This window comes from Micromonospora sp. DT53 (assembly GCF_049841535.1).
GTDB lineage: Bacteria > Actinomycetota > Actinomycetes > Mycobacteriales > Micromonosporaceae > Micromonospora.
This window is the reverse complement of the sequence record NZ_JBNCKM010000004.1, coordinates 74,797-132,006: the sequence shown is the minus strand read 5'-3', so window position 1 is coordinate 132,006 and position 57,210 is coordinate 74,797. Positions and strand designations below refer to the sequence as shown.

Sequence of the window (57,210 nt, the reverse complement as noted above, 5' to 3'; positions counted from 1 at the left end):
CTCGTCGACGAAGACGATCGCCGGGGCGTTCGTCTTGGCCTGCTCGAACAGGTCACGGACCCGGCTGGCGCCGACGCCGACGAACATCTCCACGAAGTCGGAGCCGGAGATGGAGTAGAAGGGCACCCCGGCCTCGCCGGCGACCGCGCGGGCCAGCAGCGTCTTGCCGGTGCCGGGCGGGCCGAACAGCAGCACGCCCTTCGGGATCTTGGCGCCCAGGGCCTGGTACTTGGCCGGGTTCTGCAGGAAGTCCTTGATCTCGTACAGCTCTTCGACGGCCTCCTCGGCACCCGCGACGTCCGCGAAGGTCGTCTTCGGAGTGTCCTTGGTGATCATCTTGGCCTTGGACTTGCCGAAGTTGAGCACCCGGGAGCCGCCGCCCTGCATCTGCGACATGAAGAACAGCAGCAGGAGCACGAGCAGCGCGATCGGCAGCAGGTTGACCAGCAGGCTCACCCAGATGCTGTCCGAGGAGACCTTGGCGTCGGCCGGGCCGGTGACCCGGTTGTTCGCCTTGGCGTCCAGCACCTCGTTCCAGATCTGGTCGCCAGCCTGGTACGGGAACTGGGCCTCGATCTTGTTGGTCTCGGTCTTACCGAACTTGGTCTTCTGGGCCAGGTCCAGTTGGAGCGTCTGCTCCTTGTCCTGGAAGACCACCTTGTTGATCTTGGCGGTGTGCAGCTGATCGAGCGCAACGGAAGTGTCCACGCGGTGGTAGCTGGGACCAGCGGTGAACAGCTGACTGAGCACAACGGCGCCGAGGATGACCAGGATGATCCAGACCACCGGTCGGCGGAAGAAACGCGTACGTTCCATACTGTTGTCGAGCGCGGAGCGCCCGCATCCTCCTGATCGACGTCCTGACCGTCTGATGGTGTCGCCGCGCTGAGCGGCGGCCGGAGCCGCCGTGCGGGCCGGCCTCGACCCCGAGGCGCGAAAACTGCCGCGCCGCGGTCATTCGACGGTACACCGTGTACGCGAGGAGTGAGCTTGCGAGCCCCGCAGTCGTGCACCATCAAAAGACCGCGTACGCCAGAAGCGAGCCTGCGAGCCCTCGCACTCGGCGCGCCTTCGAGATCGACGACACGCACCGTGGGCAGGCCCACCAGCCCCGCAGCCAACGTACGGCGAGTCCGGGTGGAAGCCGGCGTGGCGGGGAGTCCGGCTCTGCCACCCGAGCGCCCGGTCACGCGATCGAGGGGGTCGAGCGCGGAGTAACCTCCGGGCCACCGTGGTACACGGTAACCGCATCAGCTGAGAGCGCGCTGAACGTCGGCTTGATGGGTGCCGATGCGAGTCGGACTCATGTCGGCCGGCGGGCCGCCCCGACGGGTCGGGCCCGTCGTCAGGAGCGGGCGTAGACCTCGGGCTTGAGCACCCCGACGTAGGGCAGCTCCCGATAGCGCTCAGCGAAGTCGAGGCCGTACCCGACCACGAACTCGGTCGGGATGTCGAAGCCGACGTACTTCACCGGGACCGGCACCTTCACGGCGTCCGGCTTGCGGAACAGGGCGACCACCTCGACGCTCGCCGCCGAGCGCGACTCGAGGTAGCGCAGCAGCCAGGAGAGCGTGAGCCCGGAGTCGACGATGTCCTCGACGACGATCACGTGCCGACCGGCGATGTCCCGGTCCAGGTCCTTGAGGATGCGGACGACCCCGGAGGAGGTGGTGCCCTGGCCGTAGGACGAGATGGCCATGAAGTCGAGCTCCGCCGGCGGGCCGTTACGGCCCAGCGCCCGGGCGAAGTCCGCCATGAACATCACCGCGCCCTTGAGCACGCACACCAGCAGCAGCCCGTCGCCCACGTGGGCGTAGTCGGCGGAGACCTGCTTGGCCAACTCCGCCGTCTTCTCGCGGATCTGCGCCTCAGAAATGATCACGTGGTCGATGTCGGCGTCGTACCAGGAGCCGTCAGCCATGACTCCTAGCCTGCCGTACGTCGGATGGCCTCCGTCGGCGGGGCCGCACCTTTTGGCGCGATCAAGCCGAGGATTTTCCGCGCAAACATGGCTAATCACATCAGTTGGTGCGTGACCGCCAGCGGCGGCCGTCGTCGGTGGGCTTCCAGTCGGCCGAATCGTGGCTGTCGACGGTGAGCCCGGCCGCCGAGGCGGCGACGAGCAGGACGAGGAACAGGAGGAAGACGAGGAACTCCATGGCGGCGCTCACTTTCGCATGATTGCTGTCGGTTTCGCCGCCGGTGCGCACCGGACTGAGACCAGTCTGCGGCCTGCCGCAGCGACCGGACAGTGGCAGGAATGCCATTGATCATCGATTTACTGCCACCTGTCGGGTTACCCTCGTCACATGCTGCGGTCAGTTGCCGTCCTCGCCCTCGACCAGGTCGCTCCCTTCGAGCTGGGCGTCCTCGCCGAGGTGTTCGGCACCGACCGGACCGCCGACGGTTTTCCCGCCTACCGCTTCCAGGTGTGCAGCCCGGACGGCGCTCCGGTGCGTACCTCCTCCGGCTTCCACCTCACCCCACACGCGGACCTCGGCCCGCTCGACGAGGCCGACCTGGTGGCCATCCCCGCGCACCGCCAGGGCACCACCGTCCCCGGCCCGGTGCTCGACGCGCTACGTCGGGCCGACGCCCGCGGAGCCCACCTGTTCAGCGTCTGCTCCGGCGCCTTCCTGCTCGGCGAGGCCGGGCTGCTGGACGACCGCGAGTGCACGACCCACTGGCGGTACGTGGACGAACTACAACATCGGCACCCGCGCGCCCGGGTGCGTTGCAACTCGCTATACGTCCAGGACGGGCGGTTGCTCACCAGCGCCGGCACGGCGGCCGGCATCGACGCGTGCCTGCACCTGATCCGCCAGGAGCACGGCTCGGCCACCGCGACCCGGCTGGCCCGGCGGATGGTGGTCCCGCCGCACCGCGACGGCGGTCAGTCCCAGTACGTCGAGGCGCCCATCCCGAAGGCGCCCGAGGCACCCACCCTCGAACCGGTGCTGGAATGGCTGATGGGTCACCTGGACCGGACGATCACCGTGGAGGAGTTGGCCGTCCGCGCCGGCATGGCGCCCCGCACGTTCGCCCGCCGGTTCCGCGCCGAGACCGGCACCACACCGCACGACTGGCTCACCAACCAGCGGGTGCTGCTCGCCCGGCGGCTGCTGGAGGAAACCCCGTTGAGCGTGGAGGCGGTCGCCGACCAGTCCGGCTTCGGCGACGCGGCCGCGCTGCGCCACCACTTCAGCCGCCGGGTGGGCGCCACCCCCCACAGCTACCGGACCACCTTCCGCGACCGGGCGCACACCACCTGAACCGGGACCTTTGCTCTGCTTCACTCCGCGCACCAATCAGTCAACCGATCTGTTGCGCCGGTTGAAGCAGAGCAAAGGAGCTCAATCAGTCAGGCGGGTCCACCGGTGTCAGCCGGTCGGCGCGGCGGAACACCCGACGTCCACCCGGCAGGTCGGTCGGACCCTGGCCGTGCCAGCCCGTGACCAACGCGTCCAAGGCGGCGACGTGCCGGTGGGACAGCGCACCCGGCAGGGCGCCCAGCTCGCGGGCCCAGGAGTGCAGCACCCGGCTGCGGACCGCCGGGAGAAGGCCGAGCAGCAGCGGCACGGAGAGCCCCCCGTCGGGACACCGGGCCGCCGCCAGCGCCGTCCCGGCCAACTCGTCGAGCGCGGCGTTGTCGGCGGCCACCAGCCGCGCGGTCCGCGCGAGGTTGTCGACCACGCCGGATCCGAGTGCCCGCACCAGCGCCGGCAACAGGTCGGCCCGCACCCTCGACCGGGCGTACGACGGGTCGGTGTTGTGCGGGTCCTGCCACGGGCTCAGTCCGAGCACCGCGCAGGCGGCACGCGTCTGCTCCCGGCCGACCTCCAGCAGCGGGCGCAGCAGCGGCACCCCGCCCAGATCGCGCCGGGCGGGCATCCCGGCCAGCCCTCGTGGGCCGGCGCCCCGGGCGAGCGCGAGCAGCACCGTCTCCGCCTGGTCGTCACGGGTGTGCCCGGTGAGCACCGCGACCGCGTCCTGCTGCCGGGCCACCTCGACCAACGCCTGGTAACGGGCCTCGCGGGCGGCTGCCTCCGGCCCGCCGGGACGCCCAGCCACCTCCACCCGGACCACCGTCGCCGAGGCGAACCCGACCCCCCGACCCCAGCTGGCCACCGCCTCCGCGCGCTCCGCGGAGCCGTCCTGCAAGCCGTGGTCGACGCTGACGAGCACCGTGGTGCGGCCCAGCCGGGGCGCCACGAACACGGTGGCCGCCGCGAGCGCGAGCGAGTCGGCACCACCGGAGCAGGCCACCAGCACCGGACCGCCGGACGGCAGACCGGTCAGGGCGCGGCGTACCGCCACCCGGATCGCGGCCACCGGTGGAGCGAGCGCGGCCACCGGCCGGTGATCAGCCAGCGGCCGGGATGGTGCCGGCCGGGCCGTGCACCCGGGCGACCCAGGCGTCCGGGTCGCCCAACTCGGACAGTCGAGGCAGGGTCAGCGGCGAGTTGAAGATCGAGTTGAAACCGTCCATGCCGACGCGTTCCACCACGCCGTGCACGAACTTGCGCCCCTCGGCGTACTGACGCATCTTGACGTCCACCCCGAGCAGCCGGCGGATCGCCTTCTCCAGCGGGTTGCCCGTCTCCCGGCGTCGGTTGAACGACGCCCGGATCCGCTCCACGCTCGGGATCACCTGCGGGCCGACGCCGTCCATCACGAACTCGGCGTGCCCCTCCAACAGGGTCATCAACGCGGTGAGCCGGTCCAGTACGGCCCGCTGTGCCGGGGTCTGCACGATGTCCAGCACGCTGGTGCGGCTGTCCGGGTCACGGACCGCCTCGGACAACGTGGCCACCCCGCGCCGCAACCGCTCGACCAGGTGCTCGCTCCCGCTGGACGAGGCGTCCACGAACGCCTGCACCTCGCTGAGGAAGTAGGCCCGCATCCACGGCACGGCCGTGAACTGGGTGCGGTGGGTGACCTCGTGCAGACACACCCAGAGCCGGAAATCCCGAGGGTCCGCGCCGAGCTTGCGCTCCACCTCGACGATGTTCGGTGCGACGAGCAGCAGCTGGCCCGGCTCGGCCGAGAAGACCTCGTACTGGCCGAGCACCCGGCCGGAGAGGTAGGCCAGCACCGTGCCGGCCTGCACCCCGGTCAGCCGGGACCCGATCGCCTCGGTCAACGCGCCCGGTTGCTTGTCGCCGGAGAGCCGACTCACCAGCGGAGTGATCACCTCGCGGAGCCCGGCGATGTTTGTCGCGGCCCAGTCGCGGCGATCGACAACCCGGACCGGCGGATGCGACACCTGCGCCCGCAACCCCGTGTAGTCGGCCACGTGCCCGGCCGCCTCGTCGGTCAGCCGGCGCAGGTCGCCGACGACGTCGGTGGCTTCGGCGTACGACACGCGGGGGCCAGACTTGCTCAACGCCCCCGCCGTGGCGGCGGCCAGATCCCAGTCCACGAACTGCGCCATGGACCCACCGTACCCGCGTCGCGACACCCCGGCCCGGGCTCGCGCCCTCGATCGACACCGATGGCGACTGCGGTGCCCCGGACCGGCGACGGTCAGCCGCAGCCGCAGCCGGCCAGCGCGGCGGCGATCCGGTCCAGCGCCGGTTGGGCGGTATCCCGGTCACCCGGCACCTTGTCGGTGAGCACCGCGAAGGTCAACAGCCGGCCGTCGGCGGTGGTGACCAGGCCCGCGATGGAGTGCACCTGGGTCAGGGTGCCGGTCTTGGCCCGGACGGTGCCCGCCCCCGCGGCGGTGCCTGCGGTGTTGCGGTAGCGCTCGTTCAGCGTCCCGGACCAACCGCCGACCGGCAGACCACCGAAGACGCCGGCCAACTCCGGGTGGTCCGGACTGGCCGCCAACCGGATCAGATCGGTCAGCAGCGACGGGCTGATCCGGTTACGACGGGACAGGCCGCTGCCGTCGGAGACGCTGATCTCGTCGGCGGGCAGGCCCAGCTCCGCCACTTCGGCGTCCATGGCGGTGGCGCCCCCGTCGAACGAGGCGGGCTGGTTGCGGGCCAACGCCACCTGCCGGGCGAGCGCCTCGGCCACCAGGTTGTCGCTCTCGCTGATCATGACGTCGACGAGCCGGATCAGCGGCGGGGACTGCACCACGCCCAGTTCGGTGCCAGGTGCCGGGTCGGCACCGACCGCCGCCGGCGCCGGGGCGGTGCCACGCTTCACGGCGTCGGTCGGCACACCCAGCAACCGGGCGAACGCCTTTCCGGCGGCCAGGTCCGGCTCGGCGAACCGCGGGGCGGACCCGTGTTCGACGCCCGGGTCCGTACGCGCGCCGTCGGTCATCAACGCGGTCACCGCGCCGCCCGACCCGCCGGTGGGGATGTCGTCGTCCCAGCCGGGGCCGTAGACCGGGCCGGAGTAGAGCGAGCCGTCGACCGTGACGCTGGTCGGGGATGTACCGCCGAGCGCGGTACGCACCTGGGCGGCCAGATCGTCCAGGCGCGCCGCACCCGGGTAGTAGCCCTTCTTGTCGATCGCGAGGGTCGGGTCACCGCCACCGATGATCACTACCTCGCCGGCCTTCGCGCCGGCCACCGCACGAGTCGGAATCCGGTAGCCGGGCCCCCGGGCCGCCAGCACGGTCACGGCGGTCGCCAGCTTGGTCACCGAGGCGGGGACGGTGCCGTCGTCGGCCCCCTTGGCGAACAGCGTCTGGCCGGTGATCACGTCGGCGACCGAGACGTTCACCCGGTCGCCCAGGGCGGCGACGCCGACCAGTGGATCGAGCACGGCACGAACCCCGTCCGGGCTGGGCACCGGGGCGTTCGAATCCGGGCCGGCCAGCACGTCCGACGGGGCGGGATCTTGGGTCACGCCGGCCGCATTCGGCCCGGACCCGGCGTCGTCGCCCAGCCACCCGGCGACCGGGCCGGGACGGGTGATCACGACTCCGACGCTGGCGAGCACCAGCAGGAGCACGGCGGCCAGCACCACCGGCAGCCGCCTCCGGCGGCGCGGCGCGGCGGCGGGAACGGGCGCGGGTGCGGCGGCGGGTGCCGGCAACGCGGAGATCGGCGGGCCCAACGGGGGGACCCCGCCGGGGCCGGGGGCGACCGGCCCGGGATCGGACGACGGGCTGACCGGCGCAGGGCTGACCGGGACCGTGGCACTGCCGCGCGGCGGACCGCTCACCTGTCGCTCGCCGTCGACCACCGGGAAGTGGCCGGTGTTCGGAGTGGGCGACGCCGAACCGGCCGGCGGGCGCCAGGGCAGCGGCGGGGGTCGCTCGGGCGTCGTCTCCGGGGTCGGGGTCTGGGTCTGGGGTTCGGGAGCCCGTGGGAGGTGCGCCTCCGGCACCGGGACCCGCCCCTTGGCACTGCCGGAGCCGGATCGTCCGGTACCGTGCGCGGAGCCCCCGTCCGGGCGGTAGTGTGAATCTTCCCTCCCCACGACCCCCTCCTCCCCCAGCGAAAATCGGCTTGGGTGACACTACTTCGGTCCGAAGACTATGCGGCGGCCGGAGTCGGCGGGTGGGCATTCACCTGTCCGGAGGGCCGCCAGTGGTTCCGTTAGCCAGCGTGGGCAGACGAGGGAGCGTGCAGATGGATTTCGACGTGACGGTTGAGATCCCCAAGGGTCACCGGAACAAGTACGAGGTGGACCACAAGACCGGCCGGATCCGGTTGGACCGCACCCTCTTCACCTCTACCCAGTACCCGGCCGACTACGGGTTCATCGAGGGCACGCTGGGCGAGGACGGCGACCCGCTGGACGCCCTCGTGCTGGTCCCCGAGCCGACCTTCCCGGGTTGCCTGATCCGCTGCCGCACCATCGGCATGTTCCGGATGACGGACGAGAAGGGCGGGGACGACAAGGTCCTCTGCGTACCCTACGAGGACCCCCGCCAGGAGCACCTGCGCGACATCCACCACCTGGGCGAGTTCGACCGCCTGGAGATCCAGCACTTCTTCGAGGTGTACAAGGACCTGGAGCCCGGCAAGTCGGTGGAGGGCGCGACCTGGGTCGGCCGCACCGAGGCCGAGGCCGAGATCCACGCCTCCTACCAGCGGGCCCGTGACGCCGAGGCGCGCGGCGAATCCATGCACTGACGACCACTGACGCACCGGGCCCGAGGGTCGCTCAACCGAGCAGCCCTCGGGCCCGGTCGTACAGGTCGAGCACCGCGCAGGCGACCGGCACCACGGCGACCACCAGGGCCGTGTCGGTGAGGTCCGCGATCCTGCCGAGGTACGGCGAGACCGGCCGGCGGGCGTACCCGGTGCCGCTGGCGACCGCCACCAGGGCCACCGCCGCCCCGCCGAGGACCAGCACCAACCGCCCGGTCTCGTCGGCCCGACCGACAAGCACCGCGCCCAGCACCGCGAAGCCGGCCAGCCCGGCGAGCACCGTCGGCACCCGGTGTCGCAGCGCCACGAACAGCCGCGACCGCAGCAGCAGCACGGCCGACGTGATCGCCACCAGCACCCGGCCGGCCGTGCCACCGGCAACCACGAGTACGACAGCGGTGGCCACCGCCAGCAGGGCGTGGCCGATCAGCATCCCGGTGAGCATCTCCTCGGTGCGGATCACCGCGGCGTGCACCCGGCCCCGGTCCGGCAGATCCCGGACCCGCTCCGGCTCCTCCGCGGGGGTCGAGGCCGGCAGGTTGATCGGCGGCAGGGGCAGCTTGCCCAGCCGGATGGCCAGCAGGGGGATCACGCCGACGGCGAAGATCAGTGCGCTGAGCAGCACCGCTGCCGTACCCGCCGTGGTCATCAGCAGCCCACCGAGCGCGGCCGCCGCGCCGACCAGGCCGACCGTGACACCGGCCACGAAGACCCGCAGCCGGCTGGCCACCCCGAGCAGACCGATCAAGGCCACCAGCAGCAGCGCGACCGAGCCGGCCAGCAGTTCGGGAGCGCCCACCCAGCGGACCGGCCCGAACGGCCCGACCGGGTCGCCGGAGCCGACCGCCAGGGCGCCGGCCGTGAACGCGTAGGGCAGCGCGTAGCCGCCGAGCGTCGCCCCGGCGGCGCCGTCGCCGTTGGCGCGGGAGGCCACCGTGCCGGCCACGGTGAGCACCAGCGCCACCGCGACGGCCGCCAGCCAACCGGCCCGGTGCGTCGGACCACCGGCGAGCAGCGCGAGTAGTCCGACCGCGAGCGGTACGGCGGCGCCGGCCAGACCGGCTGCCCGGGTGGCGGTGGGCGACCAGGCGCCGCCGCGACGGCGAGCACCGTCGGCGATCGCCTCGATGACGTCGTCGTACTCCAACTCGGGCCAGTGGGCGCGGGCCGGCACGAGGTGCAGCACCTCACCGTCACGGACCCCCTGCGGCAGCAGCGCCTGTGCCGTCACCAGCAACGCCCCGTCGGTGCGGCGGAGCACCCAACCGCCGTGCTGCTCGCCGTCGTCGGCCAGCCCGACGCCGGCGTGCCGGAGCACGTCGGGCAGCAGCTCGGCAAGGGGCACCTGCTCCGGCAGGGCGACGTCCACCCGTCGTTGCGGCGCGCTGATGGTGACGCGTGCCAGCCCGGTAGTCATCGACTGGTCTCCATATCGAGGGGGATCGGAGGCTGCGCGGACGACAGGACTTTACCTACCATGAGCCAGGCTCGGGTTACCCAGCGCTGTCAGGAGGCCGAGTGTCCACTGTCGTCATCAAGCGTCCGCCGCGCCGAGCAGCACCGGAGATCCCCGCCGGTGAGCTGCCGGTCGAGGCACCGCCGGAGATTCCCGTCGTGACCGGCGGACGGTGGCAGCAGATGCTCATGCTGCTGCCCATGCTCGGCGGCACGGTGGCGATGGCGATGATGTTCGGTCGGGGCGGCGGGGCCTACTCGTACGTGGTGGGCGGGATGTTCGGGCTCTCCTCGTTGGCGATGCTCGTGACGTCCTGGGGCAGCGCCTCCGGCACCCCGAAAAAGTCCGAGATGATGGCCGCCCGCAGGGAGTACCTGCGGCACCTGGCCACGCTGCGGCGGCGGGTCCGGCGGACGGCCGGCCAGCAACGGGCCGGGCTCTTCTACCGGCACCCGGATCCGGGTCGGCTCTGGTCGACGGTGGACAGCCACCGGGTCTGGGAACGGCGGCCCGCCGACCCGGATTTCGCTGTGGTGCGGGTCGCCGTCGGGCCGCAGACCCTGGCCACCCCACTCGTTGCACCTGTCACCCGGCCGCTGGAGGAGCTTGAGCCAATGACCGCCGGCGCGCTACGCCGCTTCCTGGACGCGTACTCCGTGGTGCCGGACCTGCCGGTGGCGCTGTCGCTGCGCAGCTTCGCCCGGGTGCATGTCCGGCCCGCCGGCCGCAGCCGGGCAACCACCCCGACCACCGGCGGACCACCCACCGGCGACCCGGCGGCGCAGGCGCTGGTCCGGGCCGTGCTGACCCAGCTGGCGGTCTTCCACGCCCCCGACGAGCTGCTCGTCGCGGTCTGCGCCGGGCCGGAGCGTCGCGCCTGCTGGGAGTGGGTGAAATGGCTCCCGCACGCGCACCATCCCGGTCGGACCGACGCGCTCGGCCCGGTACGGCTGGTCACCAGCTCCGCCGCCGAGTTGGAGTCGCTGCTGGCCGACGTGCTCGCCACCCGGTCCCGGTTCAGCCCGGCCGGCCCGGCCACCGACGGCCCACACGTGGTGGTGGTCCTCGACGGCGGTGACCTCACCGGGGCCAGTGACCTGACCGGCGACGGCGGCATCGACGCGGTCACCGTGCTGGACCTGGACACCCCGCCGCCCCGACTGCTGGACCGGTACGCGCTGCTGTTGGAGTTGCACGGCCGACGGCTGCACTCGTGGTCGTCCGACGGGCACGCCGAGGTGGGCACCGCCGACCAGTTGGACCTGGCCGACGCCGAGGCGGTCGCCCGCCGGTTGGCGCCGCTGCGGCTCGCCGGCGCGGCCCGGGGGCCGGATGCCCCGCTCCAGGCCGACCTGGGCCTTCCCGAGCTGCTCGGTCTCGGTGACCCGGAGAGCTTCACTGTGGAACAGGGCTGGCTGCCGCGCTCGGCACGGGACCGGTTGCGGGTGCCGATCGGGGTCGGCGCGGACGGCGGCGCCATCGAGTTGGACCTCAAGGAGTCCGCCCAGGACGGCATGGGCCCACACGGCCTGCTCATCGGGGCGACCGGCTCCGGCAAGTCCGAGCTGCTCCGCACGCTGGTGCTGGGGCTCGCCGCCACGCACAGCTCCGAGCAGCTCAACTTCGTGCTCGTCGACTTCAAGGGTGGCGCCACCTTCACCTCGTTCGACCGGCTGCCGCACACCGCGGCCGTGATCACCAACCTGGCCGACGCGTTGCCCCTGGTGGATCGCATGGTGGACGCGATCAACGGGGAGCTGGTCCGCCGCCAGGAGTTGCTGCGACGGGCCGGCAACTTCGCAAGCGTGCGCGACTACGAGCGGGCTCGGGCGGCCGGCAGCCCGCTGGCCCCGCTGCCGTCGTTACTGCTGATCTGCGACGAGTTCTCGGAACTGCTCTCCGCCAAGCCCGACTTCATCGACCTGTTCGTGCAGATCGGTCGGCTGGGCCGGTCGCTCGGCGTGCACCTGCTGCTCGCCAGTCAGCGGCTGGAGGAGGGCCGGCTGCGCGGGTTGGACACCCACCTCTCGTACCGGATCGGGTTGCGCACCTTCTCGGCGCTGGAGTCCCGGACGGTGCTCGGCGTGGCGGACGCGCACGAGCTGCCCCGCTCGCCGGGTCACGGCTACCTGCGCGCCGGCACCGACCCGCTGGCCCGTTTCAAGGCCGCGTACGTCTCCGGCGCCGTCCGCCGCCGGGCCGCGCCGGGCGGCGTCGCCGCCGAGGGTGGCGGGCGGTTGCTCACCTTCACCACCCACGTCGTACCGGTGCCCGAGCCGGCAACCCCGGTCGTGCCCGTCGTGACGGAGGAGCAGGGCAGTGGGACGCTGCTCGACCTGCTGGTGGACCGGCTCGTCGGGCAGGGCCCGCCGGCGCACCAGGTCTGGCTTCCGCCGCTCGGCCAGCCGCCGGCACTGGACGAGTTGCTCGGCCCGGTCGAGGTGCACCCGAGGCGCGGGCTCACCGTGGGCAACCCGGAGCTGCACGGCGCGCTCGGAGTGCCGATGGCGGTCGTGGACAAACCGTTGGAGCAGCGCCGGGACCTGCTCTGGCTGGCGCTGGACGGCGCTGCCGGGCACGTCGCGGTGGTCGGTGCGCCGCAGAGCGGCAAGTCCACCGCCCTGCGCACGCTGGTCTGCGCGCTGGCGCTCACCCACACCCCGGCCGAGGTGCAGGTCTACTGCCTCGACTTCGGTGGCGGCGGGCTGGCCGCGCTGCGTGACCTTCCGCACGTGGGCGGGGTGACCGGCCGCGCCGACCCGACCGCCGTCCGACGCACCGTGGGCGAGATGACCACCCTGCTGGTCGACCGGGAACGCCGCTTCGCCGAGTTGGGCGTGGAGTCGATGGCCGCGTACCGGCAGCGTCGAGCGGCAGCGGGGACGGCGGGTCAGCCGGGCGCCGACCCGTACGGCGACGTGTTCCTGGTGATCGACGGGTGGAGCACCATCCGGGGCGAGTACGACGACCTGGAGCCGCTCGTCACCGACCTGGCCACCCGGGGTCTGTCGTACGGGTTGCACGTGGTCGCCACCGCGCTGCGCTGGCTGGATTTCCGCCCGGCGATCCGGGACCTGTTCGGTTCCCGGCTGGAGCTGCGCCTCGGTGACCCGGCCGACTCGTTGGTGGCCCGACGCGCGGCCGCGAACGTGCCGGAGCGTTCCGGCCGCGGGGTGACCGCGGAGGGCCTGCACTTCCTCACCGCGTTGCCTCAGCTCGGTGCCGCCAGCGGGGACACCGCCGATCTGGTCAAGAGGGCCGCCGACGGGTGGGCGGGTCCTCCGGCCCCCCGGGTGCGGCTGCTCCCGCCGGTGCTGCCGTACGCCGATCTGGACCTCGCCTCGACGACCGGGCTGCGGCTGCCGATCGGGATCGCGGAGGCGGACCTGCGCCCGGTGCTGCTCGACTTCGCCAGCGAGCCGCATTTCGTGGTCTTCGGGGACTCGGAGTGCGGCAAGTCGTCCTTCCTGCGCGCGCTGGCCACGTCGATCATCACCCGGTTCACTCCCGAGCAGGCCCGGGTGATCCTCGTCGACTATCGGCGCAGCCTCCTCGGCGCCATCGAGACGCCACACCTGATCGGGTACGGCACCGCCGCTGCGCACACCGCCGACCTGGTCGAGTCGGCCGCCGGCTACCTGGAGCGACGGGCCCCCGGGCCGGAGGTCACCCCGCAACAGTTGCGCGACCGGTCCTGGTGGTCCGGGCCGGAGCTGTTCGTGTTGGTGGACGACTACGACCTGGTGGCGGCGGGGCCGGCGAACCCGTTGCGCGCGCTGGAGGAGCATCTGCCGCACGCCCGGGACATCGGGCTGCACCTGGTGCTGGCCCGCCGGTCCGGTGGTGCGGGCCGCGCGCAGTACGAGCCGATCGTGCAGCGCCTACGGGAGCTGTCCACCTCCGGCCTGGTGATGGCGGGCAGCCCCGAGGAGGGCGCACTCGTCGGGCCGGTGCGACCCGGACCGCTGCCGCCGGGGCGTGGTCGGCTGGTCACCCGGCGGGAGGGCGTACGCCTGGTCCAGCTGGCGCAACTGCCGCCACAATGACCTGACTCGCCGGTTCTTCCCGTGACGGGTGGGGAAACCGGTAATCTCCGATCGTCATGGTTCCGTCGGGATGAATGGCTGGGGATGTGACTGGGGTGCGGTACAGCGGTCCGTCAGCGGCCCGACGAGCGACCGGCCGGGCGCTGCTCGGCGTGGCCGCGGCGCTCGCCGTCGTGGCCCCGACCGCGGCGGGTCTGCCCGTCGCCACGCCCACGAACGGCGGACAGCTCGCCGGCGCGCCGATGGCGGCGTTCGCTCCCGGTGACACCGTCGCCCGCACCGACCAGGTCCGCGACGAGCAGTGGCAGCTCGACGAGTTGCAGGCCGAGACGGCGTGGCGCAGCTCGACCGGCCGGGGCGTGACCGTGGCGGTGGTCGACTCCGGGGTGGACGGCACCCACCCGGACCTGGTCGGCCAGGTGCTGCCCGGCAAGGACCTGGTCGGTCCCGGTGGCGCTCCCGGTCCGGATCCGGTGGGCCACGGCACCACTGTCGCCGGCCTGATCGCCGGGCGCAGCGACGACAAGCGGGGTGTGGTCGGCCTGGCACCGGACGCCCGGATCCTGCCGGTCCGCGTGCTGGACGAGGAGAACCGTTACGACGACGCGCTGATCGTCGCCCAGGGGGTCCGCTGGGCCGTCGACAACGGCGCCCGCGTGATCAACCTGTCGCTGGGCGGCAGCGGCGACAGCCCGGCCCTGGCCGCCGCCCTGGACTACGCGTTCGTCCGGGACGTCGTCGTGGTCGCCTGCACCGGCAACCTGGCCACCTCCACCAGCACCAAGGTCTGGTACCCGGCTCGGGAGCCGGGCGTGATCGCGGTCGCCGGCCTCGAACGCAGCAGCGACAACCTGTGGTCCGGCTCGATCACCGGTCGGGCGACGGTGCTCACCGCTCCCGCCAGCGGGCTGGTCGGCGCCAAGCCCCCCAGCGGGTACTGGCGGGTGCAGGGCACCAGCTTCGCCGCGCCTCTGGTGGCGGCGACCGCGGCGCTGGTCCGGTCCCGCTATCCGCAGATGCCCGCCGGTGAGGTGGTCAACAGGTTGCTGGCCACCGCCCGGGACGTGGGCCCGACCGGGCGGGACGACCGCTTCGGGTACGGGGTGGTCGACCCGGTGGCCGCGTTGACCGCTCAGGTGCCGCCGGTGACCGTCAACCCGCTGGACGACCAGACGTCGCCGGGCGTGACCGGTTTCGGTCCGGCGCCCGGCTCGGTCGACGAAGCTCCGGTGGCCGGTGCCGGCGCCGACCCACTCGGTCTCGCCGCATCCGGTCAGCAGAGCCGGTGGACGGCTCGGGCGGCGGGCGGTCAGGACACGTCCGCGCCGGAGCAACTGTGGACCACTGTCGTGCTGCTCGTCGCTCTGGTCGGCGGTGCGGCGCTGGTGGTCCGTCGGCTCCGGCAGCGGCCCCGTTGATCGCGCCCGCCCGGCAGGCCTGAGCGGTCGCCGGGCCGGGTAGAACGGACCCATGAGTACGCACCGGCCGCCCGTCCTCGCCCGCACCGACCAGCCATCCTGGCGGCACCGCCGATTCGACAGGGACCACGCGCTGGGGCTGCGGCTCACGCTGGCCGCGACGGCGGCGTTCCTGGTGCTGGTGCCTTTCGCGCTGCTCACACTGCTGGTGCTCGGCGCCTGGGCGCCGCTGCACCGGCTGGACACGTCGGTCACCGACGCGCTGCACGGCTACGCGCAGGATCACCCGGGCTGGGCCGTGCTGATGCGGGTCTGGACCGAGGTGTTCGCGCCGATGCCGCTGCGCGCCGTCGTACTGCTTCTGGTGGTCTGGTTGCTGCGTCGGGGCGCCCGCCGTCTGGCCCTCTGGGCGGCCACCACCATGGTCGTCGGCGGGTTGATCGGTCCGCTGCTCAAGCTGCTGGTCGGCCGGGACCGGCCGGAGTTGCTGGACCCGGTGGCCCGGGCCGCCGGCTACTCGTTCCCCTCCGGGCACGCGCTGAACGCCACCCTGGCCGCCGGGGTGCTGCTGCTGGCACTCGTTCCGTACGCCGGACGGGGGGCTGCGCGGGCCGCGCTCTGGGTCGCGGCGGTACTGCTCACCGTCGTGACCGGGCTGAGCAGGGTGACCCTCGGCGTGCACTTCACAAGTGACGTGGTGGGCGGATGGCTGCTCGGTGTGGCGGTGGTCGCGGCCACCACCGCCGCGTTCACCAGTTGGCGGGCACACGCCGGTCTCCGGCCGGTCCGGCCGACCCGCGACGGCGTCGCTCCCGAGGTCGAGCGGCGCCCCGGAGCGGCCTGAGGAGTGACGACGAGGTCGGCCGGGTACTGGGCGACCCATGTCCGAGACCGTGGTTCAGATCGTCCGGCGGGTCCTGCTGCCGGTGTCCCTCCTGCTCGGGCTCATGGTGCTGATCGGGGTGCTGGTCACCCGGGTGTTCGCCCGGACCTGGCCGTTCACCGTGGAGGACACGGTGAACCGGGAGCTGGCCGCCGACCGCACCGGCGACTGGAACAACGTCTCGCTGGTGTTCAGCACGCTGGCCAGCACTCAGATGATCGTCGTGGTCACCGTGCTTGTGGCGTTGGCGCTCCGGCTGTGGCTGAAGCGCTGGCGCGAGCCGCTGTTCCTGTGCGCGGCGGTGACCGCCCAGGCACTTGTGTTTCTGCTGACCACGCTGGCGATCGACCGACAGCGGCCGGCGGTGGAGCACATGGACGTCTCGCCACCCACGTCGAGCTTTCCGTCCGGGCACACGTCGGCGGCGGTGGCGCTCTACGTCGGCATCGCCGTGCTGCTGGCGCTGCGGGCACGGAGCACCGGCGCGAAGGTCGCCTGGTGGACGCTGCTGCTGATGGTGCCGCTGGGCGTGGCGCTGACCCGGATGTACCGGGGTATGCACCACCCGAGCGACGTGGTGGCGTCCTTCCTCAACGGCGGCACGTGCGTCGCGATCATGGCCCGTGCGGTGCTCGACCGGGGGCTGCGGTGGGGACGGGCGAAACTACCGACCGTCGGCCGTCGCGCCCTGCCAGCTCAGGGCTGAGCCGGCCCGGCGGCGACGCTCAGGTGCACTCGCCGGTGGCGACCTGCCGGTTGCGTTCGGCACCGGCCAACGCCACCGGGCGAGCCTCGGCCGCCGTCACCGCGAAGCCGGTGTTCGGGTCGTCCGATGCCGCCGCGAAGATCACGCCGAGCACCAGGCCGTTGGCGGACAGCAGCGGACCGCCCGAGTTGCCGCTGCGGACCAGCGCCCGAATCGTGTAGATCTCCCGGGTCACGTCGCTGGAGGAGTAGATGTCCGGGCCCTTGATCCGGTCGACGTCCCGGACCCGCGCCGACTGCGCGTTGTAGGGGCCGTCGAGGGGGAAGCCGAGCACGATGGCGTCGGAACCGCTGCCCGCGTTGCCGGCGGCGAACCGCAGGGACGGCCCGGGCAGCCCGGGCACGAGCAGCACCGCCAGGTCCCGGTTGGGGTCGTAGACCACCACCTTGCCGTCGTACCGCTCGCCGCCCAACTCCACGGCGACCGAGCGGGTGCCGGCCACGACGTGCGCGTTGGTCATCACCCGGTCGTCCGCGTACACGAAACCGGAACCCTCGATCCGGCGTGAACAGCTGGGCGCGGAGCCGAGCACCTTGACGACCGACTGCCGACCGCTGACCACCACCTGCGAGCCGGCCAGTGCCGGGTCCGGCGGGTCGACCTGCCGGGCCCGGGTGGGCGCGAGGTCACCGAAGACGTCCGGGAACCCGTCGGTGTCGACGGTGTCCTCCAACGCCGTGGACAACCGGTTGGCCTGCTCCGGGAGGACCCGGTTGACCACCGTGATCAACGCGCTGTTGCGGACCGAGGCGGCGAGCCAGGGCACGGAGGACGAGCCGAGCGGCACGGCGACCAGCCAGGCGAGCAGGAGCACCGCGAACAGCGAGACGAACGCCCCACCGACGTCGTCGATCCGTTTACCCACGTCGCTGGTGATCGTCTTGCGCAGGTGCGAGCCGAGCCAACCGGCGAGTGCCTGCCCGACCACCGCCAACCCGAAGATGGCCACGAGCGAGATCAGCACGCGCGTGCCGGCGTCCACGAACTGTCGGGCGAACAGCGGCCCGAGCTGGAGACCCAGCAGCAGGCCCAGGAAGAAGCCGGACAACGACGTGACGCCGATGACGAAACCCTGGCGGTATCCGCTGATCGCGAACACGAGCATGAGCAGCAGCAGGACGAGATCCACGACGGACACGGGTCAAGCGTACGGGCAGTGTGCCCGCCGGATGACCACCGCTTGCGGATGGTGACCGCGCGGTCAGCGTAGGGCGTTCTCGTCGGCGTCGTCGGTGCCTGCGGACGGGGCCGGTGTCGCCCCGGTCGGTGGAAGCTCCACCACCCGGCCGCGCGACCACGGACGGGCCCAGCCGCCCATCTCGAGCAGGGCGGCGAGCACCCCGGCGGTGAACCCCCAGACGAGCATCCCGCGCGCCGAGAACGCCGGACCGATCCAGCCGCTCGGGTGGCGGACCCGCAGTCGGTTGGCCGGATCGACCAGCTCACTGATCGGCAGGCGGGCGACGTGTGCCACCTCGGCCGGCTCCCGTGGGTGCACCGGGTGCGGGTCGTGCCACCAGGCCAGCACCGGCGTGACCACGAAGTCGCTGACCGGGATCCACAGTTTCGGCAGCTCGGCCAGCACTGTCACACTGGCCGAGTCGAGGCCCACCTCCTCGTTCGCCTCGCGCAGGGCGGTGGCGCGGACGTCGGCGTCCTCCGGGTCCGCCGCACCTCCGGGGAAGGCCGGTTGGCCGGCGTGGTTGCGCAGGGTGGCGGCGCGTTGCAGGACCAGCACGTCGGGACCCGCGCCGGGCTGCTCGCCGAGCAGCACCAGCACCGCGCTTTCCCGGCCGCCCTCGGCCGGGGTGGTCAGCCGGGTGAAGTCCTCGGCGCGGGCGGTGCCGAGCCGGGTCAGCAACGGCTCGATCCACTCGGGTGGCCGGCGGGTCACGCCGGCACCACCAGGCCGAGGTGCTGGCGGACCAGCTTGGCGAGCTGGGCGTCGTCGAGAGCCCCGGTGGCGTCGATGTGCTGGACCTGACCGTCGGCGTCGACGAAGAGGGTCAGCGGAATGGCGTTGCGCTTCAGCTCGCGCTGTAGCGCCTCGCCCTGGTCCACCAGGATCGGGAACCGGACGCCGAAGTCCTCACCGATGGACTGGGCACCGCCCCGGCTGTCCCGACTGTTGACCCCGACCACCTGGAGCTGACCGGCGGCCCGCTCGCTGAGGCGTTGGAAGGCGGGCAGCTCCTTGCGGCACGGCGGGCACCAGGAAGCCCACACGTTGATCACCGCCGGCCCGGCCACCTCCCGCAGCACGACGGGGGCGCCGCCGGTGAAGCAGGAGAGCGTCAGCTCCGGCAACGCCGACCCGCCAGCAGGGGGCGTCGGGCCGGACGTGCCGGTGGACGCAGGGGTCGCCGTGCCGGAGCCGGGCGACGCGGGAGTCGCCGATCCCGGCGATGCGGAGGTCGTCGTGCCGGTGCCGGGGGACGCGGCCGTGGGTGCCGTGCTCAGCGTGGCGCAGTCCCGGAACGGGGATGGTCGTTCGGCGGCGGCCGGGCGGGGGGCCGGCTCGTCGTCCGCGGCGCCGCTGGTGCAACCGGTCACCGCCAGCAGCAGCGGCAGGACGGCGAGGGCGAGTCGGCGGTTCACGGCACCTCCGCCGCGATCGCCTGCGCCGGCACCAACTCCGGGTCGACCCCGGCGGCAACCGCGAGGTCGCGCGCCCGAGGGCCCTTGAGCAGCTTGGCGGCGGCCGCCGGCTCGGTCGGGCCGGTGCCGTACGAAGGGCAGAGCTTCGCGAGGGTGCACGCGCCACAGGCCGGCTTGCGGGCGTGGCAGACCCGTCGACCGTGGAAGATGATCCGGTGCGAGAGCATGGTCCAGTCGCGCTTGTCGTACAGCGCGCCGATCGCGTGCTCGATCTTGACCGGGTCGGTCTCGGTGGTCAGCCGCCACCTGTGGACCAGCCGCTGGAAGTGCGTGTCGACGGTGATGCCCGGGACGTCGAAGGCGTTGCCGAGGATCACGTTGGCGGTCTTGCGGCCGATGCCGGGGAGCGTCACCAGGTCGACGAGCCGGCCCGGGACCTGGCCGTCGTACCGGTCGAGGAGGGCCTGACCGAGCTTGAGCAGCGAGTCGGTCTTGTTGCGGTAGAAGCCAGTGGGCCGGATCAGCTCCTCCATCTCGCCCCGGTCGGCGCCGGCGTACGCGGCAGCGCTCGGGTAGCGGGCGAAGAGCTTCGGGGTGACCTCGTTGACCTTCTTGTCCGTGCACTGCGCGGACAGGATGGTGGCGACGGCCAGCTCCAGAGCGTTGGAGTGGTCCAGTTCACAATGCGCGTCGGGGTGCGTCTCGGTCAGCACCCGGCCGATCTTGCGGGCACGGCGTTTGCGCCCGAGATCGGTCTCGCTGACACCGGCAGGGCTACTGGTCACGACGGTCAGCCTACGTCGCACCCCAGACGGTCCTCCTCGGGTCAGCCGGCGGTCGGCGGGGAGATCTTCCCCTGCCCGTCGAGGCGAGCGCCGCCCTTCGGGAAGTCGGCGCGGCTCATCTCGGTGACCAGACCCAGACCCCGGTCGTCCGGGTCCATCGTCGGCTTGCCGGCGGAGTTCATGTACGTCGAGGTGAACGAGCCGCCGGCCCAGCTGCCGTCCGGCTTGAGCGACACCTTCAGCACCCCGCCCCAGCCGAGGCGGCCGTCGTTGCTCAGCGAGTTGCCGCCGCCGGCGAAGTTGCCCAGGCTGTACGCGATCAGGCGCCCCTGGTAGAACTCCATCCCGCGCAGCACGTGCGGGCCGTGCCCGACGATCAGGTCGGCGCCAGCGTCGATCATGGCGTGCGAGAACTTCACCGGGTCGCCCCGGTTCTCGCCCAGGAACATCTCGGTGCCCGGCTTCACCCGGGTCTTGTCGGCTCCCTCGCCGCCCATGTGCACCTGCACCACGACCAGGTCGGCCATGGTGGCGGCCTTGGCGACCACATCCTTCGCCTTGGCGATGTCGACGAGGCTGTTGGACCAGACGTACGACGAGAAGCCGGCGACGGCGACCTTGACGCCCTTGACGTCGACCACGGTGATCTCGTTCGGTGCGCCGGTGTGCTCCAGGTCGTACTTCTGCAGTGCCTTCTGGGTGTTCTCGTAGCCCTTGGGCCCGTAGTCGTAGCCGTGGTTGTTGGCCTGGTTGAGCACGTCGAAACCGGCGTCGCGCAGGTGGGCGGCGTACTCCGGCGGGGCCCGGAACTGGAAGCAGCGGGTGGAGTTGGCCCCACACTTGCCGGTGCCGGTGTCGACAGTCAGCGGCTCCTCCAGGTTGCCCATCACCAGGTCGGCCTTGAGCGCAGCGGTGACCGAGCTGAAGAAGCCCTTACCGCCGGCGGCGGGCAGCCGACTGGGCGCGTTGCCCATGATGATGTCGCCGGTGGCGGAGAGCGAGATCGCGCCACCCGCACCGGAGGATGCGGGCCCGGTGGCCTTCGGGCCGGCCGTGGAGACCGGCGCGCCGGTGCCACCACCTCCCGCGCCGGGCTGCCAGACGGGTGCCTCTCCGCCGGAGTCGGCGCAGCCGGCCACGAGGAGGGCGGCCAGCAGCGCGGCGAGGCCAAGGGCGACGCGGCGACGCGGGCGGGACGCGAGGGGGGCGGGAGCGTACATCGCCAGCGACCCTACCGGTCGTTAAACGCGCCGACGACAGCCGATCGGGTGGACTTCGCGCCCCTGAGCTGGTCGGACCACGGCACGACCGGCCGAGCGCCACCGGCGAGCACCGCCGCGTGCACGGCTCGGGCGAGCGGGGCGCCCCAGGTGGAGCGCGGGCCGCCGTACGCCGCCTCCGGCCCGGTCACGGGGCAGAGCACGGTGACCGCGTCGGTGGGCGTGCCGGTTCCCGGCATCCCCAGCTCGGTGATCGCCTGGGTCTTCGCCTCGGTCGCGGTCGCCACCGCGTTGACAAGTGCCGAGTCGGCGAGCTGGGCCGGCACGTACACCACGATGTTGACCGTGCCGACGCGTTGGGCGAGCGCGGCCGGCGTCGGCGCGGCCGCGGGCACCGGCGTGCCGAGCCCGACGGTCACCCAGGCCCGCACCCCGGTGTCGGTCCGCGCCACCACCTCGGTCACGTCGACGCCGGTCAGCAGACCAACCCCGGGCCCGTCGAGGGCCAGCTCAGCGGCGAGCGAGGCCAGGTGCGCCGCCGGGTCCTCCCGGTCGTACGACATCGGTACCGTCGCGTTCAGCACCCACCGCCGGAGCCCGATGCCACCGCCCAGCGGGCCGCTGCTGACCGCCCGCAGGGGCGCGCCCGTGCGCCAGACGAGCAGCGGAACGTGCCGCCCGTCTTCGGCGCGGCTGGTCAGAATCGGCTCGCTCAGCACGTCGGGCAGGTTACGCCCACCGATCAAGATTCCAGGGGCGACCTCTGATTCATGCTCACGTGCGCCTAGACTTGGCGGCGCGCGAGGGGATCAGCGGACGGCGGCCCCGGCCGACGGACGGCACGCGCAACCGGAGGTGCGCAATGGACGAGGTACTGGCCCGCAGCGGGATCTTCCAGGGTGTTGACCCGGAAGCTGCCGAGGCGCTTGCCAAGGAGATGGAGACGATCGAAGTCCGCAAGGGCGAGATCGTCTTCAATGAGGGCGAGCCCGGTGACAGCCTCTACATCCTGCTGTCCGGGAAGATCAAGGTTGGTCGCCGCGCAGCGGACGGCCGGCAGAACCTGATCGCGGTGATGGGGCCGTCGGACATGGTCGGTGAGCTGTCGCTCTTCGACCCGGGTCCGCGTACGGCGACCGCCACCGCGGTGACCGACACCCGGCTGGTGCGGCTGCGCAAGCAGGCGCTGCGGCCGTGGCTCAACAACCGCCCGGAGATCGCCGAGCAGTTGCTGCGGGTGCTCGCCCGGCGGCTGCGCCGGACCAACGACTCGCTCGCCGACCTGATCTTCACGGACGTGCCGGGCCGGGTCGCAAAGAACCTGCTCCAGATGGCGGGCCGCTTCGGCACCCGCGACGGCGGCGTTCTGCGGGTGACCCACGACCTCACCCAGGAGGAGATCGCCCAGCTCGTCGGCGCCTCCCGGGAGACCGTCAACAAGGCGCTTGCCGACTTCGCCTCGCGCGGTTGGCTGCGTCTGGACGGCAAGAGCATCATCATCCTGGACCCGGAGCGCCTCGCCCGTCGCGCCCGCGTCTGAGCGGTACGTCGCGTCCCCGCCTCCCGTCACCGACGGGTCGCGGGGACGTTTCGTATGCCGGGCGCAGAATCGCTGGCTCTCTCGGGCGTGACCGTCGAGGGTGGGGCCATGCTGAACCGCGTTGCCGTGCTCTCCGACATCCACGGCGTGCTGCCCGCGCTGGAGGCCGTCCTGGCCGAGCCGGACGTCGCCACCGCCGACCTGATCGTGCTCACCGGAGACATCGCGGCGGGCCCGCAGCCGGTCGAGGTGCTGGACGTCCTCGCCGGCCTCGGTGACCGGGTCTGCTGGGTGGGCGGCAACGCCGACCGCGAGCTGGTCGAGGCCCGCGCCGGCCGTCCCGCGTCGATCGAGGTGTCCAACTGGGCCGCCGGGCAGCTCCGCGACGATCAGGTGGCCCGTCTGGCCGCGCTGCCGGCGACGGTGACGCTTGAGCTCGACGGCCTCGGCCCGACGCTGTTCTGCCACGCGACGCCCCGCGACGACGAGGAGGTGGTGCTCGTCGACTCCCGGATGGCACGCTGGGCGGAGGTGTTCGCCGGCCTGCCGGCCGAGGTCTCCACGGTCGTCTGCGGTCACACCCACATGCCCTTCACCCGGCTGGTCGACCGACGGCTGGTCGTCAACCCGGGCAGCGTCGGCATGCCGTACGGGGGCGCGGGCGCGTGGTGGGCGCTGCTCGGGCCGGGCGTCCAGCTGCGCCGCACCGCCTTCGACGTGGACGCGGCCTGCGCCCGGGTGGCGGCGGAGTCGACCTTCCCCGACGCCGCCGCCTGGGCCGACGAGTACCTGCGCTCCCAGCACAGCGACGCCGACGCGCTGGCCGTCTTCGGCCCCCGCGACGGCCGCTGAGCAAGGGCAGCGGCCCGAGCCCGGAACGCGCGCATCGGGTCGGCGTGCGCGGCTCGGGCAGGGGCAGGCCCCTTACTCGTTACCTGTAGAGCTGCCCCAGATGTGGGGCAATCCTGGTCGGGACCTGGGAAACGGTTCTGGTGAAGACCTGAGGCGATCCTGGTCGGACCAACCTCGGTGCTGCATGTGCGCATGCCTGCGGCCGGCCCATTTATGGGGCAGCTCTACAGGGACAGCCCAGACACCCGTTGGTGGGCAGCCCAACCCAGCCCAGGCTCAGGCCAAGAAAAAGTCAGTCTTGACTGTTTGTTTCGTAGGCCCCAGGCTGTCCCCGTGCCCACCGCATCGACGCGTGTCCCGCAGCAGGAACGCAGCCGCGCCACCCAGGCCCGGCTGCTGGAGGCGACAGTCGACTGCCTGATCGAGCACGGCTGGTCCGGCACCACGACCACAGTCGTCGCGGCGCGGGCCGGTGTTTCTCGTGGGGCGCAACTGCACCACTACCCGACGAAGGCAGCGCTGGTGACGGCCGCCGTGGCCCATCTGGCCGAGCGGCGGGCCGACGAGTTGCGCACCGAGGCCGAGGCGCTGCCGGCTGACCCACGACGGTTGGACCGGGTCGTCGACCTGCTCGCCGTGGCGTTCACCGGGCCGCTGTTCGTGGCCGCGCTGGAGCTCTGGGTCGCCGCCCGCACCGATCGGGAGCTCCGGGACGCCCTGGTGCCGCTGGAGGCGACGGTCGGGCGCGAGATGCACCGACTCACCGTCGCCCTGCTCGGTGTCGACGAGCGTCGACCCGGCGTCCGCGAAGCGGTGCAGGCCACGCTCGACCTGCTCCGCGGGCTCGGGGTGGCCAACCTGCTCAGCGACGACTCCGCCCGCCGGACCGCCCTGTTGACCACCTGGAAGCGCCAGCTCGCCACCCTGCTCACGCCCTGACCGCCGGCCGCACCGGCCACCACCGACCGGAGGCACCATGGTCGACCTCAGCGACCTGCTCACGGACCTGGCCGACGAGTCCGCCCAGTTGGACGCCCTGGTGGCGCCGCTGTCCGAGGCCGACTGGGCGACGCCGACCCCCGCGCCGGGCTGGAGCATCGGGCATCAGGTCGCCCACCTCGCCTGGACCGACCACGTCGCGCTGTTGGCCGCCACCGATCCCGAGGCGTTCTACGCGACGGTGACCGCCGCACCGGACGTGACCCGACTCGTCGACGTCGGCGCCGAGGAATTCCTCGCCCCGCCGGCCGAGCTTCTCGCCCGCTGGCGGGCCGGGCGAACGGCGCTCGTCGACGCACTTGCCGCCGTCCCGGCCGGCGACAAGCTGCCCTGGTACGGCACCCGGATGTCGGCCGCCTCGATGGCCACCGCCCGCATCATGGAGACCTGGGCGCACGGCGCGGACGTGGCCGACGCCCTCGACGTGGTCCGCCCCGACAGCGACCGACTTCGGCACGTGGCGCACCTGGGCGTGCGTACCCTCGGGCACGGCTTCGCCGCGCACGGCCGGGAGGCCCCGACGGCACCGGTCCGGGTGGAGCTGGTCGGGCCCGGCGGCGACACGTGGAGCTGGGGTCCGGCGGACGCCGGCGACCGGGTCACCGGCCCGGCTCGGGACTTCTGCCAGCTGGTCACCCAGCGCCGACACCGCGCGGACCTCGCGCTTGTCGCCACCGGGCCGATCGCCGACGAGTGGCTCGACGTGGCCCAGGCCTTCGCCGGGCCGCCGGGTGACGGCCGGCAGCCGGCCGGCGAAAACGGGGTACGGGCATGATCCGCATCGGCAACGCCTCCGGCTTCTACGGCGACCGGTTCACCGCCTGGCGGGAGATGCTCGACGGCGGTGAGCTGGACGTGCTGACCGGCGACTATCTGGCCGAGTTGACCATGCTGATCCTCGCCCGCGACCGCATGCGCGACCCCGACCTGGGCTACGCGAAGACGTTCCTGCGACAGCTGGAGACCTGCCTCGGCACCGCCCTCGACCGAGGGGTGCGGATCGTCACCAACGCCGGCGGGTTGAACCCGGCCGGCCTAGCCACCGCCATCGACAAGCTCGCCGGGCGGCTCGGGCTGCCGACCAAGGTCGGGTACGTCGAGGGCGACACGATCCAGCAGCCGGACGCGTTGAGCGCGAACGCCTACCTCGGCGCGTTCGGGATCGCCGCCTGCCTCGACGCCGGCGCGGACGTGGTGGTCACCGGTCGGGTCACCGACGCGTCGCTCGTGGTCGGCCCGGCCATCGCCCGGTACGGGTGGGGCCGCGACGACCTCGACGAGCTGGCCGGGGCCACCGTCGCGGGGCACCTCGTCGAGTGCGGCGCACAGGTCACCGGCGGCAACTTCAGCTTCTTCACCGAGCTGCCCGACGGCGGTCACCGGCCCGGATTCCCGATCGTCGAGGTCCGCTCCGACGGCTCGTCCGTGGTCACCAAGCACCCGGGCACCGGTGGCGCGGTCACCGTCGAGACGGTCACCGCGCAACTGCTCTACGAGATCGGCGGGCCGTCGTACCTCGGGCCGGACGTGGTCACCCGACTGGACACGGTGACGCTGCACCCCGACGGGCCGGACCGGGTCCGGGTCGCAGGCGTTCGGGGCACACCGCCACCGCCCACCCTCAAGGTGGGCGTCAACAACCTCGGCGGCTTCCGCAACTCGATGACCTTCGTCCTCTGCGGGCTGAACGTCGAGGCGAAGGCTGCCCTGGTCCGGGGGCAGGTCGAGGACGCGGTCGGTAAGGACGGGCTGGAGTTCACACTGGCCCGGACCGACCATCCGGACGCCGCCGACACCGAGGCGGCCAGCGCCCTGCTGCACGTACACCTGCGCGACGGCGACAAGGCGCGGGCCGGGCGGGCGTTCTCGGCCGCCGCGGTGGAGCTGGCCCTGGCCTCGTACCCGGGCTGCACGCTGACCACGCTGCCCGGCGACGCGACACCCTACGGCGTCTTCACCGCCGAGACGGTGGCACAGGGCGCGGTGGCGCACGTCGCGGTGCTGCCGGGCGGCGAGCGGGTGCCGATCGCCCCGCCGATCCGCACCGCCCCCGCCGCCCAGGACGAGTCCGCCCCGGGCGGCGACGCGGCGGTCGACGGCCCGACCCGGCGCGGGGCGCTCGGCGAGGTGGTCGGCGCGCGCTCCGGGGACAAGGGCGGGGACGCCAACCTCGGTGTCTGGGCGCGGACCGACGCCGGTTACGCGTGGCTGCGGACCTGGTTGACAGTCGACCGGCTGGCCGAGCTGCTGCCGGAGACCACGCCGCTGACGGTGCGGCGCTACGAGTTGCCGAACCTGCGCGCGGTCAACTTCGTGATCGAGGGCCTGCTCGGCGCGGGGGTGGCCGCCTCCACCCGGTTCGACCCGCAGGCCAAGGCGCTCGGCGAACTGCTGCGCGCCCGCATCGTCGACCTCCCGGCCAGGGAATTGCCATGAGCCTCGTGGACACGCCCGAGCGGCGGCAACTGCGCGAGCTGACTCGGGCGTTCGTGACCCGGGAGGTGCTGCCGCACCTGGACGACTGGGAGCGGGCCGGCGAGGTGCCCCGGGCGCTGCACGCGAGCGCCGCGAAGCTCGGCCTGCTCGGCATCGGCTTCCCGGAATCGGTAGGTGGCAGCGGCGGTGACCTGCTCGACTCGATCATCGTGACCGAGGAGCTGATCCGCTCCGGCGGCTCGTCCGGGCTGGTGGCGGCCCTGTTCACGCACGGAATCGCGTTGCCGCACATGGTCGCGGCGGCGAGTGCCCGCACCGGTGGCTCGCTGGGTGGTCGGCTCGGCGGCACCGCGTCCCCGGCCGACGACAGCCTGATCGAGCGGTACGTCCGGCCCACCCTGTCCGGCACGATGATCGGCGCGCTGGCCATCACCGAGCCGGACGGCGGTTCGGACGTGGCCGGCATCCGCACGACCGCCCGCCGCGACGGCGACCACTACGTGGTGAACGGGTCCAAGGCGTACATCACCAGCGGGCACCGGGCCGACTTCGTGACCACGGCGGTCTGCACCGACTTCCCGGGCAGCGGCGAACTCACCCTGCTGGCCATCGACAAGGGCAGCCCGGGGTTCACGGTGGGACGCCGGTTGGAGAAGCTGGGCTGGCACTGCTCGGACACCGCCGAGCTGTCGTTCGTGGACGTGCGGGTGCCGGTCACCAACCGGATCGGCGCGGAGAACACCGGCTTTCTGACGATCATGCAGCACTTCGCGGCGGAACGGCTGTCACTGGCGACCCAGGCGTACGCGACCGCGCAGCGCTGTGTCGAGCTGGCGGTGCGCTGGTGCCGGGACCGGGAGACCTTCGGGCGTCCGCTGGCCAGCCGGCAGCTGATCCGACACCGGTTGGCCGAGATGCACACGCGGGCCGAGGTGGCCCGGTCGTACGTGCACGAGGTCGCGGGCCGGGTCGCTCGACCACTCCAGCTCGGCGCGTCTGACGCCGCGCGGCGACCTGGAGCAATCTCCGGCGAGCCGGTGGTGACCGAGGTGGCGATGGCGAAGAACGTGGCGGTGGCCGCCTGCGACTACGTCGTCGACCAGGCGTTGCAACTGCACGGCGGCTTCGGCTACCTACGCGACGCCGAGGTGGAGCGGCACTACCGCGACGCGCGGATCCTCGGCATCGGCGGCGGCACCACCGAGATCATGAACGAGATCATCGCGAAAGGCATGGGCTTGTGAGCGCGAGGAGTGAGCCGGGTCTGCGAGCCCCGCAGTCGCGAACGGAGGAGGCACGGTGAGCGCGAGGAGTGAGCCGGGTCTGCGAGCCCCGCAGTCGCGAACGGAGGAGGCCCGATGACGATCCTGGACAGTTCTGTCGATCCGTCCGCGCCCTCGTACGTGGCGAACCGGGCGGCGTTGCTGGAGCGGTTGGCCGAGTTGGACGCCGCGCTGGACGAGGCGCGGGCGGGTGGCGGCGAGAAGTACGTGACCCGGCATCACGCACGCGGCAAGCTGCTCCCCCGGGAGCGGATCGAGCTGCTGGTGGACGCCGACAGCCCCTTCCTGGAGTTGTCACCCGTCGCCGCGTACGGCTCGGACTTCCCGGTCGGGGCCAGCGTGGTCACCGGTATCGGGGTGGTCGAGGGTGTGGAGTGCCTGATCGTCGCCAACGACCCGACGGTACGCGGGGGCGCGGTCAACCCGTGGTCGCTCGCGAAGACCCGGCGGGCGGGCGAGATCGCCCTGGCCAACCGGCTGCCGATGGTCAACCTGGTGGAGTCGGCCGGGGCGGACCTGCCCACCCAGGCGGAGATCTTCATCCCTGGTGGTCGGGTGTTCCGTGACCTCACCCGGCTCTCGGCGGCCGGCATCCCCACGGTCAGCGTGGTCTTCGGCAACGCCACGGCCGGTGGCGCGTACGTGCCGGGGATGTCCGATCACGTGATCATGATTCGGGACCGGTCGCAGGTCTACCTGGCCGGTCCGCCGCTGGTGAAGATGGCGACAGGTGAGGTCACCGACGACGAGTCGCTGGGTGGCGCGGCGATGCACGCCGGCACGTCCGGGCTCGCCGACTATCTGGCCGCGGACGAGCGGGACGGCATCCGGCTGGCCCGGCAGTGCGTTCGTCGGCTGAACTGGCGCAAGCGGGGCCCGTCGCCGCGTACGGCGGTGCCGCAGCCGCCGAAGTACGACCCGGAGGAGTTGCTCGGCATCACAAGTGCCGACCTGAAGGTGCCGTTCGACCCCCGGGAGGTGCTGGCCCGGGTCCTCGACGGCAGCGAGTTCGACGAGTTCAAGCCGGCGTACGGGGATGCGCTGGTCACGGGTTGGGGTGAGCTGCACGGGTACCCGGTGGGGGTGTTGGCCAACGCCCGAGGGGTGTTGTTCAGCGCGGAGGCGCAGAAGGCGGCCCAGTTCATCCAGCTCGCGAACGCCTCGGACACCCCGTTGGTCTTCTTGCAGAACACCACCGGCTACATGGTCGGCACCGAGTACGAGCGGCGCGGCATCATCAAGCACGGCGCCCTGATGATCAACGCGGTGTCGAATTCGACGGTTCCGCACCTGACGGTGAACCTGGGCGCCTCGTACGGGGCCGGCAACTATGGCATGTGCGGCCGGGCGTACGAGCCGAGGTTCCTGTTCACCTGGCCGAACGCGAAGTCGGCGGTGATGGGCCCGGCGCAGCTCGCGGGGGTGTTGTCGATCGTGGCCCGGCAGGCGGCTGCCGCGCGGGGGCGCGACTACGACGAGGAGTCCGACGCGGCGATGCGGATGATGGTCGAGCAGCAGATCGAGTCGCAGTCCGGCGCGCTCTTCCTCTCCGGCCGGCTCTACGACGACGGGGTGATCGACCCCCGGGACACCCGGACCGTCCTCGGGCTGTGCCTCTCGGCGATCCACAACGGACCGGTGAAGGGCGCCGACGGCTTCGGCGTCTTTCGGATGTAGACCGTGAGCGCGAGGAACGCAGCGAAGCGGAGTCCCGCAGTCGCGAACAAAAGGCAGGCACCGTGAGCGCGAGGAACGCAGCGAAGCGGAGTCCCGCAGTCGCGAACGAGAGGCAGGCTCAGAGGGTCATGATCAATCGACTACTCGTGGCGAACCGGGGTGAGATCGCCCGCCGGGTCTTCGCCACCTGTCGGGCGATGGGCGTGCAGACCGTCGCCGTGTATTCCGACGCGGACGCCGACGCGCCCTTCGTGACCGAGGCCGACCTGGGCGTACGCCTGCCGGGGAGTTCGCCGGCCGAGACGTACCTGCGGGCGGATCTGATCCTGGACGCGACCCGCAAGGCCGGCGCGGACGCGGTCCACCCGGGTTACGGGTTCCTCGCCGAGAACGCGGAGTTCGCGGCGGCGGTGACCGACGCCGGCCTGACCTGGGTCGGACCGCCGGCCAAGGTGATTGCCGCGATGGGCGACAAGCTCGCGGCGAAGGCGCTGCTCGCCGAGGCGGGCGTGCCGATGCTGCCGAGCTGGACCGACGCCGACGAGGTCACTGACTTCCCGGTGCTGGTCAAGGCGTCCGCGGGTGGCGGCGGGCGCGGGATGCGGATCGTGCGGGACGCCGACGAACTGGCCGAGGCCGCCGCCAGCGCCAGCCGGGAGGCGGCTGCCGCGTTCGGCGACGGCACGGTCTTCGTCGAGCGGTACGTCGAGCGTGGCCGGCACGTCGAGGTGCAGATCCTCGGCGACTCGCACGGGATGGTCGCCGCCCTCGGGGTGCGCGAATGCTCGATCCAGCGCCGACACCAGAAGATCATCGAGGAGGCCCCCGGGGTGCTTCCGGGGGAGCTGCGCGCGGCGCTGCACGAGGCGGCGGTGTCCGCCGGACGTGCCGTCGATTACGTCGGTGCCGGCACTGTGGAGTTCCTGCTGGCCCCGACCGGTGAGTTCTTCTTCCTCGAGATGAACACCCGGTTGCAGGTGGAGCACCCGGTCACCGAGCTGACCGTCCCCGTCGGGCTCGACCTGGTCCGGTGGCAGCTGTTGGTCGCCGAGGGCGTGCCACTGCCGGAGCACCTGCACGATCCGGGCGTACGCGGCTGCGCGATCGAGGTGCGCTTGTGCGCCGAGGACCCGGCGCAGGGCTGGCGACCCGCGACAGGCATGTTGCGCCGGTTCGCGATCCCGGGGGTGGACCGGGAGTTCGGTGGCCTGCCGGGCGCCGGCCTGCGGCTGGACTCCGGCGTCAGGACGGGCTCCGAGGTGAGCGTGCACTACGACTCGATGCTCGCCAAGCTGATCGCCTGGGCGCCGACCCGGGCCGAGGCGGCCCGGGCACTGGCGGGCGCGCTGAGCCGGGCCGAGCTGCACGGGGTGGCCACCAACCGCGATCTTCTGGTCCGCGTCCTGCGCAGCCGGGAGTTCGCGGCTGCGGAGATCGACACGGGTTTCCTGGAACGGCACCCGGAGGTCTTCGCCCCACTCCTCCCCGCCGACCAGGTCCCACTCACCGCCCTCGCCGCCGCGCTGGCGGGTGCGGCCCAGCGCCGAGCGACCGCGCCGGTGCTGGGCGGGCTCCCCTCCGGCTGGCGCAACGTGCCTGCCGTACCGCAGGTCAGCCGCTTCACCGGGCCGGACGGCGACGAGATCGAGACCCGTTACCGCCTGGACCGGACCGGCCGGCTCGCCGACTGGTCCGCCTCGCCGCCCGGCGACGCAGCGGCACCCGGCGACGCACCGGCGCCCGGCGACGCACCGGCGCCCGGCGACGCACCGGCGCCCGGCGACGCACCGGCGGCGGAGGCGAAGCCGCCGGCAGTGGCGCTGGTGGAGGCCACCCCGGATCGGGTGGTGCTCGACGTCGACGGGGTTCGGCGCGCGTACCGCGTACACCGGGCGGGATCGGCTGTCTTCGTGGACGGTCCGGACGGGGCGGCGAGCCTGGCCGAGCTGCCGCGTCTCCCGCTGCCCACCACGGCGGTGGCGGCCGGGTCGCTGCTCGCGCCGCTGCCCGGCGTGGTGACCCGGGTGCACGTCGAGGTGGGCCAGCGGGTCACGGCCGGCGAGCCGCTGCTCACGCTGGAAGCGATGAAGCTGGAACATCCCGTGCTCGCCCCGATCGACGGCGTGGTCGCCGAGCTGCCGGTGCCGACCGGCGGTCAGGTGCAGACGGGCGCCGTGTTGGCCGTTGTCGACGAAAAGGACAGCCGATGACCTTCGACCTCACTCCCGAACAGGACCAACTGCGCGACGCCGTGCGGGCGCTCGGCCGCCGCTACGGCCACTCCTACTTCGTCGAGAAGGCGAAGGCCGGTGAACACACCACCGAACTCTGGGCGGAGGCCGGGCGGCTCGGCTACCTGGGCGTCAACATCCCCACCGAGTACGGCGGCGGGGGCGGCGGCATCACCGAGCTGGCCATCGTCTGCGAGGAGTTGGCGGCGGCGGGTTGCCCGCTGCTGCTGCTCGTGGTCTCCCCCGCCATCGCGGCGACAGTCCTCAGCCGACACGGCACCGAGGAGCAGCGCAAGCGGCACCTGCCGGGCCTCGCCGACGGCTCGCAGAAGATCGTCTTCGCGATCACCGAGCCGGAGGCCGGTTCCAACTTCCACCGGCTCGGCACTGTGGCTCGCCGCGACGGCGACGGCTGGCTGCTCAACGGCCGCAAGTGCTACATCTCCGGGGTCGACGAGGCCGGTCACGTGCTGGTGGTGGCGCGCGTCGCCGTCGATGACGGCCCAGCCGGTTCAGCGGATGCGTCTCCGCAGAAGCTGAAGCCGGCGCTGTTCCTGGTGCCGACCGACGCGGCCGGGTTGACCCGGTCCAAGCTGGACATCGAGATCGTGTCCCCGGAGAACCAGTTCCTGCTCTACCTGGACGACGTGCGGGTGCCCGCCGACGCGCTGCTCGGCGAGTCGCTGGACGCCGGGCTGCCGGCGCTCTTCGCCGGGCTCAACCCGGAGCGGATCACGGTGGCCGCGATGGGCGCCGGCACCGGCCGGTACGCCATCGAGCGGGCCAGTGCGTACACCGTCACCCGCAAGGTCTGGGGTGGTCGGAGCATCGGCTCCCACCAGGGGGTGTCACATCCGCTGGCACACGCGGCGGTGCAGGTGGAGCTGGCCCGCCTCATGATCCAGAAGGCGGCCACCCTGTACGACGCCGGTCGCGACCTGGAGGCCGGGGTGGCCGGCAACATGGCCAAGTACGCGTCCGGGGAGGCCGCCGCGCTCGCCGTGGACACCGCAGTCCAGGTGCTCGGCGGGGCCGGCATGACCACCGAGTACGGGGTGGCGACCCTGCTCGGCGCGGTCCGGGCCGGCCGGATCGCCCCGGTCAGCCGCGAGATGATCCTCAACTTCGTGGCCCAACACGTCCTGGGCCAGGACAAGTCGTACTGACGCCCCCCGCAGGCGGACCGGTCGACCGGTCCGCCTGCCGTAGGCGGCGTGGTGCGACCTCCTCACGCTCCTCGGCGGCCCGGCCGTTCCCGGTGGTGCAGGATCGCCACGGCCACCGCGAAGAACAGCGTGGGCGTCAGCACCAACACCAGCCACTGCGCCGGGGTGAGCGCAGCGAGCACACCGTCGTGGGTGGGACGCTTCAGGATCGTCCCCGTGCTGCTGAACCCCACCCGGGTGAGCAGCAGCGTGACGCCCACCGGCACCACCAGCGCGAGCAGGCGCCGCCGTAACACCGCCGGCGTCGACAGGATGACAAGGGCGAAGAGCAGGTATCCCGCAGTCAGCAGGATCGCCTCGATCCGGCCGACGCCGACGGTGAAGATCCACGTGCCGTAAACGGGAGTCGTCGAGTCATCAGCACCAGTCACCTGGGCGATGCTCGGAGCACCGACGCTGACCAGCGTCGCCGCCGCCAGCGTGCCGAGCCGCCAGCGCGCGAGGAAAGCCGTCGCGGAACGGGGAGCACGGACGGCGAGCACCAGCGGAACCATCGCGGCGAGCACGGCGGGCCAGAGATTGCGCACCGTGGAATATTGCCCGTAATCCTCGGCGACCCGCACCACCTCGAACGCCGCGCAACAGACGGCGATCGCGGCTGCTGCCCGGCCCCACCCGAACACGGCCGACACCGCCACGGTGAGCCACAGCAGCGCCACGAAACCGACCGGCCAGAGGACGAACGGTTCTCCTAACCCCTCGGGATAGCTGTCCGCGAACATGGCGAGGTGCAGCACCGGAACGCGCGCATCCCGCACGAACAACATCAACGCGGCTATCAGGCCGAGTGCCTGTGCCGCCTCCCGCCACGCATCGCCCGAGAATCGCGCACCAGCCTGGCGGACATGCGCCCGGAGCGCCCCGCCGAGCAGGGCGAGCACGTCTCGCGCCGCCGGCCTGCGCTGACCTGGGGCCGCGTCGTCCAGCAGGACGCCGATCATCTCGTCCTCGTACTGCCGGCGGTAGGCGCGGGGATAACAGGCCATCAGCCGTCGGTAGATGTGGTCCAACGTCACGCCACACCGCCGTCGAAGATGAGACCGGCACGGCGCAGTCGCACGCTCGCCGCGTCGGCGTTGCTGCGCAGACGCGCCGACTCCTCGGCCAGGCGACGCGCCCCCGGCGCGGTGAGTCGGTAGTACCGGCGCAACCTGGACTGCACCTGCTCCTCGCGCTCGATGTCGACGAGACCATCGGTCCGCAGCCGGTCGAGGGCTGCGTAGAGGGTGCCGGCGCGCAGGTCGACGCGCCCGTCCGAGATTCGGCGGACCTCGTCGAGGAGCGCGTACCCGTGTCGTGGGGCCTCGACGAGCGCGGTGAGGATCAGATAGGTGGACTCATGCATGGAAGCCTTCGCCATGACCCGCAGCATATACCGTCCAACTGTATATACGGCGAGGCTCCTATCGTGAATTCTGCTTGCGGAGATCAGGCCGGGGTACGGCAGGCGGCGTCGATGCGGTGCACCGGGCGGACCCGACGACCCATGCCCTCCAGCAGCGAATCCTCGACGTGGAAGTCGTGAATGCGCAGTTGGTGGCGGGGCAGCTCCTCCTCGGTCGGGCAGAGCACCTGGGCGCGGACCAGGCCGACCGGGACGTACCGGACGCCGCCCTTCTCCTGAAGGATCACCATGTTGACGTCGTCGGTGGTGACCACGTGGCCGCGTACGTCCTCGGTGGGCCCGCTCTCCGGGCCGACAGTGGTGACGGTCAGCGGCAACACCGGCGTGCTGATCACCGGCACCGCGGCCCAGACCAGGGTGGCCAGCACCGCCACCTCGGTCACCGACGCGAGCGGCCGGATCACCATGCCCGGCAACGGCCCCGCGACGAACAGGGCCAGCAGCGGAGGCACCACGATGAGCACCAGCACCAGCGACTCATCGCCCTGCTGCACCGCCGCCCGCAGGGTGGGCAGCATCAACCAGCCGTACCCGGCGAGCAACGCGACGATCAGCAGCAGCCGGGGCACGACCCGCTCGTGCAGCCGCCCGGGACGCAGCTGGAACGCCGCCACGAACGCCGGCACCAGCAGCGGAAGGTAGAGCAACGGCCAGGTGATCAGGGCGAGCAGGAAGCTGGCCAGCACCACCCAGGCCGGGGTGATGTCGGCCCAGCGGGCGAAGAGCGGACGACGACGGGTGCCCGGCGGCAGTCGATCCGCGCTGACGGCCAGCACCGCGCCGAGCGCGAAGACGGCGACCAGGCCGGTGGAGAGCAGTCGGGCCGCGGTGGTCAGGAAACCGGCGAGCAGGTTGACCGGCCCGACGTTGGCCACCAGCAGCAGCGTGGTCTGGAGTTCGCCGCCGGCCTCCACACCGAGGCGGAGCACCGAGAAGATCGCCGGTACGCCCACCACGGCCGTCCAGAACGACTGGCTGGCCCGTGCACGTCGCTCGGCCGGATCCCAGCGGACCCGCCCGGGCTCGACGTCGGCGACGACCGGCTCAGCCGGTTCGGCGACCGGCACGCCGGCCGGCCAGGCGACGTCACCGGCCGCCGTGCGGTCGACGACCGGCGACGCCGCGGCCGTACCGTCGATCGTCGAAGAGTCGGCGACGGCGCCGGGCTCGGACGTGCGGGGCGGCGGGACCGGCCCGTCGCCGCCGGTGGCGGTCGACGCCGTGCTCACTTCGCCGGCGCCTTGTCGTCGAAGTCGACAAGCTTCGGCACGTGCAGCGGCTGCGGCTGGCGCTTCTCGGCCTTCAGCCACGGGCCCAGGGTCCGGTTGTACGCGGTCTGCCAAGGGCTGGCATCTCCGTCACGGCCCTGCTTGTAGCTCTTCTCCAGGATGAACGCGACCAGGTCGCGCAGCGCGGGATCACCGATCGGCACGCCGATGCCCAGCAACTCGCTGGTGCCGAACGGCATGTCGACGATCTCGAACTCCTTGGGGAAGGTGGCCAGGAAACCGGCGAGGATCGACTCGTCGGAGCTGACCGCGTCGTACCGGCCCTTCCGGATGCCCTCGACGCAGTCGCCGACGTCCTTGACCACGAACGTCCTGACCTGGTGCTTCTCCAACTCGGCCTCGGTGGTGGAGCCGCCGCTGGTGCAGACCTTGTAGGTCGGGTCACGCAGATCCTCGATGGTGCGGACCTTGTCCTTGAGTCGGACCGGCACCATCACCTCCTGGGTGGTGACGAAGTACGGCCCGGCGAAGCTGACCAACTGCTCACGGTCCTCCGTCATGGAGAAGCTGGACACCACGAGGTCGACGGTGCCTCCCTGGAGTGACGGGATGCGGTCCTCGGTGGCGACCGACACGAACTCCAGTCGCTGGTCCCCCTCGTAGCCGAGGGAGGCCGCGACGTACCTGGCGATCTCGACGTCGAACCCGACGTGCTGGCCGTTTCGCAGCTCGCCCATGAGCGGCTCGTTGGTGGCGACACCGATTCGGAGCTTCGACTGACCGTAGATGTGCGTCTCGCGCATCTTCTCCTGCACGGAGGGCAGTTCGGGTTCCTTCCGGCTGTCGCAACCGGCGGCGGCGGCGAGCACGAGGGTGAGGGCGACCGCCAACGTCGACGCGATCGAGCGGAGTCGGGGTTGCGAACTGCCTGAGTTCATGGGCGACCTCGCTGCCGAAAGAGCCTGCGGGACACCGAGAGTAGCCGTTGTTGTCGAATCCGTGTGGATGCCGTGGGCCAGGTCGGGCGGGTCGTTCGGATCGACGCCGATCGGCGCGGCGGTCGGCTCTGCGGTTGACAGCCGGCCTCGTCACGACATGCTGGACGGGTGAGCCGACTGTCCAGACCCGATGCGCGCACGGTGGCTGTGCTCGCGGCGCTGGGAGCCCTAGCGCCGCTGGTCATGCTGGTCGTGTGGCGCCGACAGGATCTCCTCGGCGTGATCCTCGCGCTGCTGTGCGTGCTGATGACCATGGTTGCCGGGGTCGCGGTGTCCGCCGCTCGTCAGGTCGACGATCCGGAGCCGGCGGACCGGTCGGCAGCCGTCGTGCCGCCCGAGCTGATGCCGTACGGGATCGACGCGGACACCCTCGACGCCCTGGACAGCCGGGACGCGTTGCGTGCGGTGCGTGACCGCCGACGCGGGTCGAACGGGCTCAGCGGCCGGTGAGCGTGGGCGCGGTGAGCGCGTCCACGCCGCGCCCCGCCAGACACCTGTAGGTCCGGTCGATGCTGCCGTCGACCGGCGGTAGCACTTCCAGGTGCCAACCGGTCGCCTCGGCGATCCCGGTGGTCAAGCGGAACGTCGTGGCGCTGCACACCTGTCGCACCGGCTCAGCGGCGGCCACCTCTTCGTAGTCGGCGCCGACCAGCGACACCGGCAGGATGCCCTCGGCGTACGTCTCCCAGGTGTGTCGGCCGGCGCAGGACAGCCGAGCCGCCTCGGCGCGGCTGCCGCGAATCCGCACCGGGCCGAAGCACTCCAGCTCGGGCAGGCAGCGGGCGCCCTCGGGCAGGGCGGTGGGCGCACCGGTGCCGGTCGCGCAGCCGGGCAGCGGCCCGGTCGCCGGCGCGGCGAGCTGCGTCGTCGACGGGTACGGGGCGGGCGGTGGCGCCCGGTCGGCGACCCAGGCCCCGGCGGTCGCGGAGGCGGCCAGCGCGAGCACCCCGGCGCCGCCGAGGAGCCAGCGCCGCCAACGCCGGCCGGCGGGCAGGGTGCGCTGAGTGTCCTCGATGGGCGGGCGGGGCACCGGCTGACTGGCCGTGTAGGGGCCGGAGAGCGTCGCGCCACCGCTGACCGGAGCGCCGCTGACGGGTGCCGCCGTCGAGCCGAGTGGCAGGTTGGTAAGCAGGTCGTGCAGCTCCAGGGCGGTGGGACGCTCGGCCGGGTCGTTGGCCATGCCGACGCGCAACACGTCGATCAGCTCGTCCGGCACCCCGGGTAGGGCGGGGAGCGGCTGGTTGAACATTTCCAGCACGGTGACCAGGCTCGGATTGCGCTCGGACTGCCAGCGCGGCGGTCGGCCGTGCATCACGGCGTAGAGGGTGGCGCAGAGCGCGTACACGTCGACGGCCGGCGACGGCGGGCTGTGGCTGAACATCTCCGGCGGCGCGTACGCCGGGGTGAGCACCTCCAGGGTGACCGAGGCGTCCCGGTGCTCGGCGAGGACGGCGAGCCCGAAGTCGGCGAGCACCGCCGAGTTGAAGGGCGAGTGGAGGATGTTCGCGGGTTTCACGTCCCGGTGCAGCACCCCGGCGGCGTGCGAGTGGGCCAGCGCGTCGGCGATCTTGATGCCGAGGTCGCGAGCCTCCACCGGGCCCAGCGGTGAGGTGCGCATCCGTTCGGCGTACGAGCCGTCGCAGAGCTCCATGATCAGGTAGGGGTGCTGGTCGATGGTGACCCCCACGTCGAAGAGGTCCACCACGTGCGGGTGTGACGACATCCGGCCGGCCGCCCGCGCCTCGCGCAGGAAGCGGGCCTGGTCCCGCTCGCTGTCCAGTGTCCGGTTCTCCACCTTGACGGCGACCTCGCGGCCCACGGAGATCTGGGTGGCCTGGTAGACGGTCGCGTACCCGCCCCGGGCAAAAACCCGCAAATCAGTCAGGCCGGGCACGATCGGCACTGGCAGGCCGCCGGTCGGGGTGTCGGTCACCGCTCGAAAATACCCAACCCGACCGATGGCTCAGCGCACCGCGTCCGCCGGAGCGGCACCGGCGGGACCGGTACCCTCCTCGGCGACCGCAGTCGTCCCAGCACCCTCGGACGATCCGACCCCGACGGCCGGGATGCCCCGGCGGGCATCCAGACGCAGACCGATGGCGGTGGCCACCGCCCCCAGCCCCTCCCACGCCGCCACGCCGAAGAACCGGTCGGGAGCGATGTCGGCCAGCACCGCGATGGTGAACACGGTGAACGTGACAAGTCGAAAGACCACGGTGAACCGGTAGAACACCCGCCACTCGGTCACCGTGGCGAGCAGGTAGTAGACGCCCATGTTGAAGGCCGCCATCGAGGACGCCAACAGGAACGTCCCGGTGTGATCACCGACGGCCCGCGTCTCCGGCACCTCGAGCCCGAGCATGCGCAGCTGCGCCTCCGGCCAGAGCAGCCCGACCGCGCCCATCACCAGCGCCAACACGCCGAAGACCGCGATGGTCCAGCCCGCGATGGATCGCGGCAGCTTCATGAAGGGCCTCCCAGGCACGGCGACGGTCACCACTGTGGACCCGTACGCGGTGGTGACACGCTAGCCGCTCCCCCCGACCACCACATCCCCAGAACCGGCAAAACCCTCCACCCCACCCCCGGAGGTCGCGTTGATCATGAAGTTATTGCCCTGCGCGTCGGCGTGTCGGGGCAATAACTTCATGATCAACGGTGGGGGGTGAGGGGGTGGGGGTGGGTCAGGCTTGGGTGGTTGTTAGGCGGGTGTGGAGGGCGTCGGCTGCGGCACGTTCGCTGCGCTGCTCGGTGGCGTACGCCAGGCGGACCGCCTCCTGCGCACACGACAGAGCCTCCGCCGGCTGTCCGCAGGCGGCCAACGCCTCGGCCAGCACACTCGCCGCGATCACCTGGCTGCGCACGTCCTCCGCCGGTGCGGTGACCGCTCGGCGGGCCCAGTCCAACGCCTGCTCCCGCTGACCGTGAGCGAGCAGCGCCGCAGCGTACTGGGCCATCGTCTGGCGGCGGGAGAAGAGCAGCGAGGGTGCGTTCGCGGCGGCCGTGGCCACCGGGGCGAGCAGCCCGACCGCGGTCGCCGAGTCGCCGGCGGCGAGCCGGGCCGTCGCCAGCAACACCCGGGGCGCCACCTGCGCCGGAGCCTGCGGGTTGTGCGGCTCCACGGCCGTCAGCACCGAGCGGGCCACCCGCTCGGCCGTCTCGCAGTCGCCCATGTCCAACGCGACGAAGCCGCGCAGCGTCCCGGCCATCCCGGTGAGCAGCGGATGCGAGGTGCGCTCCGCGTACGCCAAGGCGTCGGTGAGCAGGTCCGCCGCGTGCTCCGGCTCGCCCAACCCGCGCGCCACGACCGCCCGGACCACCAGGGCGAACCCGCGCCCCCAGTCGTCGGAGACGGCAGCGAACTCCCGGTACGCCCGCCGGGCCTCCCGGTCCGCCTCGGCCAGATCACCCAGCTCGGCCGTGGCGAACGCCGCCACCGCGCGCAACGTTCCCACCGCCCACGCCTCACCGACCCGCTCACCGAACGGCAGGAACACCTGCGCCATCCGACACGCCTCACGCAGTCGGCCGGCGAGCAGCCGGGCGAACGCCGTGGTGCCGCGCAGCCACGCCCGCCCGTACGGGTCCTTCAGCTCGGCGAAGAGCCGGGCGGCCCGCCCGAGCACCGCGTCGGTGCCGGCGAAGTCACCCCGGGTGGTGGTCACCCAGGCCAGGTTCTGCAGGGACCACGCCTGCCCACGTCGGTCCTGCGCACCGAGGCTGACCTGGTACGCGGCCGCCAACCGGCTGCTCGCCTGACTCAACCGCCCGGCCACGAAGTCGGCCATGCCGAGCCGGCGCATCGCCGTGGCGCGCTGCGTGGGCAGCCGACCCTCGGTGGCCACCTGCAACGCCTCCTGCCAGGCGGTCACCGCCCGGCCCTGATCGCCGAGGGTCTCCTGAGCCTGCCCCGCCAACAACAGGGCACCGACCCGGGTGGCCTCGTCCCCCGCGTTCGCGGCGATCTTCTCGGCGTACGCCAACGCGTCGGCGACGCGGCCGACCTGGAGCAACGCACGTGCGTGCACCACCCGATCGGCTGCCGGCACCCCGTCACGCGCCAGTTCGGTGGCGCGCTCGGCGTACTCGACGGCCATGGCCGGCTCACCGGCGGACAGCGACCGGCGGGCGGCCCGGCCGAGCGCGGCGACGCCGAGCGGGACCACCGCCCGGGCCGGCGCGTCCGGACGCAGCTTCACCGCGTCGGCGAGCCTGGCGGCCCGCTCGACGTGCGTCGCCACGAAGTCGTCCCGGGCCTCGTCGGTGAACCCGCCCACCGTGCTGGCGGTGGCCTCGTCCGCCGGCGCCGCCCAGCGGGCCAGCGCGGCGTGCCGCTCGGCCAACTCGGCCTTGCTCACCCCGGCGTACGCGGCCTCCCGCATCAGCGGTGTCGCGAACGCGTAGCCGGCCCGCGAGCGGTGCAGCATGCGTCGTTGCAGCAACTCCTCGACCGCCCGGTCGAGTTCCACGGCGACCACGGCCGACGGTCGGCCGTCGCGGCCGCCGTGCTGCTCCCGCATCGCCTCCAACGCGCCGGTCGGCACCGTGTCACCGGTGACCGCCGCGTCCCGCAGGACTGATCGGGCGTCCGGCGGCAGCGCGTCGATCCGGGCCGCCAGCACGGCGGCGAGGTCCCGGGAGAGCAGCCGGCTGCCCAGCGAACCCGGCACCAACCGCCACCCGGCCGACCCGCTCTGCTCCCGCTCGCCGGAGCCGGAACGCTCCACACCGACACCGCGCGCTGACGCGGCACCGACACCGCGCACCGACTCGGTGGTGAGCGCCCCCCGCTCGATCAGCAGGGTGACCAGCTCAGCCAGGTAGAACGGATTGCCCTGCGCGGTGGCGAGCAACCGGTCGGCGTCGGCCTGCGGCAGCTTGCCGCCGCCGAGGTAACTCGTCAGCAGCCGGGCCGCGTCGGCACCGCGCAGCGGCGGCAGCGAGTGCACCTCGGCGTCCGCGACCCGGGTCAGCGCCCCGGCGGTACGCACCAACTCGGGACGGCCGAGCAGCAGCACCAACACCGGGCCGGTGAGCTTGGACAGGGTCAACCCGAGGGCACCGATCGTCTCGGCGGTGGCATCGTGCAGGTCGTCCACCACGATCACCAGCGGCGCCTCCGAGGCGAGCCCGCTGAGCAGGTCGGCGACCGCGTTCGGCACCACCTCGGCATCCGCGGCCGGAACGCCCGACCCGCCCCACTCGCCGCTGTCGGTGCCACCGTGCGCCGGTAGTTCGGCATAGCCGAGCAGGGCGAGCAGCTGCTCGGTGGCGATCGGCGCGGTTTCCGCACCGGAGCGGGCGAGCCGCTGCCCGAGCCGGCGCAGCCGCTCCTCGACCGCCGGGCGGGTCAGCGCGGTGGACGCGTCGCTGGGCAGACCGACGGCGGCCCGCACCAGGTCGGCCAGGGGCGCGAGCCGTCGCCGCTCACCGAACGCGGCACAGCGCACCGAGAGCACCCGGGCACCTGTGTGCGCCGCGTACCGGCCGGCACCGACGTCGTACCCGGCGGCGAGGCGCTCCACCTCCGCGGCGAACCGGGACTTGCCGATACCCGCCTCGGCGGTCATCAGCAGCACCCGTGGGTCGCCCTGGTCGATCACCTCGGCGAGCCGACCGGCGACCCGACCGATCTCCGTCTCCCGGCCGACGTACGGCGCCTCGTCGCCGAGCCCCGAGCGGGTGCCCGGTGCGTCCAGCAGACCCAACAGCTCGTACGCCTCGACCGGCTCACGCTTTCCCTTGAGCCGCAGCGGGCGCAGCGCCCGCCAGGAGGAGACGTGCCTGGTGGCCGCGGCGGTGCGTCCACCGGCGTAGACGGCCCCGACCGCGGCGGCGTCGGCCAGCCGGGCCGCGGTGTTCACCGTGTCGCCGATGACCGTGTATTCGATCGCGGCCTGGATGCCCGCGATGACGTCGCCGGTGTTCAGCCCGACCCGCAACCCGAGCGGTGCGCCACCGCCCCGCTCGTCGTCGAGCACCCGGCGGACGGCCCGTTGCATGGACAGGGCGGCCCGGACGGCGCGTTCGGCGTCGTCTTCGTGCGCCACCGGGGCGCCGAAGACCGCCATGATGCCGTCACCTGTCAGCTTGTCGACGTGCCCGCCGAATGTCTTCACCGCACCGGCGAGGGCGGCGAGCACCCGGTCGGTGACCGCGCCTACGCGTTCCGGGTCGAGATCCTCCGACCAGGAGGTGAACTCGGAGAGGTCGCCGAAGAGCACGGTGACCACCCGACGCTCGGCCGCCGGCAACGTGGCGGCGGCCGGCAGCGCGGCACCGCAGTTGTGGCAGAACCGCGCGCCGGGAACGGCAACGGTTCCACACACGGGGCAGGTCACATGTGCTCCAACCCACTGACCCCAGGCGCGGATTCCCCGGTGTCGACGCCCAGATACTCCAGTTGGGCACGGACCGACCATTCGGCTGCCCACCAGAGTGAGCGGTCCACGTCCGCGTAGACCGTCGCCACCACGTCGGCGGGGGTGTGGGCACCGGCGGCCACCGCCGCCCGGACCTGGTCGAGCCGGGCCCGGCGGTGGGCGAGGTAGAAGTCGGCGGCGGCGGCGCAGTCGGCCAGCGCCGGGCCGTGTCCGGGCAACGCCGGGATCCCCCGGTACGCGGACAGCAGCTCCAGGCTGGTCAGGTAGTCACCCAGGTGCCCGTCGGGGTGGGCGACCACGGTGGTGCCCCGGCCGAGGATGGTGTCGCCGGTGAGCACCACCCGCTCGTCGTGGTGCCCGACCAGGAAGCAGACCGAGTCGGCGGTGTGCCCTGGGGTCGGCAACAGACGGATGCGCAGACCGACGTCACCGAAACGCTCGCCCGGCCCGGTCAGCGGCTCGGCGCCGATGGTGTGCGCCGGGTCGACGGCGAGGACAGGCACCCCGCCGAGCAGTTCGCTCAGGCGGGCGGCGCCCTCGGTGTGGTCGGCGTGGCCGTGGGTGATCAGGATCAGCCCGATCGGGCCGTGCTCGGCGATCCGGGTCAGGTGCCCCTCGTGTGCCGGCCCCGGGTCGACCACGATGGCGTGCTCGGCTGCCGGAGCGCGCAGCACCCAGGTGTTGGTGCCGTCGAGGGTCATCGGCCCCGGATTCGGCGCACGCAGCAGTGAAACCCAGCGGGGCAGTTCGTCGGCAAGCGCCGCCACCGCCCCCGTCACGTGCCCGCTCATGGCTGCGATCGTACGACCCCGCCCGCCACACCCCACGATCTTGCACTTGCGGCCCCTGATTCATCCCCGTTCAGGGCTTTCGTCCGGGCAGAAAGTGCAAGATCGCGGGGCGATGGGGACGCGTCAGGCGACCTCGACGATCAGTTCGATCTCCACCGGGGCGTCCAGCGGCAACTCGGCCACGCCTACCGCGCTACGCGCGTGGCGACCGGCCTCCCCGAAGACGGTGCCGAAGAGGTCGGAGGCACCGTTGATCACGGCGGGCTGGCCGGTGAAGCCGGGCGCGGAGGCCACGAACCCGGTCACCTTGACCACCTTGACCACGTTCTCCAGGCCGACCAGCGAGTCGACCGCGGCCAACGCGTTGAGCGCGCACCGCTGGGCCAGATCCTTCGCCTGGTCGGCGGAGATCCCGGCGCCGACCTTGCCGGTCGCGAGCAGCTTGCCCTCGGCGATCGGCAACTGGCCGGAAACGTACACGTGCTGCCCGGACTGCACGGCCGGGACGTAGCTGGCCACCGGCGGCACGACCTCGGGAAGTTCGAGACCGAGCTCGGCGAGCTTCGCGTGCGGACCGTTGCTCACCGCGTCACCTTCTTGTTCGCGACTGCGGGGCTCCGCTCCGCTGCACTCCTCGCGCTCACCGCGTCACCTTCTTGTTCGCGACTGCGGGGCTCCGCTCCGCTGCACTCCTCGCGCTCACGCCTTGGGCCGCTTCAGGTAGGCGACCAGCTGGTCCGGATTCGGGCCGGGGACCACGGCGACGAGCTCCCACCCGTCCTCGCCCCAGTTGTCGAGGATCTGCTTGGTCGCGTGGACCAGCAGCGGGACCGTGGAGTATTCCCACTTCTGCATCGCTGAAGGGCTCCCTCTTGGTGCGGAATTGTTCGTGGGACAGCCTACGGTCCGCTGGCCGGACGAGGTACGGGACGCTGCTCCGACGCGGCCGGCAGCTCCCCGCAGCGCCCCTCGTGCTCGTACCCCTGGGGGCAGCGGGACCGGTCGGGCAGCAGCAGGTCACAGAACACCCGGTGCCGGTTGTTCTGATCGTCGGCGTTCGACACGGTGGTCTCGCCGGCGTCCAGCTCGGGCAGGAATCCCAGGGACACCGCGACCCGGCCGGCCAGCACGGTCGCCGCCGCCAGGTTCGGCACCCGGATCGGCAGGTGGATGACGAAGCCCGGCTCGTCGTCGTCGCGGGTCCGCTCGGCGGGCTGGCTCGGCACCCGGGCCGTCTCCACCTGCTCCGGCATCCGGCGGTACGACCGTTCGTTGATCGGCTGGTTGGTGACCTGCCCGCCGGCCTCGACCAGGGACCCGGGCCGGCGGGGCCGGTCGTTCGTCGGGAACTGGGTGCGAGGGATGTTGTCCACGTCGCGCATGTACTGCCTCCGGTCGTACCTCTCGGATCATGCTTCCGGCCCGGACCCATTCGTCCGTTCCGGCCCCCGCACCGGGACGAAGGTAGGTCTGTGGCCGCAGTCCCGCCAACAGGACGCGCACGAGGCATCACCAACAGTCACATATGCGACACACCGCAGGTCGGGGGCCCGACACCAAATCGGAGCCGGATACTGCCGGCCGGACCGACGGCCCGTACGGCCCGGCCGCGGAGACACCGATCCGGTCATCGACCGCTACCCTTCCGGTCGGACGGTCGCGCAGCGCCCGGCCGCCCGCTCGATCACGCTCGGCGCCAGGGGTGGCGGCGGGCGCCGCACCCCTGGGGGAAAGACATGACCCACCCGCCCAGCGGCGACCAGGCCGGCACACCCGCCCACCCGCCGGCCCACCCGGATCCCTCCGGTCAGCCCGGCGCGCCGGCCATCCCCAGCCAGCCAACCCCCGCCCCGCCGCCCGGGCAGCTCGCCCTCCCCGCATCCCCCGCCCCGCCGGCGCTCCCCGCCGCCCCCACCTCGCCGGCCTTCCCGGGGCAGGCCAGCGGCGCCGGGCAGCCGGAAGGGCTCGGCGGCGCCACCTCGGCGGCCGCCTCGACGCAGCCGGGCGCCCCGAACCCCTCGTCGATCCCCCCGCCCCCGCCGGCATACCCGCCCTACCAGGGCAGTGCCGAGCCGAAGAAGAAGCGCGGTCTGCTGATCGCGGCGATCGCGCTGGTCGTGATCATGGTGCTCTGCGTGGGCGGCGGTGTGGTGGCCTTCCTGACCCTGCGCGATGCCGAGACCGGCGAGGGCGCCAAGGAGCCGACGGTCGCCGTCGACGAGTTCCTCACCGCGGTCTACAAGGATCGCGACGCGACCAAGGCGGCCAGTCGCGTCTGCGCCGCCTCCCGCGACGACGACAAGATCGCCGCGAAGGTGGCCGAGGTGGAGAAGTACGCCTCCACCTACCAGAGCCCGCGCTTCCGGTGGACCACCCCGAAGGTGGACAACCAGACCGGGGAACGGGCCACCGTCTCCACCCGGCTCACCATGACCACCGCCGACGAGAAGGTGGCCGACCAGGAGTTGCGCTTCACGGTGGTGCAGAAGACGGGTTGGTGGGTCTGCGAGGTCGCGTGACCGCGACGCCTGGATAGGCTCGACGGGTGTGTGCAGCTGAGCGCCCGATCGACCCGGCCGGTACCGGCTGGCCCGCCCGCCTCCACGTGGTGACCGGCAAGGGCGGCACCGGTAAGACGAGCGTGGCGGCGGCGCTGGCCCTCGCGCTCGCTGCCGGCGGCCGACGCACCCTGCTGGTCGAGGTCGAGGGGCGGCAGGGCATCGCCCAGTTGTTCGGCATCGACCCGCTGCCCTACGAGGAGCGGCACCTGGCCGACGCACCGGACGGCGGTGAGGTGCGCGCGCTCGCGGTGGACGCCGAGGAGGCGTTGCTCGAGTACCTGGACATGTTCTACAAACTGGGCGCGGCGGGCCGGGCGCTCCGCAAGCTCGGCGCCATCGACTTCGCCACCACCATCGCGCCCGGCCTGCGGGACGTCCTCCTCACCGGCAAGGTGAAGGAGGCCACCACCCGCACCACCGGGCAGCGGCGCGCGTACGACGCGGTGGTGCTGGACGCCCCGCCGACCGGGCGGATCGGCCGATTCCTCAACGTGACGGCGGAGACCGCCCGGCTGGCCAAGGTGGGCCCGATCAAGACCCAGAGCGAGGGTGTCGCCGCGTTGCTGCGGTCCCCGATAACCGCGGTGCACGTGGTCACGCTGCTGGAGGAGATGCCGATCCAGGAGACCGTCGACGCGATCGCCGACCTGACCGCCCTCGGCTTCGGCGTCGGGAAGGTGCTCGTCAACGGTGTCCGACCCCCGCTGCCCGCCGGGCCGGCGGTCACCGCCGCGGAGTTGAGGCGCGGGCTGGTCGCCGCTGGGCTGCCGGCCGATCGGGACATCGTGGCCGGGCTGCACGACGAGGCACGTGACCAGCTCATCCGGCGCGAACTGGAGGATTCGCTCCGCGCCGACCTGGTGGAGTTGGGGCTGCCGATGATCGAGCTGCCGTTGCTGCCCGACGGGGTGGACCGGGCGGGGCTCGCGACGCTGGCCCAGGCCCTCGTCCGCGCCGAATGACTCACACCTGAGCGCAGCACGGGCGCGCGGACCCACCGGCCCGATACGCTCGATTGGTGCCTTCCGAAGACGCGGCGCCGCAGCTGGACGTCGACCAGATCCTCGCCGACCCGGGCGTGCGGATCGTCGTGTGCTGCGGTGCCGGCGGAGTGGGAAAGACGACCACGGCCGCGGCGCTGGCGCTGCGGGCCGCCGAGCACCACGGTCGCCGCACGGTGGTGCTCACCATCGACCCGGCCCGCCGGCTGGCCCAGTCGCTGGGCCTGACCGAGCTGGACAACACCCCTCGCCAGGTCAAGGGCATCGACGTCGAGAGCAGCGGCGGCGAGTTGCACGCCATGATGCTGGACATGAAGCGCACCTTCGACGACGTCGTGTTGCAGCACACCGACCCGACGAAGGCCGCGGAGATCTTCGCGAACCCGTTCTACCAGGCGATGAGCTCGACCTTCGCCGGCACGCAGGAATACATGGCGATGGAGAAGCTGGGCCAGCTGCACGCCCGGGGCGAATGGGACCTGATCGTGGTGGACACGCCACCGTCCCGCTCGGCACTTGACTTCCTGGACGCGCCGGCTCGCCTCTCCCGCTTCCTCGACGGCCGGATGCTGCGATTGCTGCTGGCCCCGGCGCGCAGCGGCGGCCGGAGCATGTTCAGCCTGGTCACGGCCTCGTTCGGGATGTTCTCGAAGGTGGTGCAGAAGGTGCTCGGCGCGCAGCTGCTGACCGACCTGTCCGGCTTCGTGGCGGCACTGGATTCGATGTTCGGTGGTTTCCGGCAGCGCGCCGAGCAGACGTACCGCATCCTGCAGGCGCGGGAGACGGCCTTCCTGCTGGTCGCGACACCGGAGCCGGACGCGGTCCGGGAGGCCGCCTACTTCGCGGGCCGCCTGCGGGACGAGCGGATGCCGCTGGCCGGGCTGGTGCTCAACCGGGTGCACCGCCCGGCGGTTCCGAAGCTGGACGCCGAGCAGAGCCGGGTCGCCGCCGAGCGGCTGACCGAGCTGGGTGGGCACGAGGCCACCGCCGACGTGCTGCGGGCACACGCGACGCTGGCTCGCCAGGCGGTACGCGAGCAGCAGGTCGCCGGGCGCTTCACCGAGGCGTTCCCGGCCGTGCCGGCGGTGTCGGTCACGGCGCAGCCCGCCGACGTGCACGACGTCGACGGGCTACGGACGATCGGCGCGGCGATCAGCCGGCCGTGACCGGCGTCAGTTGGCCGCGCTGACGAGAATCTTGTCCTTGCCGGCCTTGTCCTTGCTGTTCTTCTTCATCGCGGCCTCGAACATCTTGCGCCAGCTCGTCACCTGCGGGTGACGACGCAGTAGCGCCCGCCGTTCGCGTTCGGTCATGCCGCCCCACACACCGAACTCGATCCGGTTGTCCAGCGCGTCGGCCAGGCACTCGTACCGAACTGGGCAGCTCCGGCAGATCCGCTTCGCCACGTTCTGTTCGGCGCCCTGTACGAACAACGCGTCCGGGTCCCCGTTCTGACACGCCGCCAGCGACGGCCAGTCAGTGATCATGCCCATGTGTACACGTCCCCCCTTGCAGTACCTACCGACCTCGTCGATGCACGTCAGCCGGCAATTCCCCCCGATCGCCCGGCTCGCCTTCCCCAAGGCGGCGCGGACGACATGTGGCGCTGTCGCCGCCCCCATCATGCTCTGTAGTCGACTGATTACGCAACGTTGTCGACGAAATCCATCATTCCGGACACTCCCGGCTTCCCGGGCCTTCGACCGCCGGTTACCCCGCCGAGGTCAGCGATAACGCTGCGCCGCCTCACTGAATCGGAGGAGACTCACGCCAGGTCACACGCAACCAAGTACCGGGGGTCGTGCGTTTAGCACAACGAGGGCAGCGCGCGCAGGAAATGGGGAAAGAACGCCCATGCGCCCCTCGTTCCCTACTCGCGTACCATGCCGAGGTGACCTGGATGCGGAAACGTGACCACAATGTGCTGACCAACGCCGCATCGCTAGCCGTGTGTGGCCTGCTGGCTGGCGTGGTGGTCGCTGCGGCGGCCTTCCCCGCGGTAGCGATGTCCGGCTTGGCCGCGAAGGCCGGCGCCGAGACATTCGGCGCCCTGCCCACGGAGCTGACGGTGGCCCGCGCGCCACAGATCAGCTACCTGCTGGCATCGGACGGCAAGACCCCGCTCGCGACGATGTACGACGAGAACCGACGCGACGTGAAGCTCGCCGACATCTCGCTGCCCATGCAGAAGGCCATCATCGCGGCCGAGGACCACGACTTCTACAAGCACAACGGCGTCGACATCAACGGTGTCGCCCGCGCGTTCGTCAACAACCAGAGCGAAGGCTCCGGCCGGCAGGGCGCGTCGACGCTGACCATGCAGTACGTCCGGCTGGCCATCGCCTACTCGGCCACCCACCCGGCGGACGTCGTCGCGGCGACCGAGGACACCAGCGCCCGCAAGCTGCGCGAGATGCGGCTGGCCCTCCAGGTCGACAAGGAATTCTCCAAGGACGAGATCCTCACCCGCTACCTCAACCTGGCCTCGTTCGGCAACGGCGCGTACGGCATCTTCGCCGCCAGCCAGGTCTACTTCGGTAAGCCGCCGAGCAAGCTGAAGATCGAGGAAGCGGCGTTGCTGGCCGGCATGGTCAAGGCGCCGACGACCAACGACCCGACCACCGAGGCTGGTTACCCGCTCGCGCTGGATCGGCGCAACTACGTCATCGACAACATGGTCGACATCAAGGCCATCACCCAGCAGGAGGCGGACGCCGCCAAGGCGGTGCCGCTGAAGCCCAAGGACAAGCGAACCCCCAACGGCTGCGTCGCGGCCAACGTCAACGAGTGGGGCTTCTTCTGCGACTACTTCTACCGCTGGTGGATGGATCAGGAGACGTTCGGCTCGACCCGGTACGACCGGGAGCGCCGGCTGAAGAGCGGCGGCTACAACGTCGTGACCACGATCGACATCCAGGCGCAGCGCGCAGCGGACAAGGCGGTCCGTAAGGCCAAGAGCGTGAACAGCAAGGAAGCGGCAATGGTCGCGGTGGTCGAGCCGGGCACCGGCCGGGTACGTGCGCTCGCGGTCAACAGGCAGTTCAAGCTCGACGACCCGAAGAACCCGAAGAACAAGATCTCCAGCGATCCCGCGAAGAGCAAGAAGAAGATCCGGGGCAACTACCCGGCGACGGTCAACCCGCTGCTCACCGGTGGTGACGGCATCACCGGCTACCAGGCCGGGTCGACGTTCAAGATGTTCACAATCGTCGCGGCGCTGGAGAAGGGCATCCCGCTCAGCCACACGATCAACGCGCCGAAGCAGTTCAAGTCGGAATACATCATCCAACCCGGTCCGGCAGCCTGCCCGGGGACCAATTTCTACTGCCCCACCAACTCGACCGAGAGCATGGCCGGCGTCCACAACATGTGGAGCGCGTTCGGCCGCTCGGTGAACACCTACTTCGTGCCGCTGGAACAGCAGGTCGGCGCCGAGAACGTGGTCAAGGCCGCCAAGCGGCTGGGCATCAACTTCCGGTCCCAGGAAGATCTGGACCTGGAGAAGGGGGCGCACCAGTGGGGCGCCTTCACCCTGGGCGTCTCGCAGACCACCCCACTGGACCTGGCCAACGCCTACGCCACCCTGGCCGCGGACGGCAAGTACTGCGAACCGATCCCAGTGCAGGAGATCCGCGACCCCGAGGGCAACAAGCTGGACATCGCCAACCCGCGCTGCGAGAAGCGGTTCAGCACCGAGGTGGCCCGCGCCGCGGTGGACGCGGCCCGCTGCCCGGTCGGTGACAAGTCGTCGTCCTCCCGGTGCGCGGGGGCGACCGCCCAAAACGTCCGCGGCGACGTCGGTTACCCGGTGGCCGGCAAGTCCGGCACCACCGACTCGGAGAAGACCGCCGCGCTTGTCGCGATGACCAAGCAGTACGCGGTCGCCGGCATCATGGCCGACCCGGACTGGCCGCAGACCAACGTGAAGATGAAGCACGGGGAGAGGGACGGCATCAACCCACCGGTGTGGGAGACGCTGCGGGACGCGATGAAGGGCAAGCCGAAGGTCGACTTCGCGGCACCCGGCGAGAAGATCTCGGTGGGTGACCAGCGCAGCATCCCCGACGTGAAGTGCGTTTCGGTGGAAACCGCGAAGGCTCGGCTCAAGGGCGCCGGCTTCGAGCCGGTCGTCTCCAGCTCGAAGGTGCCGTCCTCCTGCAAGCAGGGCGAAGCGGCCGGCACCAGCCCGGACGGACGCACGATCAAGAATGGTGTGGTCAGCATCGAGGTCAGCAGCGGCGGCGGCACGCCGGGCAACACCGACGGCAACACGGGCGGCCAGCCCGGGGGCCGACCCGGTGGTCGCCCCGGTGGTCGCCCCGGCGGCTGAGCAACCCAGTAGGACACGACGGGCGGGTACCCTCCTCGGGTGCCCGCCCGTTTCGTCCGTCCGGATCGGCGAGCGGCTGCGACACCAGTCGTGCCGCGCCACTGACCCTGCCGGGTCAGAGACCGAGCTGTCGGCGTACCTCGGCGGCCACCCGGCCACCCTCGGCCTGGCCCGCCACCGCGGCCTGGGCCGCCTTCATCGCCGGGCCCATCTGGGCCTTGCCGGTGAAGCCGCCCGCGGCTAGCGCCCCCGACACCAACTCGGTCAGCTCGGCATCCGAGAGCTGCTTGGGCAGGTAGCGGTCCAACACCTCACCCTCGGCGCTCTCCTTCGCGGCCTGCTCGGCGCGGCCGGCGTCGGCGAAGGCGGTGGACGCCTCCCGACGCTTCTTGGCTTCCTTGGTCAGCACCGCGAGCACCTCGTCATCGGTGAGCTCGCGCTTGGCCTTGCCGGCGACCTCGGCGGTGCCCACGGCGGCCAGGGCCATCCGCAGCGTGGAGGTGGTCAGCTCGTCGCGCGCCTTGAGCGCGGAACGCATGTCGGCAGTGAGGCGGTCCTTCAGCGTGCTCATGGACGGTCAAACTACCCTGAACGCCATGCGAAAGCGCACACTATTCCGGCTCGCCGCCGGAACCGCCACGATCGGCGCGGCCACCCTCGCGTACGCGTCGCTCATCGAGCGCAACATGTTCACCCTCCGGCGGTACGACGTGCCGGTGCTCCCGGCCGACGCGGAGCCGCTGCGCGTGCTGCACCTGTCGGACCTGCACATGATGCCCGACCAGGCGCGCAAGCAGCGCTGGGTGGCGTCACTGGCCGCCCTCGACCCCGACCTGGTGGTGGTGACCGGCGACAACATGGCGCACCCGGGCGCGGTGCCCGGGGTGCTGCGGGCCCTGCAACCGCTGCTCGACTACCCGGGCGCGTTCGTGTTCGGCTCCAACGACTACACCGGGCCGGTGCTGAAGAACCCGTTCACCTACTTCCTGCCCGACCGGGAGTACACCGAGGGGGTCGAGCTGCCCTACGAGGAGCTGCGTCAGGTGTTCACCGGCGCCGGCTGGGCGGACCTCAACAACGCCCGGACCACGCTGAAGGCCGGTGGCCGACAGCTCGACCTGGTCGGCGTCGACGACCCGCACATCGACCGGGACGACTACCCGGCCGTGGCCGGCACGGTGTCGTCCTCGGCGGACCTCTCCATCGCGCTGACGCACTCACCCGAGCCACGGGTGCTCGACCAGATGGCGGCGGACGGCTTCGGGCTGATGCTGGCCGGGCACACCCACGGTGGTCAGGTCTGCGTACCGGGCTTCGGGGCGCTGGTGACCAACTGCGGCCTGCCCCGCTCGATGGCGCGCGGTCTGCACAGGTGGCCGGGCTCGGACTCCTGGCTGCACGTCTCCGCCGGCCTCGGCACCCACCCGACCGCCCCGATCCGCTTCGCCTGCCCCCCGGAGGCCAGCATCCTCACCCTCATCCCCCGCTGACCGTCCCGGCAGGGATACCGAGTTTGACCATCGGGGCGGGTGGGCTACTATTTGTCGGCACGCCTCGGGGTGTGGCGCAGCTTGGTAGCGCGCTTCGTTCGGGACGAAGAGGTCGTCGGTTCGAATCCGGCCACCCCGACCAGAGGTAAGAGGGCACATCCGATCCATGGATGTGCCCTCCGGCATATCTACGGTCCGCCCGCCGCGGCTCCAGACCCCCACCGGCGACCGCATCACGTCGGGCTACCCGGCAGAGCCTCGACGCCCTCGGCCAGTCTCACCATCTGCTGCCGGCCTTCAACCTTTCGACCCTCGACGGAGTCGTGAGAGGTAACCAATCGAGGCGGGGGCTCATGGCAGTTGACGACGAGCATTTTCGAGAGTTCGTCGAGACGCGCTACGCGGATCTCCTGCGCGTGGCGTACCACCTCACCGGCTCGACCCAGGATGCCGAGGACCTGGTGCAGGCCGCGCTGGTGAAGGTGATGCGTCGGTGGCGGCGGGTCGACGACCCGATGGCCTACCTGCGGCGGGTCATGATCAACCAGCACATCAGCCTCTGGCGCCGGCACCGGATGCACGAGGTGGTGACGGCGTTCTTCCCCGAGCGGCCCACCCGGGACATGACCGAGACGGTCACCGAACGGCGTGCTCTCTACGACGCCATGCGGGCGCTGACACCTCGTACCCGTGCCGTGATCGTGCTTCGGTACGTCGTCGATCTGCCGGAGGCGGAGGTCGCGGCCACTCTCGGCTGCTCCGTCGGGTCGGTCAAGAGTCGTGCGTCACGCGGATTGGCCCGCCTGCGCCTGGCGCTGGCACCGGACGCGCCCCCGTCGGCCCCGTTCCCGACCTCGACTCCGACACCAGCGTCAGCTGATCCAGCACCGACCGGGACGACGAAGATGACGGGGGTAACGCCATGACGGTCGACGACGAACTGAGCCAGGCCCTGGCCGAGTTGAGCAGGACGCTGACCCCGCAGCCAGACCCGTACGGCCGAGCGAGGGCGCGATACCGACGGAGCCGGCAGCGACGCCTCGGTGGGCTGGTTCTGGCCCTCGTGGTCTCGGTGGGAAGCACCGCCTTCGCCATCGCCAGCCCGGGCCGGACCACGCAGCCGCTACCTGCCGACCCGACCGAGACCCTCGCACCCGTGCTGGCGTGGTCGGACCGACTCCTCCAGTCGCCGCCGCGAGGTGCCGTCGCCGGGGACAGCAGCTACGTGCGTCAGCTCTCCGAACAGTTGTTGGCCGCCCAACAGCGGGGAAAATTCTCCCGCCTGACAGCGCCGGTTCGCGGCGTCAAGGTCCTCTTCGCCGACGACGTGGACGGCCACCGGGTCGCGCTCGCCGCCTTCGTCCGTAACCAGCCCGATCCGGCCACCGGCTGGCCGAGCGCCGCGGTGTGGATGGTCGCCGACGAAGGTGCCAGCGCCCAGGAGCTGGCCAGCGCCGCCTCCGTCCGGACGGTCAGCGACGCTCTGGAACCCTACGAGAGCCTGGCCGTGGATGACGCGGAGGCGGCATACGTGGCGATCGCCCCGGCCGGCTGCGTCTTCCTCAGCTCACCGCTGCCCGACGGCGACACCTTCCGATGGGCACCGGAGCCGACCGGGTCCTACCTGATCCGTACGGCGCGGACCCAGCGACCCGAGTGGTGGCGGGTCGACTGCGGTGCCGTGACCCGTCAGATAACGCCCGGGCCGGGTTCGCTGGCGCCCAAGCCGCTCACCGACGCTCAACTCGCGACGGCGATGTCCCGGGTACGCGGCAGCGTCGAGCAGCAACGTGCCCGCGAGCTGGTCTACCAGTGGGCCCAGTCGGGGGGGTACCGCCTGACCGCCCTTCCGAGCGTGGTGTGGGGCGGGCGCGTCGCTGGCCTCCCTACCGGCCCGGCCGACGGGTCGCCCGACGCCGGAGCGCCGTCCGTGCGGGACGCCCAGGTGACGGTCGTGGCTGCACCCAGAGTGGGCGGCGGCTGGATCGGCGAGGTGTCGGTCGCCGCCGATCAGCCACGGTCCGACGGCCTGCTCAGCACCGGCACCTCCTTCACCGCGACGGCCGACCCGACCGATCCCGCCGGCGTGCTGGCCGTGCCCATCGGCGATGACCCCGGCGGTAGCGAGGGTCAGCAACCCCTGCTCGTGGTGACGCCGGCAGCCGCCACCACGGTGCGCGTCCTGCGCGATGGGCGGGAGGTGGCGAGGAGCGCCGTCAACGGCTCCGGGACGGCCATGCAGGTGCCGCGCCCCACCGCGGGCCTGGTCGTGGAGGCGCTCGACGCGTCCGGCGCGACGACTGCCAGCGGTCGGGTGGCCAAGCGGGATGACCAGGGGACGACCGAGACCTACACCTGGAACCAGGAGTGATCGCGTCCGAGTTGGGCCGGGTCTGCCGGCCTTCAGCTGCGAATATAGGTGTTTCTACCGATCCCCGGAAGGGCTGCCGCCCCTAACGTCAGCGGCACACCACACAGTCCGAGGGGGACCACCGATGACCATCGCACCCGATCTCATCGCCGTGAAGGCACGCCAGCAGGTGACGTGGGCCAGCGGTGACTACGGCGCGGTCGCCGCGCTCATCCACCCGATCTCCGAACTCCTGGTGACCGCCGCCGACCTGTCGGCCGGCGCCCGCGTCCTCGACGTGGCGACCGGGTCCGGCAACGCCGCCATCGCCGCCGCCCGCTGCGGCTGCGTCGTGACCGGCGTCGACTACGTACCCGAACTGCTGGAACGCGGCAAGGCCCGGGCCGCCGCGGAACGACTCCCGGTCACGTTCGTGACCGGCGACGCGGAGCGCCTGGCGTACGCCGACGGGTCCTTCGACGCGGTCCTCTCCGTCGTCGGCGTGATGTTCGCGCCCGACCAGGAGCGGGCGGCGGCCGAGCTGGTCCGGGTCTGCCGGCCCGGCGGCACGGTGGCGCTGGCGGCGTGGACGCCGCAGGGCTTCATCGGCGACCTGTTCCGCACGGTGGGGCGGCATGTGCCGCCACCGGTGGGGCTGCGCCCGCCGGCCGAGTGGGGCGACGAGGGCCGGGTCCGCGAGCTGCTCGGCGCGACCGTGGGTGAACTGCGGGCGGTACGACGGGAGTTCGTCTTCCGCTTCGGCACACCCGAGGAGTTCGCCGACTTCTTCCGGGTCAACTACGGGCCGACGTTGAAGGCGTTCGAGGCACTGCCCGAGGAGCGACGCCCCGCCCTGCACGCCGATCTGGTGGAGCTGGCCCGCACCCACAACCGTGCCACCGACGCCACGGTCCGCATCTCGGCGGAATACCTGGAGGTCGTGGCACACCGGGCCCCAGACCCGGCCTGACGCACGTCCGCGTCACGCCGTTCGACGTGGCGCGCCCGGACTATCCTGCCGTTCGGTGCGCGCCCGTCTTAGTCCTGCCGCTCGGCGTGCGCCGATCTCAGTCCTACCGCTCCGCGCGGGATCTCAGCCCTACCGCTCCGCGCGCGACCTCAGCCCTACCGCTCCGCGCGCGACCTCAGCCCTACCGCTCCGCGCGCGACCTCAGCCCTACCGCTCCGCGCGCGAC

General features: G+C 72.2%; 50 protein-coding genes and 1 tRNA gene (1 of these 51 only partly in view). 25 read left to right on the top strand and 26 right to left on the bottom strand.

The genetic code is table 11. The annotated features are described in order from the left end of the window. From ftsH to ACLQ3B_RS14775, 3 genes are all read right to left on the bottom strand, one after another. A protein-coding gene (ftsH, locus tag ACLQ3B_RS14785) for an ATP-dependent zinc metalloprotease FtsH (protein ID WP_124820165.1) crosses the window boundary here: on the bottom strand, positions 1-816 show its start. Its footprint begins 1,203 nt before the window's first position; 816 of the gene's 2,019 nt are visible here — the first part of the coding sequence; it begins with the start codon at positions 814-816; the stop codon falls past the left edge of the window. A 529-nt stretch (positions 817-1,345) separates the two neighbouring features. Next, positions 1,346-1,921 carry a hypoxanthine phosphoribosyltransferase gene (hpt, locus tag ACLQ3B_RS14780; RefSeq protein WP_210817758.1) on the bottom strand — a complete coding sequence of 192 codons (576 nt, stop codon included), beginning with the start codon at positions 1,919-1,921 and terminating at the stop codon, positions 1,346-1,348. Positions 1,922-2,021: 100 nt separating this feature from the next. Continuing rightward, positions 2,022-2,171: a hypothetical protein gene (locus tag ACLQ3B_RS14775; RefSeq protein WP_196930472.1), complete on the bottom strand. Its 150-nt coding sequence runs from the start codon at positions 2,169-2,171 to the stop codon at positions 2,022-2,024. Positions 2,172-2,309: 138 nt separating this feature from the next. Here ACLQ3B_RS14775 and ACLQ3B_RS14770 point away from each other — a divergent pair, with 138 nt between their 5' ends. After that, entirely contained in the window at positions 2,310-3,272 is a 963-nt protein-coding gene (locus ACLQ3B_RS14770; RefSeq protein ID WP_425781083.1) for a GlxA family transcriptional regulator, read from the top strand. An 85-nt stretch (positions 3,273-3,357) separates the two neighbouring features. Here ACLQ3B_RS14770 and tilS read toward each other — a convergent pair whose 3' ends face one another. From tilS to dacB, 3 genes are all read right to left on the bottom strand, one after another. Then, a complete protein-coding gene (gene tilS, locus ACLQ3B_RS14765) occupies positions 3,358-4,353 on the bottom strand; it encodes a tRNA lysidine(34) synthetase TilS (RefSeq protein WP_425781081.1) in 996 nt (331 codons plus the stop codon). Between the two features lie 10 nt (positions 4,354-4,363). Further along, positions 4,364-5,434: a zinc-dependent metalloprotease gene (locus ACLQ3B_RS14760; protein ID WP_425781079.1), complete on the bottom strand. Its 1,071-nt coding sequence runs from the start codon at positions 5,432-5,434 to the stop codon at positions 4,364-4,366. Positions 5,435-5,526: 92 nt separating this feature from the next. Beyond that, positions 5,527-6,996, bottom strand: a complete 1,470-nt coding sequence (gene dacB / locus ACLQ3B_RS14755) for a D-alanyl-D-alanine carboxypeptidase/D-alanyl-D-alanine endopeptidase (RefSeq protein ID WP_425781683.1) — start codon at positions 6,994-6,996, stop codon at positions 5,527-5,529. A 539-nt stretch (positions 6,997-7,535) separates the two neighbouring features. On the opposite strand from dacB, the gene ACLQ3B_RS14750 reads away from it, so the two are divergent. Then, a complete protein-coding gene (locus ACLQ3B_RS14750; protein ID WP_091403280.1) occupies positions 7,536-8,042 on the top strand; it encodes an inorganic diphosphatase in 507 nt (168 codons plus the stop codon). Positions 8,043-8,073: 31 nt separating this feature from the next. Here ACLQ3B_RS14750 and eccD read toward each other — a convergent pair whose 3' ends face one another. Then, positions 8,074-9,477, bottom strand: a complete 1,404-nt coding sequence (gene eccD, locus ACLQ3B_RS14745; RefSeq protein ID WP_425781076.1) for a type VII secretion integral membrane protein EccD — start codon at positions 9,475-9,477, stop codon at positions 8,074-8,076. Between the two features lie 101 nt (positions 9,478-9,578). Between eccD and eccCa the strand changes: the two genes are divergently transcribed. The 4 genes from eccCa to ACLQ3B_RS14725 all read left to right on the top strand — a co-directional run bounded on the left by eccCa (position 9,579) and on the right by ACLQ3B_RS14725 (position 16,569). Next, positions 9,579-13,562, top strand: coding sequence for a type VII secretion protein EccCa (gene eccCa, locus ACLQ3B_RS14740; RefSeq protein ID WP_425781074.1), 3,984 nt, complete (start codon positions 9,579-9,581; stop codon positions 13,560-13,562). A 74-nt stretch (positions 13,563-13,636) separates the two neighbouring features. Continuing rightward, a complete protein-coding gene (gene mycP / locus ACLQ3B_RS14735) occupies positions 13,637-14,980 on the top strand; it encodes a type VII secretion-associated serine protease mycosin (RefSeq protein WP_425781073.1) in 1,344 nt (447 codons plus the stop codon). A gap of 52 nt (positions 14,981-15,032) precedes the next feature. Further along, entirely contained in the window at positions 15,033-15,824 is a 792-nt protein-coding gene (locus ACLQ3B_RS14730; protein WP_425781071.1) for a phosphatase PAP2 family protein, read from the top strand. A gap of 37 nt (positions 15,825-15,861) precedes the next feature. Then, on the top strand, positions 15,862-16,569 hold the full coding sequence (locus tag ACLQ3B_RS14725; protein ID WP_425781069.1) for a phosphatase PAP2 family protein: 708 nt from the start codon (positions 15,862-15,864) through the stop codon (positions 16,567-16,569). Between the two features lie 19 nt (positions 16,570-16,588). Here the strand turns inward: ACLQ3B_RS14725 and ACLQ3B_RS14720 are convergent, their stop codons facing one another. From ACLQ3B_RS14720 to ACLQ3B_RS14695, 6 genes are all read right to left on the bottom strand, one after another. Next, positions 16,589-17,767, bottom strand: coding sequence for a MarP family serine protease (locus tag ACLQ3B_RS14720; protein ID WP_425781067.1), 1,179 nt, complete (start codon positions 17,765-17,767; stop codon positions 16,589-16,591). 63 nt (positions 17,768-17,830) lie between these two features. Further along, a complete protein-coding gene (locus ACLQ3B_RS14715) occupies positions 17,831-18,523 on the bottom strand; it encodes an NUDIX hydrolase (protein ID WP_425781065.1) in 693 nt (230 codons plus the stop codon). Next, entirely contained in the window at positions 18,520-19,227 is a 708-nt protein-coding gene (locus ACLQ3B_RS14710; RefSeq protein WP_425781063.1) for a redoxin family protein, read from the bottom strand. The genes ACLQ3B_RS14715 and ACLQ3B_RS14710 overlap by 4 nt, the downstream gene beginning before the upstream one ends. Continuing rightward, on the bottom strand, positions 19,224-20,021 hold the full coding sequence (nth, locus tag ACLQ3B_RS14705) for an endonuclease III (RefSeq protein WP_425781682.1): 798 nt from the start codon (positions 20,019-20,021) through the stop codon (positions 19,224-19,226). The genes ACLQ3B_RS14710 and nth overlap by 4 nt, the downstream gene beginning before the upstream one ends. 32 nt (positions 20,022-20,053) lie before the next feature. Further along, positions 20,054-21,232 (bottom strand): CapA family protein, encoded by a 1,179-nt coding sequence (locus ACLQ3B_RS14700; RefSeq protein WP_425781061.1) that lies wholly within the window; start codon positions 21,230-21,232, stop codon positions 20,054-20,056. Positions 21,233-21,243: 11 nt separating this feature from the next. Then, positions 21,244-21,951, bottom strand: coding sequence for an adenosylcobinamide amidohydrolase (locus ACLQ3B_RS14695; RefSeq protein WP_425781059.1), 708 nt, complete (start codon positions 21,949-21,951; stop codon positions 21,244-21,246). 143 nt (positions 21,952-22,094) lie between these two features. Between ACLQ3B_RS14695 and ACLQ3B_RS14690 the strand changes: the two genes are divergently transcribed. From ACLQ3B_RS14690 to ACLQ3B_RS14650, 9 genes are all read left to right on the top strand, one after another. Beyond that, on the top strand, positions 22,095-22,772 hold the full coding sequence (locus tag ACLQ3B_RS14690) for a Crp/Fnr family transcriptional regulator (RefSeq protein ID WP_007466162.1): 678 nt from the start codon (positions 22,095-22,097) through the stop codon (positions 22,770-22,772). 108 nt (positions 22,773-22,880) lie between these two features. Continuing rightward, on the top strand, positions 22,881-23,624 hold the full coding sequence (locus ACLQ3B_RS14685; protein WP_425781057.1) for a metallophosphoesterase family protein: 744 nt from the start codon (positions 22,881-22,883) through the stop codon (positions 23,622-23,624). Positions 23,625-23,957: 333 nt separating this feature from the next. Then, entirely contained in the window at positions 23,958-24,563 is a 606-nt protein-coding gene (locus ACLQ3B_RS14680) for a TetR/AcrR family transcriptional regulator (RefSeq protein ID WP_425781055.1), read from the top strand. A 37-nt stretch (positions 24,564-24,600) separates the two neighbouring features. Further along, on the top strand, positions 24,601-25,398 hold the full coding sequence (locus ACLQ3B_RS14675) for a TIGR03084 family metal-binding protein (protein ID WP_425781053.1): 798 nt from the start codon (positions 24,601-24,603) through the stop codon (positions 25,396-25,398). Next, complete coding sequence (locus tag ACLQ3B_RS14670; RefSeq protein WP_425781051.1) at positions 25,395-27,059, top strand: acyclic terpene utilization AtuA family protein; 1,665 nt, start codon at positions 25,395-25,397, stop codon at positions 27,057-27,059. Before ACLQ3B_RS14675 ends, ACLQ3B_RS14670 begins: the two co-directional genes overlap by 4 nt. Then, complete coding sequence (locus ACLQ3B_RS14665; protein ID WP_425781049.1) at positions 27,056-28,303, top strand: acyl-CoA dehydrogenase family protein; 1,248 nt, start codon at positions 27,056-27,058, stop codon at positions 28,301-28,303. The genes ACLQ3B_RS14670 and ACLQ3B_RS14665 overlap by 4 nt, the downstream gene beginning before the upstream one ends. 114 nt (positions 28,304-28,417) lie before the next feature. Continuing rightward, a complete protein-coding gene (locus tag ACLQ3B_RS14660) occupies positions 28,418-30,019 on the top strand; it encodes an acyl-CoA carboxylase subunit beta (protein WP_425781047.1) in 1,602 nt (533 codons plus the stop codon). Between the two features lie 128 nt (positions 30,020-30,147). After that, entirely contained in the window at positions 30,148-32,229 is a 2,082-nt protein-coding gene (locus ACLQ3B_RS14655) for an acetyl/propionyl/methylcrotonyl-CoA carboxylase subunit alpha (protein ID WP_425781045.1), read from the top strand. Next, a complete protein-coding gene (locus ACLQ3B_RS14650; protein WP_425781044.1) occupies positions 32,226-33,416 on the top strand; it encodes an acyl-CoA dehydrogenase family protein in 1,191 nt (396 codons plus the stop codon). Before ACLQ3B_RS14655 ends, ACLQ3B_RS14650 begins: the two co-directional genes overlap by 4 nt. Positions 33,417-33,478: 62 nt before the next feature. Here the strand turns inward: ACLQ3B_RS14650 and ACLQ3B_RS14645 are convergent, their stop codons facing one another. The 4 genes from ACLQ3B_RS14645 to ACLQ3B_RS14630 form a co-directional block, all read right to left on the bottom strand. After that, positions 33,479-34,492 carry a hypothetical protein gene (locus tag ACLQ3B_RS14645; protein ID WP_425781042.1) on the bottom strand — a complete coding sequence of 338 codons (1,014 nt, stop codon included), beginning with the start codon at positions 34,490-34,492 and terminating at the stop codon, positions 33,479-33,481. After that, positions 34,489-34,836, bottom strand: a complete 348-nt coding sequence (locus tag ACLQ3B_RS14640; protein ID WP_196929140.1) for a PadR family transcriptional regulator — start codon at positions 34,834-34,836, stop codon at positions 34,489-34,491. Before ACLQ3B_RS14640 ends, ACLQ3B_RS14645 begins: the two co-directional genes overlap by 4 nt. A gap of 68 nt (positions 34,837-34,904) precedes the next feature. After that, complete coding sequence (locus ACLQ3B_RS14635) at positions 34,905-36,110, bottom strand: hypothetical protein (protein ID WP_425781040.1); 1,206 nt, start codon at positions 36,108-36,110, stop codon at positions 34,905-34,907. Beyond that, complete coding sequence (locus ACLQ3B_RS14630; RefSeq protein ID WP_425781039.1) at positions 36,107-37,048, bottom strand: transporter substrate-binding domain-containing protein; 942 nt, start codon at positions 37,046-37,048, stop codon at positions 36,107-36,109. The genes ACLQ3B_RS14635 and ACLQ3B_RS14630 overlap by 4 nt, the downstream gene beginning before the upstream one ends. Positions 37,049-37,216: 168 nt before the next feature. Between ACLQ3B_RS14630 and ACLQ3B_RS14625 the strand changes: the two genes are divergently transcribed. Beyond that, on the top strand, positions 37,217-37,558 hold the full coding sequence (locus ACLQ3B_RS14625; RefSeq protein WP_425781037.1) for a hypothetical protein: 342 nt from the start codon (positions 37,217-37,219) through the stop codon (positions 37,556-37,558). Here the strand turns inward: ACLQ3B_RS14625 and ACLQ3B_RS14620 are convergent. The 7 genes from ACLQ3B_RS14620 to ACLQ3B_RS14590 all read right to left on the bottom strand — a co-directional run bounded on the left by ACLQ3B_RS14620 (position 37,545) and on the right by ACLQ3B_RS14590 (position 45,664). After that, on the bottom strand, positions 37,545-39,041 hold the full coding sequence (locus ACLQ3B_RS14620; protein ID WP_425781035.1) for a serine/threonine-protein kinase: 1,497 nt from the start codon (positions 39,039-39,041) through the stop codon (positions 37,545-37,547). The genes ACLQ3B_RS14625 and ACLQ3B_RS14620 overlap by 14 nt on opposite strands. A gap of 30 nt (positions 39,042-39,071) precedes the next feature. Further along, the gene (locus ACLQ3B_RS14615; protein WP_425781033.1) at positions 39,072-39,575 is read right to left on the bottom strand and encodes a hypothetical protein; all 504 of its coding nucleotides are present in this window, start codon (positions 39,573-39,575) and stop codon (positions 39,072-39,074) included. 217 nt (positions 39,576-39,792) lie between these two features. Further along, positions 39,793-43,449 (bottom strand): adenylate/guanylate cyclase domain-containing protein, encoded by a 3,657-nt coding sequence (locus ACLQ3B_RS14610; protein ID WP_425781032.1) that lies wholly within the window; start codon positions 43,447-43,449, stop codon positions 39,793-39,795. Next, complete coding sequence (locus ACLQ3B_RS14605) at positions 43,446-44,282, bottom strand: MBL fold metallo-hydrolase (protein WP_425781030.1); 837 nt, start codon at positions 44,280-44,282, stop codon at positions 43,446-43,448. The genes ACLQ3B_RS14610 and ACLQ3B_RS14605 overlap by 4 nt, the downstream gene beginning before the upstream one ends. A 123-nt stretch (positions 44,283-44,405) precedes the next feature. Continuing rightward, the gene (locus ACLQ3B_RS14600) at positions 44,406-44,867 is read right to left on the bottom strand and encodes a RidA family protein (protein WP_124815393.1); all 462 of its coding nucleotides are present in this window, start codon (positions 44,865-44,867) and stop codon (positions 44,406-44,408) included. A gap of 114 nt (positions 44,868-44,981) precedes the next feature. Then, on the bottom strand, positions 44,982-45,137 hold the full coding sequence (locus tag ACLQ3B_RS14595) for a DUF4177 domain-containing protein (protein ID WP_007466198.1): 156 nt from the start codon (positions 45,135-45,137) through the stop codon (positions 44,982-44,984). A gap of 44 nt (positions 45,138-45,181) precedes the next feature. Beyond that, positions 45,182-45,664 (bottom strand): hypothetical protein, encoded by a 483-nt coding sequence (locus ACLQ3B_RS14590; protein WP_425781027.1) that lies wholly within the window; start codon positions 45,662-45,664, stop codon positions 45,182-45,184. 444 nt (positions 45,665-46,108) lie between these two features. Between ACLQ3B_RS14590 and ACLQ3B_RS14585 the strand changes: the two genes are divergently transcribed. The 3 genes from ACLQ3B_RS14585 to ACLQ3B_RS14575 are packed head-to-tail and all read left to right on the top strand — an operon-like array spanning position 46,109 to position 49,010. Then, positions 46,109-46,801, top strand: a complete 693-nt coding sequence (locus ACLQ3B_RS14585; protein ID WP_425781680.1) for a hypothetical protein — start codon at positions 46,109-46,111, stop codon at positions 46,799-46,801. Positions 46,802-46,827: 26 nt separating this feature from the next. Beyond that, positions 46,828-47,805 carry an ArsA-related P-loop ATPase gene (locus tag ACLQ3B_RS14580; RefSeq protein ID WP_425781026.1) on the top strand — a complete coding sequence of 326 codons (978 nt, stop codon included), beginning with the start codon at positions 46,828-46,830 and terminating at the stop codon, positions 47,803-47,805. A gap of 53 nt (positions 47,806-47,858) precedes the next feature. Further along, positions 47,859-49,010: an ArsA family ATPase gene (locus ACLQ3B_RS14575; RefSeq protein ID WP_425781024.1), complete on the top strand. Its 1,152-nt coding sequence runs from the start codon at positions 47,859-47,861 to the stop codon at positions 49,008-49,010. A 6-nt stretch (positions 49,011-49,016) separates the two neighbouring features. On the opposite strand, the gene ACLQ3B_RS14570 is transcribed toward ACLQ3B_RS14575, so the two are convergent. Beyond that, positions 49,017-49,337, bottom strand: a complete 321-nt coding sequence (locus tag ACLQ3B_RS14570; protein WP_030328078.1) for a WhiB family transcriptional regulator — start codon at positions 49,335-49,337, stop codon at positions 49,017-49,019. A gap of 407 nt (positions 49,338-49,744) precedes the next feature. Between ACLQ3B_RS14570 and ACLQ3B_RS14565 the strand changes: the two genes are divergently transcribed. Then, the gene (locus tag ACLQ3B_RS14565) at positions 49,745-52,174 is read left to right on the top strand and encodes a transglycosylase domain-containing protein (protein ID WP_425781023.1); all 2,430 of its coding nucleotides are present in this window, start codon (positions 49,745-49,747) and stop codon (positions 52,172-52,174) included. A gap of 115 nt (positions 52,175-52,289) precedes the next feature. Here the strand turns inward: ACLQ3B_RS14565 and ACLQ3B_RS14560 are convergent, their stop codons facing one another. Next, on the bottom strand, positions 52,290-52,745 hold the full coding sequence (locus tag ACLQ3B_RS14560) for a GatB/YqeY domain-containing protein (RefSeq protein ID WP_425781021.1): 456 nt from the start codon (positions 52,743-52,745) through the stop codon (positions 52,290-52,292). Between the two features lie 25 nt (positions 52,746-52,770). Here ACLQ3B_RS14560 and ACLQ3B_RS14555 point away from each other — a divergent pair, with 25 nt between their 5' ends. From ACLQ3B_RS14555 to ACLQ3B_RS14535, 5 genes are all read left to right on the top strand, one after another. After that, positions 52,771-53,664 (top strand): metallophosphoesterase, encoded by an 894-nt coding sequence (locus tag ACLQ3B_RS14555; protein ID WP_425781019.1) that lies wholly within the window; start codon positions 52,771-52,773, stop codon positions 53,662-53,664. A gap of 65 nt (positions 53,665-53,729) precedes the next feature. Continuing rightward, positions 53,730-53,806 (top strand) — tRNA-Pro (locus ACLQ3B_RS14550). Positions 53,807-54,017: 211 nt separating this feature from the next. Then, complete coding sequence (locus ACLQ3B_RS14545) at positions 54,018-54,590, top strand: SigE family RNA polymerase sigma factor (RefSeq protein ID WP_425781017.1); 573 nt, start codon at positions 54,018-54,020, stop codon at positions 54,588-54,590. Continuing rightward, positions 54,587-56,035 (top strand): hypothetical protein, encoded by a 1,449-nt coding sequence (locus ACLQ3B_RS14540; protein ID WP_425781015.1) that lies wholly within the window; start codon positions 54,587-54,589, stop codon positions 56,033-56,035. Before ACLQ3B_RS14545 ends, ACLQ3B_RS14540 begins: the two co-directional genes overlap by 4 nt. 124 nt (positions 56,036-56,159) lie before the next feature. After that, positions 56,160-56,984, top strand: a complete 825-nt coding sequence (locus ACLQ3B_RS14535; RefSeq protein WP_425781013.1) for a class I SAM-dependent methyltransferase — start codon at positions 56,160-56,162, stop codon at positions 56,982-56,984. Positions 56,985-57,210: the final 226 nt, after the last annotated feature.

Excerpts from the sequence above, each read along its gene's own strand:
- ACLQ3B_RS14535 (WP_425781013.1), top strand. The coding sequence starts at position 56,160 with ATGACCATCGCACCCGATCTCATCGCCGTGAAGGCACGCCAGCAGGTG.
- ACLQ3B_RS14605 (WP_425781030.1), bottom strand. The coding sequence starts at position 44,282 with ATGAGCGGGCACGTGACGGGGGCGGTGGCGGCGCTTGCCGACGAACTG.
- ACLQ3B_RS14545 (WP_425781017.1), top strand. The coding sequence starts at position 54,018 with ATGGCAGTTGACGACGAGCATTTTCGAGAGTTCGTCGAGACGCGCTAC.
- ACLQ3B_RS14590 (WP_425781027.1), bottom strand. The coding sequence starts at position 45,664 with ATGCGCGACGTGGACAACATCCCTCGCACCCAGTTCCCGACGAACGAC.
- ACLQ3B_RS14700 (WP_425781061.1), bottom strand. The coding sequence starts at position 21,232 with ATGTACGCTCCCGCCCCCCTCGCGTCCCGCCCGCGTCGCCGCGTCGCC.
- ACLQ3B_RS14750 (WP_091403280.1), top strand. The coding sequence starts at position 7,536 with ATGGATTTCGACGTGACGGTTGAGATCCCCAAGGGTCACCGGAACAAG.
- ACLQ3B_RS14685 (WP_425781057.1), top strand. The coding sequence starts at position 22,881 with ATGCTGAACCGCGTTGCCGTGCTCTCCGACATCCACGGCGTGCTGCCC.
- ACLQ3B_RS14540 (WP_425781015.1), top strand. The coding sequence starts at position 54,587 with ATGACGGTCGACGACGAACTGAGCCAGGCCCTGGCCGAGTTGAGCAGG.
- ACLQ3B_RS14725 (WP_425781069.1), top strand. The coding sequence starts at position 15,862 with ATGTCCGAGACCGTGGTTCAGATCGTCCGGCGGGTCCTGCTGCCGGTG.
- ACLQ3B_RS14555 (WP_425781019.1), top strand. The coding sequence starts at position 52,771 with ATGCGAAAGCGCACACTATTCCGGCTCGCCGCCGGAACCGCCACGATC.
- ACLQ3B_RS14560 (WP_425781021.1), bottom strand. The coding sequence starts at position 52,745 with ATGAGCACGCTGAAGGACCGCCTCACTGCCGACATGCGTTCCGCGCTC.
- ACLQ3B_RS14660 (WP_425781047.1), top strand. The coding sequence starts at position 28,418 with ATGACGATCCTGGACAGTTCTGTCGATCCGTCCGCGCCCTCGTACGTG.
- ACLQ3B_RS14675 (WP_425781053.1), top strand. The coding sequence starts at position 24,601 with ATGGTCGACCTCAGCGACCTGCTCACGGACCTGGCCGACGAGTCCGCC.
- ACLQ3B_RS14650 (WP_425781044.1), top strand. The coding sequence starts at position 32,226 with ATGACCTTCGACCTCACTCCCGAACAGGACCAACTGCGCGACGCCGTG.
- ACLQ3B_RS14770 (WP_425781083.1), top strand. The coding sequence starts at position 2,310 with ATGCTGCGGTCAGTTGCCGTCCTCGCCCTCGACCAGGTCGCTCCCTTC.
- ACLQ3B_RS14595 (WP_007466198.1), bottom strand. The coding sequence starts at position 45,137 with ATGCAGAAGTGGGAATACTCCACGGTCCCGCTGCTGGTCCACGCGACC.
- ACLQ3B_RS14665 (WP_425781049.1), top strand. The coding sequence starts at position 27,056 with ATGAGCCTCGTGGACACGCCCGAGCGGCGGCAACTGCGCGAGCTGACT.
- ACLQ3B_RS14655 (WP_425781045.1), top strand. The coding sequence starts at position 30,148 with ATGATCAATCGACTACTCGTGGCGAACCGGGGTGAGATCGCCCGCCGG.
- ACLQ3B_RS14570 (WP_030328078.1), bottom strand. The coding sequence starts at position 49,337 with ATGGGCATGATCACTGACTGGCCGTCGCTGGCGGCGTGTCAGAACGGG.
- ACLQ3B_RS14760 (WP_425781079.1), bottom strand. The coding sequence starts at position 5,434 with ATGGCGCAGTTCGTGGACTGGGATCTGGCCGCCGCCACGGCGGGGGCG.
- ACLQ3B_RS14690 (WP_007466162.1), top strand. The coding sequence starts at position 22,095 with ATGGACGAGGTACTGGCCCGCAGCGGGATCTTCCAGGGTGTTGACCCG.
- ACLQ3B_RS14640 (WP_196929140.1), bottom strand. The coding sequence starts at position 34,836 with ATGGCGAAGGCTTCCATGCATGAGTCCACCTATCTGATCCTCACCGCG.
- hpt (WP_210817758.1), bottom strand. The coding sequence starts at position 1,921 with ATGGCTGACGGCTCCTGGTACGACGCCGACATCGACCACGTGATCATT.
- ACLQ3B_RS14615 (WP_425781033.1), bottom strand. The coding sequence starts at position 39,575 with ATGAAGCTGCCGCGATCCATCGCGGGCTGGACCATCGCGGTCTTCGGC.
- ACLQ3B_RS14730 (WP_425781071.1), top strand. The coding sequence starts at position 15,033 with ATGAGTACGCACCGGCCGCCCGTCCTCGCCCGCACCGACCAGCCATCC.
- eccD (WP_425781076.1), bottom strand. The coding sequence starts at position 9,477 with ATGACTACCGGGCTGGCACGCGTCACCATCAGCGCGCCGCAACGACGG.
- ACLQ3B_RS14565 (WP_425781023.1), top strand. The coding sequence starts at position 49,745 with ATGCGGAAACGTGACCACAATGTGCTGACCAACGCCGCATCGCTAGCC.
- mycP (WP_425781073.1), top strand. The coding sequence starts at position 13,637 with ATGGCTGGGGATGTGACTGGGGTGCGGTACAGCGGTCCGTCAGCGGCC.
- ACLQ3B_RS14630 (WP_425781039.1), bottom strand. The coding sequence starts at position 37,048 with ATGAACTCAGGCAGTTCGCAACCCCGACTCCGCTCGATCGCGTCGACG.
- ACLQ3B_RS14670 (WP_425781051.1), top strand. The coding sequence starts at position 25,395 with ATGATCCGCATCGGCAACGCCTCCGGCTTCTACGGCGACCGGTTCACC.